The following is a 57,671-nucleotide window of genomic DNA, read 5'->3' as shown; positions in this document are numbered from 1 at the left end:
GGTGCACGTGCCGGTCAACGTCTGCGGGAACACCGTGAACGTTGTCGGGCTGCTCAACCCGGCCACAGGCAACGAGTGCGCCAACGGCGCGGTCGGCCACGGGCACGGCCGTCACCACCGTGGGCACGGCGAGGGCCGTGAGCACCACGAGGGCCGTCACGAGGGGGGCAATGGGGGACCCCTCGCGGAGGGTCTGGCCACCGGGTCGCCCGGAGTTCTCTCCGGCAACGTGACGCAGGTTCCGGTGGACATCCCGGTCAACGCCTGCGGCAACTCCGTCGATGTCGTGGGCATCGGCAACCCGGCCCTGGGCAACGAGTGCGTCAACGGCGGCGAGCACCACCGCCAGCACATGCCGCAGCCGCCGTCGGACGACGACTGCAAGCCGCCGGCCGAACACCACAACCCCCCGGCGGAGCACACGCCCGGCCACAAGCCGTCGCACGAGAACCCGCCCACCGGTGAGCACGCCCCGCCCGCCGCGCACAAGCCCGGTCACCACCACACCGCGCCCGTCACCGAGGTGAAGGACGCGCACCGACCGGCGCAGCACGGCGAGCAGGCCCCGATGCAGGAGAAGGCGACCGAGCTCGCGCACACCGGTGCGGGCCAGGCCGGTATGGCCGGCGCCGCCAGCGCGGCCATGCTGCTCGGCGGCACGCTGCTCTACCGGCGGACGCGCGCAGGGCAGAACTGACCCGGCACGGACGGCACAGAGCGGGCTCCGCGTCGCGGGGCCCGCTCTGTGTGTTCACGGGGCCGTGGTCACCGGATCACCAGGTGGCACGGACCTGACGGATGATCCGGCGCCGCAGCCGCACTCTGCGGCTGCCGTCGGGGTTGAGGCGCAGGCGGTCCAACTCCCAGTGTCCGTACTCGGCATGGTCGGTCAGCAGGCGTGTGGCTGCCCTCCGGGAGACCCCTCGAGGCACATACACATCACAGAATTCGTATTCCGGCATCGCATCTATTGTGCGGGAACAGCCCCGGTACGGATAGCGTCTGCACTATGTCTGATGCTGCGCAGCCAACCGCTGCCGAGGTACGGGCCGCCGCCGAGGCGGTCAAAGCCGCTCTGGACCGCCACCTCGCCGCCGTCGAGGGCCGGTCGGGGGAGGACGACCCGGCCGTCTACGCCGCGTTCAACGAGCTGGCCGCGGCAGCCGAGGCGTACGACGAGCTGCTGTACGACGCCTACGACGAGGTCACTCCCTTCGAGATCCCCGGTGATGACACGCTGCCCGCCTACGCGGGTCCGGACGAGCCCCATGCGCTCAGCGTGCTGATCCGCAGGGACTACGCCGTGGCCGAGCCGCAGCGCCTGCTGGCACAGGCCCAGCGCGTCTCCGACCTGGATCCCGACGCCCCCGACCTCGACGTGGACGCGGGGCGCGGCGCGGGTCTCGTCGGCAGCAGTGTGCACGCGGCGCTCGGGGTGCTCTTCGGTGAGTACGAACCGGATGAAATCGCCTCCCGCCACAAGGAGTTCGGGCTGGAGGAGGGTGACTCGACGCTGTGGGTGGCGGCCGCCGACGACCTCGCCGAGCCGGGGGAGTGGCTGGCGGCGCCGTTCGACCAGGCGGATCCGCAGCGTGTCGTCTGCCGGTTCGACGTCAGTGCCGTCTTCGACGAGGAACTCGACGACCTCGACGACGGAATCGACGACGGCATCGAGGAGGATGCTCTCGACGACGACTTCGACGACGGCATCGACTCCCTCGACGTGGAGGAGGGCGACAGGGCCCCGGACCGGGCGAACTGATCCGGGCCCCCGTCACCCGGTGATCATCCGGCTGCGGACTGCCGGTTCTGAGCCTCCAGCAGGGACCGCAGCCGGGTGGTCCGTTCCTTCACCGGCACCTCCGCGACCGCGCGCGGCAGGGCATCGCCCACGCCGTGCACGACCGACAGGTGCCGCTCGCCCCGCCCGAACGCGGTGTGGATCCACGCCCGGGTCAGATCGCGGGACGCGTCGCCCGGCAGCACCACCACGACCGCGGGCCAGCGCGTCCCGGCCGCCTGGTGCGCGGTGACGGCCCAGCCGTGCCGGACCCGCTCCGCCACCTGGCCGGGCGGTACGACGACGGGGGTGCCCGAGCAGTCCAGGCGCAGTCCCTCCGCGTCCGCCGAGACCACCGTGCCGGGGACCATCCGGCCGGGCGCGGGGACGTACGCCACCCGGTCGCCCGGGTCGAAGCCGCCGAACCGGCCCGGGCCCGGGTTGAGCCGCTGCTTGAGCGCGGCGTTGAGCGCACGGGTGCCGGCCGCGCCGCCGTGGCCCGGCGTGATCACCTGCGTGTGCTCGGCGGGCACGCCGATCGCCCGAGGCACCGAGTCCGCGACGAGCTGCACCGTGCGGTGCACCGCCTCGCCCGCGTCCCGCACGGGGGTGATGACGATCTCCTTGCCGGGCGTGTCCACCTCGCCCAGCTCGCCCGCGCCGATGCACGACACCAGCTCGCCGATCGGGCCGGGGTCGGGGGTGCGGGAGACGACCACCGGGCAGGCGCGGGCCGCCACCGCGTCGGCGAACACCCGGCCGGGGCCCGCCGACCACAGCCCGCCGGGATCGCCGCTCAGCACCAGCCGGGTGCCGTCCGCCAGCGACTCCACCAGCGCAGCGGCCGACTCCACGTCCAGCTGCGGCGCGTCCAGCACGACGAGCAGGTCGAGCTCGAGGGCGCCGTCCGCGTCGCGCCCGGGGCCCTCCCGGCCCGAGAGCAGGCCCGCCACGGTGACCGCGGCCGCGTCGTCCGGGTCGTCCGGCTCCGCCAGGCGGCGCCGGCCGTCCTCGGTGTGCGCGGCGGCGAAGGCCCGCAGGCCCAGCGCACGCGCGGCGGCCACCACGGCCGCGGGCTCGGCCCGGGCCGCCTCACCGCCGCAGTGCGCCACCAGGCCGGAGGCCGCGACGGCGCGGATCAGCTCGGCGGCGGACGGCGAGGGCGCGGACGCCGCCGCCTCCTCCCAGCCGGAGTCTTCCTCCCGGCCGGAGTCTTCCTCCGGCGCGAGGGTGCTGCGCAGTCGCGCCAGCCCGTCGGCGAGGCTCTCCTCCGCCATGGCGTGGCGGTCCAGGCCCAGCAGCAGCCGGACCGGCACCCCCTCCTCGTCGGTCTCCTCGAACAGCAGCAGTGCCCCCTCCGCGGCGACGTCCTGCAGTGCCGCGTCGGGATCCGGCACGGAGCGCCGGCCGAGCTCCTCGCGGAGCGTCGAGGCCTCCAGGACGGTGTGCCCGGCCAGCGCGGCCCGCTCCAGCAGCCAGACGGCCAGGGCCCGTGCCCGGCGCTCGTCCCCCGGCCCGCACTGCGGGCCCAGCAGCGCCCGCGCGAAGCCGTCCGCCTGCTCCGGGCCCGTGCCCGCGACGGCCAGCAGCTGCCAGGGGTCCTCGCGCAGCGCGTCGGCGGCGTGCTCGCCCAGGGCCGTCAGCACCTGCTCCGCCAGCTGCTCGGGTGCCCCGCCGGCGGCGAGCACCTGCCGGACGCCGGGGAGCCCTGCGGCCAGGGCGGTCTCCGACAGCGCCTGCACGGGCGGCGGGACGGCCACGGCCGGCCGGCCGGCGGGCTTCGCCGGCTCCGGGGCGGGCCTGCGCGCGGGCGGCACGGGCCGGGCCGCCTCGGCGAAGAACGACGCCGCTGCCCGCTCGCCGCTCTCCACCGCCCGCACGGCGGCGGCCAGCTCCTCGCTGAGGGCGGAACGCTTGAGGGGCGCCTCCTGGGCGGCGGGCCCGTCGGCGTTCTCCGGGCTCGGCCCGGGTGCGTCCGGTGCGGTCACAGCGTGCTCCAGTCCTGATCGGGATAGCGGTGCACAGGCGCCGACACGTCGTCGAGCGCCTGGCAGATCTCGTCCGGAAGCGTAAGGGTCTCCACTGACAATGCCGCTCTGAGCTGCCGCGCCGTGCGCGCGCCGACGATCGGGGCGGCCACGCCCGGCCGGTCGCGCACCCAGGCCAGGGCCACCTGGAGGGGCGTCGACGCCAGGCCGTCGGCCGCTATGGCCACGGCGTCGACGATGCGGCGCGCGGTCTCGTCCAGGTACGGGGCGACGAACGCGGCCAGCTGCTCCGAGGCCCCCCGGGAGTCGGGCGGGGTCTCTTTGCGGTACTTGCCGGTGAGCACGCCCCGGCCGAGCGGCGACGACGGCAGGAGGCCGATGCCGAGGTCGAGCGCAGCGGGCAGCACCTCGCGTTCGATGCCGCGCTGGAGCAGCGAGTACTCCATCTGCGTGCTGGCCAGCCGGGTCCGTACGCCCGGTGCGGCCAGCTGCCAGGTGGCGGCCTTGGCGAGCTGCCAGCCGCAGAAGTTGGAGACCCCGGCGTAGCGCGCCCGGCCGCTGGTCACGGCGGCGTCCACGGCCTGGAGCGTCTCCTCGAGGGGGGTGCCGGGATCGAAGGCGTGTATCTGCCAGATGTCGACGTAGTCCGTGCCGAGCCGTTCCAGCGAGGCGTCGAGCGCGTCGAGCAGGTGGCCGCGCGAGGCGTCGATCCGCCGGTCCGGGTCCAGGACGGTGCCGGCCTTGGTCGCGATGACCAGGTCCCGGCGGGCGATCACGGAGTCGAGGAGCTGCCCGAGGAGGTATTCGGCGGCCCCGTCCGCGTAGACGTCCGCGGTGTCGACGAGGGTGCCGCCCGCGTCGCGGAACGTTCTGAGCTGCTCGGCCGCGTCGTGCTCGTCGGTGTCCCGGCCCCAGGTGAGGGTGCCGAGCCCGATCCGGGAAACCCGCAGCCCCGTACGGCCGAGATGCCTTTGATCCATGAGCGCTGAGAGTACTGGCAAGGTCCACGGCGGTGACGGGAGCGAGGTCCGCGCGTTAGAGTCCCCGGCAACAAGGACGTTACTGATCGGTAAGGGGTGTCGGATGAGCCGGATGAGGCTCGGAATCAACCTCGGCTACTGGGGAGCCGGGATGGACGCGGACAACCTCGAGGTGGCCCGCGAAGCCGACCGCCTGGGCTACGCGGTGTGCTGGGCCGCCGAGGCGTACGGCTCGGACGCCCCCACCGTGCTCTCCTGGGTCGCGGCGCAGACCGAGCGGATCGACGTCGGCTCGGCGATCCTGCAGATCCCCGCCCGCACCCCCGCGATGACGGCGATGACGGCCGCGACCCTCGACTCGCTCTCCGGCGGCCGCTTCCGGCTCGGCCTCGGCGTCTCCGGCCCGCAGGTGTCCGAGGGCTGGTACGGCGTCAAGTTCGACAAGCCGCTCGCCCGCACCCGCGAGTACGTCGAGATCGTCCGCAAGGCCATGTCCCGCGAGCGCCTCGTCCACGAGGGCGAGAACTGGACGCTGCCGCTGCCCGGCGGGCCCGGCAAGCCGATCAAGCTCACCGTCCACCCGGTGCGGGAGCACATCCCGCTGTACATCGCCGCCATCGGCCCGAAGAACCTCGAGCAGACCGGCGAGATCGCCGACGGCGCCCTCCTCGTCTTCTTCGCGCCCGAGTTCGCCGAGGAGACCACCCTCGGCCCGATCCGCGCCGGCCGTGCGAAGGCGGGCAAGGACTACGAGGGCTTCGACCTGGTGCCCACCGTCCCGATGGCCGTCGGCGACGACGTCGACGCGCTCGCGGACTTCTTCCGCCCGTACACCGCGCTCTACGTGGGCGGCATGGGCAGCGCCAAGCAGAACTTCTACAACAAGCTCGCGCAGCGCATGGGTTACGGCAAGGCCGCCGCCGAGATCCAGGAGAAGTACCTCTCCGGGGACAAGCAGGGCGCCGCCGCCGCCGTCCCGCGCGAGCTGATCGACTCCACCTCGCTGCTCGGCCCCGTCGATCGCATCGCCGACCGGATGCAGGCCTACGCCGAGGCGGGCGTCACCACCTTGTCGCTGGCCCCGGCGGGCTTCACGCTCGAGGAGCGGATCGCCGGTCTGCGTACGGGAGTCGAGGCGCTGGAGAGGGCCGGACTGGCCTGAGATCCTGCGGCCGTGGTGGGGGCTCGGGGGTGTCTTCCCCGCCACGGCCGACACCGAGGACAACGCTCGTACGGCGCCATGGTTACGCTGACGGACATGGCCACCCTGATTCTGGTCCGGCACGGCCGGTCCACCGCCAACACCGCGGGCGTGCTTGCCGGATGGACCCCGGGGATCGCCCTGGACGAGCGGGGAGCGGCCCAGGCGGCCGCGCTCCCGGACCGGCTGCGCGACATCCCTCTCGCCGCCGTCGTCACCAGCCCCCTCCAGCGCTGCCGGGAAACCCTCGCACCCCTGCTCGCCGCCCGTCCCGGACTGCCGCTGCACACCGACGAGCGCATGGGGGAGTGCCACTACGGCGACTGGGCGGGCCGCAAGCTCGCCGAACTCGCCGACGAGCCCCTGATGAACGCCGTGCAGCAGCACCCCTCCTCCGCCGTCTTCCCCGGCGGCGAGTCCGTACGGGCCATGCAGGCACGGGCCGTCGACGCCGTGCGCGAGTGGAACGGGCGGATCGAGGAGGAGCACGGCCCCGACGCCGTCTATCTCATGTGCTCGCACGGCGACATCATCAAGTCCGTCGTCGCCGACGCCCTCGGGCTCCACCTCGACCTCTTCCAGCGCATCCACGCCGACCCCTGCTCGGTCACCGCGATCCGCTACACCCCGCTGCGCCCGTATCTGCTGCGCCTCGGCGACACCGGGGACCTCGGCGGTCTCGCCCCGCGCGAGGACCCGGAGGGCGGTCGCGGCGGTGATGCCCCTGTGGGGGGTGGTGCTGGAACACCGTGATCGCCGTGCGCAGTAGGGTGGTGGCGCGGGTCCGCCCCGGGCACCCGTGATCTCCGCCGGAACCCCAGATTCCGACCACGAAACCCAATGGAGCAGGACGTTGTCCCGTCAGGTGTTCCTCTATGACCCGCCGGACCGCTTCGTCGCCGGTACGGTCGGGCTGCCGGGCCGCCGCACTTTCTTCCTCCAGGCCAGCGCGGGCGGCCGGACGACCAGCGTGGCACTGGAAAAGGCACAGGTCGAGGCGCTCGCCGAGCGCATCGACGAGCTGCTGGACGAGGTCGTCCGGCGGACCGGCGGCAATGCCCCCGTCCCGGCCGTGGCCCCCGTCGAACTCTCCGACACCGCCCCCCTCGACTCCCCCGTCGAGGAGGAGTTCCGGGTCGGCACCATGGCGCTGGCCTGGGACGGCGAGAACCAGCGCATGGTCGTCGAGGCACAGGCGCTCGTCGAGCTCGAGGCGGACACCGACGAGGACCTCGCCGCGGCCGAGGAACGCCTCCTTCAGGACGAGCTGAACGGCCCGCCCATGCTGCGCGTGCGGATCACCGGCACGATGGCCCGGTCGTTCGCCAAGCGCGCCCTGGAGGTCGTCAACGCCGGCCGCCCGCCGTGCCCGCTGTGCAGTCTGCCGCTCGACCCGGAGGGACACGTATGTCCGCGCCAGAACGGATACCGCCGCGGAGCGTGACGCCCCACGAGCTGCTCGCCCTCGGCGAGCTGACGGTGCGCGGCCGGATCCGTGAGGCGTCCAACGCGGTCCTGTACTGCACGGTCGAGTACGAGGGCGTCAGCGCCGCCTGTGTCTACAAGCCGGTCGCCGGCGAACGCCCGTTGTGGGACTTCCCCGACGGCACCCTCGCCCAGCGGGAGGTGGCCGCCTACGAGCTGTCCGAGGCCATGGGCTGGGGGCTGGTCCCGCCCACCGTGCTCCGCGACGGGCCGTACGGCCGGGGGATGTGCCAGCTGTGGATCGAGGCCTCGGCCGAAGAGGGCGACGAGGACGCCGAGGGCGCTGAGGGCGCTGAGGGCGCCGGGGAACGCCTCCTCGCCCTGGTCGAGGGCGACGAGCCCGGGCCGGGCTGGAAGGCCGTCGGCTACGCGGACGTGGGGGAGGACCGCACCGCGCTGCTCGTCCACGCCGACGACGAGCGGCTGCGCAGGCTGGCCGTGCTCGACGCCGTGATCAACAACGGCGACCGCAAGGGCGGCCATCTGCTGCCCGCCGCGGACGGCCGGCTGTACGCCATCGACCACGGCGTGACCTTCAACGCCGACGACAAGCTGCGCACCCTGCTGTGGGGCTGGGCGGGCGAACCGCTGACCGAGGAGGCCCTCGGGGCCCTGCGGCGGCTCTCCGGGGACCTGGCCGCGGGCAGTCCCCTCGCCGGGCGGCTGGCGGAGCTCATCACCCCGGCCGAGATCGACGCCCTGCGGGCCAGGGTGACGGACCTCCTGCGCACCGGCCGCCACCGCGAGCCGAGCGGCCAGTGGCCGGCCATTCCATGGCCGCCGGTGTGAGGGCCCGCACAGTGAGGACCCGCATAAACCGCCCCGCAAGCACACCGAAGGTGCCCCGTACAAGACGGTAAATTCGGCCAACCAACCGATCCGGTTCGTATCCGGAACGTGCGTCCGGTTACGCTCAGGACATGCATGCCTGGCCCGCTTCTGAGGTACCCGCCCTGCCTGGCAGTGGCCGCGACCTCCGGATCCACGACACCGCGACCGGCGGACGGGTGACCCTCGTCCCCGGCCCCGTCGCCCGCCTCTACGTGTGCGGCATCACGCCGTACGACGCCACCCACATGGGGCACGCGGCGACCTACAACGCGTTCGACCTCGTGCAGCGCGTGTGGCTCGACACCAAGCGGCAGGTTCACTACATCCAGAACGTCACGGACGTCGACGATCCGCTGCTGGAGCGGGCCGTCGCCAACGGCGACGACTGGACGGCCCTCGCCGAGCGTGAAACCGCGCTGTTCCGCGAGGACATGACCGCCCTGCGGATGATCCCGCCGAAGCACTACGTGGGCGCCGTCGAGTCGATACCGAAGATCGTTCCGTTGGTGGAGCGCCTGCGCGACGCCGGTGCGGCCTACGAGCTCGAGGGCGACATCTACTTCTCCGTCGCCGCGGACCCCCACTTCGGCGGGGTCTCCCACCTCGACGCCGAGGCCATGCGCCTGCTCTCCGCCGAGCGCGGCGGCGACCCGGACCGTCCCGGCAAGAAGAACCCCCTCGACCCCATGCTCTGGATGGCCGCCCGCCCGGGCGAGCCGAGCTGGGACGGGGCCTCCCTCGGCCCCGGCCGCCCCGGCTGGCACATCGAGTGCGTCGCCATCGCCCTCGAGCACCTCGGCATGGGCTTCGACGTCCAGGGCGGCGGCTCCGACCTGGTCTTCCCGCACCACGAGATGGGCGCCTCGCACGCCCAGGCGCTCACCGGCGAGCACCCCTTCGCCAAGACCTACGTCCACGCCGGCATGGTCGCCCTCCACGGCGAGAAGATGTCCAAGTCCAAGGGCAACCTGGTCTTCGTCTCCGCGCTGCGCCGCGAGGGCGTCGACCCGGCCGCCATCCGCCTCTCGCTGCTCGGCCACCACTACCGGGCCGACTGGGAGTGGACGGACGCGGTACTGGCCGAGGCCGTCGAGCGCCTCGGGCGCTGGCGCGCGGCGGTCTCCCGCCCGGACGGCCCGTCCGCGGACGCGCTGGTCGAGGAGATCCGCGAGGCCCTCGCGGACGACCTGGACGCCCCCGCCGCCCTCGCGGCCGTCGACCGCTGGGCCGCCGCCCAGGCCGACGGCGGCGGTACGGACCCGGGTGCCCCGGGCCTCGTCTCGCGTGCGGTGGACGCCCTGCTGGGCGTGGCGCTGTAACGCTTCGGCAAGCACGCAAGGGGCGCTCTCCGCGAGGAGGGCGCCCCTCGGTGCGTCAGCGGGAACTTCCGTGCGGGCGGGGTGCGTTCACTGATCGTGCCGAGTCTGCTGACGGGGCCTGCGCTGCCCCTGCTGATCGTCGTCCCGCTCTTCGTGCTGGCGGCCGTACGCAAGGGTGTTCAGCTCGCCCGTCATCGCGGTGCGAGCCCCGGGCTCGTCGGCGCGACCGCCACGGAGGAGCTGCACGCCCTGATCTACCCGGGCAAGCGGGCGCAGTTGGAGCAGCGGCGCATCGAGCTGGTCCTGCGGGAGGACGAGCGGGAGGGCGCGCCGCGCAGGGCCGGCATCGACCTCGACGCGGGCACGGTGCGCATAGCCAAGCGGGGGTAGCCCGCTCGCGCAGAAGTCCATGCGCAGGTGCGGTACGTCCATTGCCGTAGGCGGCGCTGGGCACTATCCACGCCTGCATGAGGAAACCAACACGTCTCAGAGCGGTGGTCGTTGGCGCCGTTCTCGGTCTCGTCGCAGCGCTGGCCACCGTACCGGCGGAGAGCGCGCACGCCGGTACGGCGGACGGGCGGACGACCGTCGGCAACGTCACCGGCTTCACCGCCGACGGCCCCGCCTACCGCCTCCGCGCGGGCGCGGCCGAGGCACGGGTGTCGTTCGTCACGGACGAAACGTTCCGCATCGAGCTCGCGCCCGACGGCAGGTTCACCGACCCCACGGGCAAGGATATCGTCCTGCCGCAGGGCGCCCCGCCCCGCACCCGCTGGCGGGACCGGGGCGACCGCTACGAGCTGAGCACCTCCCGCGTCACCCTGCGCGCGTACAAGGCGCCCCTGCGCTTCGCGCTGTACCGCGCCGACGGCACCCGGGTGTGGGCGGAGTCCACGGGCCTGAGCTGGGACGGCCGGCAGACCACCCAGACCCTCGCGCGCGGCGCGCGCGAGCAGTTCTACGGCGCCGGGATGCAGAACGGCCGCGGCAACACCTCGCACCGCGGCAGGACCGTCGAGGTCGGCGCCGACTACAACTGGGACGACGGCGGGCACCCCAACTCCGTGCCGTTCTACCTGTCCTCCGCCGGTTACGGCGTCTACCGCAACACCTACGCCCCCGGCACGTACGCCTTCACCGACCCGGTGACCACCGCCCAGAAGGAACAGCGCTTCGACGCCTACTACTTCGCCGGCCCGACGGCCAAGGACGTCATCGGCCAGTACACACGGCTCACGGGAAAACCGTTCCTCCCGCCGATTTACGGCCTCGAAATAGGCGATTCCGACTGCTACTTGCACAACAAGAACCGCGGTGAGCGCCACACCCTCGACGCGCTCAAGGTCGCCGACGGGTATGTCGCCCACGACATGCCGGGCGGCTGGATGCTCCTGAACGACGGCTACGGCTGCGGCTACGAGAACCTCCCGCAGGCGAACAAGGCCCTGGACGGCCACAAGATGAAGATGGGCCTCTGGACGGAGGACGGCATCGCCAAGCTCGCCGAACAAGTGAAGGCGGGCCAGCGCATAGCCAAGCTCGACGTCGCCTGGGTCGGCGACGGCTACAAGCTCGCGCTCGACGGCTGCAAGGACGCGTACAAGGGCATCGAGGACAACAGCGACGCCCGCGGCTTCACCTGGGCCCCGGAGAGCTGGTCGGGCGCACAGCGGTGCGGCGTCCAGTGGTCCGGTGACCAGAAGGGATCCTGGGAGTACATCCGCTGGCAGATCCCGACCTACGCCGGTGCGACCATGTCCGGCCTCGCCTACACCACGGGCGACGTGGACGGCATCTTCGGCGGGAGCCCCAGGACGTACGTCCGGGACCTGCAGTGGAAGGCCTTCCTCCCCGCCGTGATGACCATGGACGGCTGGGCCCCCAGCGACAAACAGCCCTTCCGGTACGGCGATCCGTACACCTCGGTCAACCGCAAGTACCTCAAGCTCAAGGAGTCGCTGCTGCCGTACATGTACACCTACGCGGCCCAGGCCACCCGCACGGGCGTCGGCCCGGTGCGCCCGCTGGCACTCGAGTACCCGGACGACCCCGAGGCGGCCTCGGACGCGGCGAAGTACGAGTTCCTGTCGGGGGAGTACTTCCTGGTGGCACCCGTGTACGAGGACACGGACGTCCGCAACGGCATCTACCTCCCCAAGGGCACCTGGACCGACTACTGGACCGGCCGCACCTACCACGGCCCGACGACCGTCAACGGCTACCACGCACCGCTCGACACCCTGCCGCTGTTCGTCAAGGCCGGGGCCGCCATCCCCATGTGGCCCGGCATCCGCTCCTACCAGGACCGTACGGCCACGTCCCCGCTCGCCTGGGACGTCTACCCGCAGGGACGGTCCTCCTTCACGCTGTACGAGGACGACGGCGTCACCCGCGCCCACCGCACGGGCGCGTACGCCCGGCAGACGGTGACCGTCCGCGCGGACGGGCGGGATGTCGCACTCCAAGTCGGCGCGTCCCGCGGTGACTTCGCGGGCAAGCAGGCCTCCCGCCCGTACGAGTTCACCGTCCACACCCGCACGGCACCGCGCGTCGTGACCCTGGACGGGCGGGTCCTGCCGCGCGGGACGGTCGGGGAAGGGTGGTGGTACGACCCGCACGACCGGGGCGGCGTCGTCCACGTCACGACGGCGAGCAAGGCGACGGACCGTGCGTTCACCCTCGCGCTGAGGTCGGCCACGGGCTGAGTACGGGGTGCACATCCCCGGGCAGTGGCACGGCCGGCCACTGCCCGGGCGGGAAGAATGTCCCCTTCGGAGAGCTATCGGCCCTTGATCTGTACGCGTTTGATGTTGACCGGTAGCGTCGGGAATCCGTCGCCCGGACCGTTCTGGTCGTCCTCGCCGCTCGCTGCGATCTTCTGCAGCACGTCGAGACCGGCGGTGACCTTCCCGAACGGCGTATAGGCGGGCGAGAGTTTGGTGTCCTTCCAGACGAAGAAGAACTGGCTGCCGTTGGTGTTGGGCCCGGCGTTGGCCATGGCCACTGTCCCGGCGGGATAGGTGGCCCCGGTCAGATTCTCGTCGGGGAAGGAGTAGCCGGGGCCGCCGCTCCCGGTGCCGGTCGGGTCACCGCACTGCAGCACGTAGATGCGTGCGGTGGTGAGCCGGTGGCAGTGCGTGCGGTTGAAATACGCGTGCTGCGCAAGGAACTTGAAGGAGTAGGTGGTGCACGGCGCCTTGTCGGTCAGCGCCCGGAAAGTGATGGCGCCCTGGTTGGTGCGCAGCGTGGCTTTGTAGGGTCTGGCGGCCTTGACCGGGTCGAAGACCGGTATCCCCTTGAAGTTGTCCGCGGGGACGGCAGGCGTATATGCGCAGGCCGTTGCCTGCGCGGGCGGGGTGGCTGCTGCGGCCTGTGTCGCGGCGCCGACAGGGAGCAGTGCGGCGGCGGCGAGCAGGGCGTACGGCTTACGGAGCACGAGACGGTTCCCTTCGGAAGCTTCACCGGGTGCAATGGCTCCGGCAGCATGCCTCCGATGGAGTCCGCGGGCAATCCCCCGGGTGAGGTGTCTGATCGCCACCGATGCCCTCGGTGGCGATCAGACACCTCACCTGAGGGGACGGCGCCCGGCCTCAGCTCTCGCCCTCCGGCGAACCCTCGTCCTCCGCGCCGTCCCCCTGCCCCTGCGCCGGCGGCTTCGGCTTCGGCGGCCTCGTGCGCCCGCTTGTCGTGTCGCGCAGATACGACGCGTCGCGGGCGTCCCGGCCGCCGCCCGGCGGCTCCGGGACGCCCGGCTCGGCGGCGAGGCCGCCCGGCTGGCCGTCGCGGCGGCGCAGATAGCGCTCGAATTCGCGGGCGATGGCCTCGCCGGAGGCCTCCGGCAGCTCGGCGGTGTCCCGCGCCTGCTCCAACGACTGGACGTACTCGGCGACTTCGCTGTCCTCCGCCGCGAGCTGGTCGACCCCGTGCTGCCAGGCGCGGGCGTCCTCGGGGAGGTCGCCCTGCGGGATGCGCAGGTCGATGAGGTCCTCGAGGCGGTTGAGGAGGGCCAGGGTCGCCTTGGGATTGGGCGGCTGGGACACGTAGTGCGGAACGGCGGCCCACAGGCTCACCGTCGGCACGCCCGCGTGGGTGCAGGCCTCCTGGAGGATGCCCACGATGCCGGTCGGGCCCTCATAGCGCGACTCGTCGAGATCCATGGTGCGCGCCAGGTCGGGGTCGGAGGTGACACCGGTGACCGGTACGGGGCGGGTGTGCGGGGTGTCGCCGAGCAGGGAGCCCAGGATCACCACCATCTCGACGCCGAGTTCATGGGCGAAGCCCAGCAGCTCGTTGCAGAACGAGCGCCAGCGCATGCTCGGTTCGATGCCGCGCACCAGGACGAGGTCGCGCGGTGTCTCGCCGCCCGTGCGCACGACCGAGAGCCGGGTCGTGGGCCAGGTGATCCTGCGGACGCCGCCGTCCAGCCAGACCGTGGGACGGTTGACCTGGAAGTCGTAGTAGTCCTCGGCGTCGAGCGCGGCGAAGACCTCGCCCTTCCACTCCCGGTCCAGGTGCGCGACCGCGCTGGAGGCGGCGTCACCGGCGTCGTTCCAGCCCTCGAAGGCACAGATCATGACCGGGTCGATCAGCTCGGGAACCCCCTCAAGCTCGATCACCCAGCGCCTCCTTCCGGCCGGGGGGACTGTTCCGTACGCCCCCGGCTGCCGTTCCTGCGGTTGCTTTGCGTATCCCAAGCCTACGACTTCCGCGACGGGCGTTCGCTGCCTCCGGACGGGATGCTCGTCACTCCTCGGCGGATTGCGGTATCACCCACGGGTCCCCCAACCGTCGCGGTACGCATGCCAGTCGGCGTCGGTGGCCGCGTAGTCCACGTAGAGGCCGAGGCCGAATCGTTCGCGGTGCCGGTCCTCGCGGGTGAGCCCGAGCCGGGCGCCGCGCACCGCGGCCGCGGCGGTCTCGGCCGTGCCGTGGTGGCCCAGGTCCTGGGTGTGGAAGAAGGGGAGGCCCATCAAGAGGTCGACGCCCTCGGGCACGGCCTCGAGGGCGAGCCCGGTCTGGTGGGCGACGTAGCCGCCGTAGAGGCTCTCCACCGGCAGCGCGGTGTCGTAGGACATCATCGCGATCTGGTCGGTGCGGCGGGCGACCTCGCCGAAGTAGGACTGGGACCACCACTTGGGGCTGTCCAGCAGCCCCGACGCGGTGTGCATCGAGGGCAGGGGGTCTATCTGCTGGGCGGCCACCGAGAGGACCCCGCCGCCGCCCCGCACCGCCGGGCGCAGAGCATCCAGCAGGGCGAGGAAGCCGCGGTCGCCGTCGCGGACGGGCTCCACGTCCAGGTGGACGCCCTGGAATCCGGCGCGCAGCACCTGCCGGGCGCTTGCCACCACCGCGTCCCGGGTCCGTACGTCGTCCAGGCGCAGCCCGCCGTGGCCGGAACGCACCACCACATCGCCCAGCCAGGCCTGCACCCGGACGCCCGGCAGCTCCCGGTGGACGGCGTCGAGCAGCCATGTGGCCCGGGGGTAGTCGGAGGCGGGCAGGGTGCCGTCGTGCTCCAGGGGGCCGGTGTGGACGTACAGGTCCCGCACGCCGGTGCCCGCCAGGCGTCGCTTCAGACGGGCCAGGTCGGCCTCGGTCCGCCGGCCGTCCACCCAGGCGTGGCCCAGCCAGAGCGCGTCCCGGCCGCGGGTGACCGCGTCGGGGGCCGGCGACCCGGCGTAGGCGGCGCGCAGGGAGATGCCCGCGGCGGCCAGCGGCAGGACCACCAGCAGGACCAGTACCAGGACGAGCCGTTTGACGGTGCGGGCGGTACGGGCGCTGGGGCGTCGGCGGAGTATTCCCGGCCAGTTCATGTGTTCCCTTCCCTCTCCAGTGGGGACGGGAGCGCGGGCCGGACGGTTGCCGGGGAAAACGCCGGTGGGAGGGACGCGCGGAGCGTCCCTCCCACCGGTTCAGCGGGCGATGAGCCGTCAGTCCTTCTCGGACAGCATGGCCTTGACCCGGGTGCGGACGTCCTCGTTGTCCAGACCGCGGATGGTCAGCGTGGTGCGGCGGCGCAGCACGTCGTCGACCGTCTCGGCCCACTCGTGGTCACGGGCGTAGGCGACCTGGGCCCAGATCTCCGGGCCGTCGGGGTGGATGCGCTCGCCGAGCTCCGGGTTCTCGTTGGCCAGGCGCGCGATGTCGAAGGACAGCGAGCCGTAGTGCGTGGCGAGGTGACGGGCCGTCAGCGGGTCCATGCGCATGCCGGGCTCGCGGTCCATGAGCAGGCGGTGGGCCACGGCGTTGGGGTTGGCGACACCCGGCAGCGGGGTGCGGCGGACCAGGCTGGAGACGGGCTCCATCTCCTCGGTCAGCGGGCTGCCCGGCACCTTGGCGAGCTTGCTCATGACCGTACGGCCGATGTGGCGGTAGGTGGTCCACTTGCCGCCGGCGACCGACAGCATGCCGCCCTTGCCCTCGGAGACGACCGTCTCGCGCTTGGCCTGGGCCACGTCGCCGGGACCGCCGGGCAGCACGCGCAGGCCCGCGAAGGCGTACGTCATCAGCGAGCGGTCGAGGTCGGTGTCGACGATGGAGTGCGCCGCCTCGTCCAGGATCTGCTGGATGTCGGCCTCGGTGGCGCTGACGTCCGCCGGGTCGCCCTCGTACTGGGTGTCGGTGGTGCCCAGCAGCAGCTGGTCCTCCCACGGGAGGGCGAAGGTGATGCGGTACTTGTCGATCGGGGTGGCCATGGCGGCCTTCCACGGCGACTTGCGCTTCATCACGATGTGCGCGCCCTTGGACAGACGGATGGACGGGGCCGCGCCCTTGTCCTCCATCTTCCGCAGGTGGTCGACCCAGGGGCCGGTGGCGTTGAGCACCACGCGGGCGTCGACGCCGAACTCGGTGCCGTCCATGCGGTCCTTGAGCTCGGCGCCGGTCACCTTGCCGTGGGTGAAGCGCAGGCCGGTGACCTCGGCGTGGTTGAGGACGACGGCACCCGCCTCGACGGCCGCGCGGACCGTCATGACGGCGACGCGCGAGTCGTTCATCTGGTGGTCGTAGTAGACCGCGACGGCCTTGAGGTCGTCCGTGCGCAGGCCGGGGTTGTCGGCCTTGGCCTTGGCCGGGGTGATGACCTTGCCCACGCCGTCGCCGAAGGCGGACAGCGCGGAGTAGGCGAACACACCGGCACCGAGCTTGGCGGCGCCGACCGGGCCGCCCTTGTACACGGGCAGGTAGAAGGTGAGCGGGTTGACCAGGTGCGGGGCCACGTCCTTGGCCAGCACCCGGCGCTCGTGGTGGTTCTCCGCGACCAGCTTGACCGCGCCGGTCTGCAGGTAGCGCAGACCGCCGTGGACGAGCTTGGAGGAGGCGGAGGAGGTGGCGCCGGCGAAGTCGCCGGCGTCCACCATGGCGACCCGCAGTCCCGACTGCGCGGCGTGCCAGGCCACCGAGGTGCCCAGGATGCCGCCGCCGATCACCAGGAGGTCGTATGTCGCGTGGGACAGCCGGTCACGGGTCTCGGCGCGGCCGGGGTTGGCGCCGGCAGCCGGGTGCGTTCCGAGGGTGGGAACGCTCTGCGGGGTGGTCATGATTACTCCTCGTCCTCGATCCAGCCCATGGTCCGCTCGACGGCCTTGAGCCAGCTCTTGTACTCGCGGTCACGCGTGTCCGCGTCCATGCGGGGGGTCCACTCGGCGGCCCGGCGCCAGTTGGCGCGCAGCGCGTCGGTGTCCGGCCAGAAGCCGACGGCCAGGCCGGCGGCGTAGGCAGCGCCGAGGCAGGTCGTCTCGGCGACCATCGGGCGCACCACGGGTGCGTCCAGGAAGTCCGAGAGGGTCTGCATCAGCAAGTTGTTGGAGGTCATGCCGCCGTCGACCTTGAGTGCGGTCAGCTCGACGCCGGAGTCCTTGGTCATGGCGTCGGTGATCTCGCGGGTCTGCCAGGCGGTGGCCTCGAGCACGGCGCGGGCGATGTGCGCCTTGGTGACGTAGCGGGTCAGGCCCGCGATCACGCCGCGCGCGTCGGAGCGCCAGTAGGGGGCGAACAGGCCGGAGAAGGCCGGCACGAAGTAGGCGCCGCCGTTGTCCTCGACGGAGCTGGCGAGCGTCTCGATCTCGGCGGCGCTCTTGATCAGGCCCATCTGGTCGCGCATCCACTGCACGAGGGAGCCGGTGACGGCGATGGAGCCCTCGAGGGCGTAGACCGGCTTCTGGTCGCCGATGCGGTAACCGACCGTCGTCAGCAGGCCGTTGTAGGACTGGACGGGCTCGTCGCCGGTGTTCATCAGCATGAACGTGCCGGTGCCGTAGGTGGACTTGGCCTCGCCCTGGTCGAAGCAGGTCTGGCCGAAAAGGGCCGCCTGCTGGTCGCCGAGCGCGGAGGCGACGGGCACGCCGGCCAGGGCGCCGCCCTTGGCCGTGCCGTAGACCTCGGCGGAGGAACGGATCTCCGGCAGCACCGCGGCCGGGATCTCCATGGAGGCCAGGATGCGCTCGTCCCACTCGAGGCTGCGCAGGTTCATCAGCATGGTGCGGGAGGCGTTGGTGACGTCCGTGACGTGCACGCCGCCGTCGACACCACCGGTGAGGTTCCAGATGACCCAGGAGTCCATGGTGCCGAAGAGGATCTCGCCGCGCTCGGCGCGCTCGCGCAGGCCCTCGACGTTGTCCAGCAGCCAGCGGACCTTCGGGCCGGAGAAGTAGGAGGCCAGCGGCAGGCCGGTCTCGCGGCGGAAGCGGTCCTGGCCCACGTTGCGGCCGAGCTCCTTGCAGAGCGCGTCGGTGCGGGTGTCCTGCCAGACGATGGCGTTGTGGACGGGCTCGCCGGTGTTCTTGTCCCAGAGCAGCGTGGTCTCACGCTGGTTGGTGATGCCGATCGCCTTGACGTCGGCGGCGGTGATGCCCGCCTTCTCGACGGCGCCGGCCACGACTTCCTGGACGTTGGCCCAGATCTCCTTGGCGTCGTGCTCGACCCAGCCCGGCTTCGGGAAGATCTGCTCGTGCTCCTTCTGGTCGACGGAGACGATGCGCCCGTCGCGGTCGAAGACGATGCAGCGGGAGGAGGTGGTGCCCTGGTCGATCGCGGCGATGAACGGGCCGTGGCCGTGGGAGGTGGTCATTGTGGTGTGTGCTCCTGAAGTCTGGAAGTGCTCGGCTGGTGCGTCAGAATGCGAGCCGGTGGAGACCGGCGGCAAGGGCGGCACCGGCCAACGGGCCGACGACCGGGATCCATGCGTAACGCCAGTCCGAACCGCCCTTGTTGGGCAGCGGCAGCAGCGCGTGCACGATACGCGGGCCGAGGTCGCGCGCGGGGTTGATCGCGTAACCGGTCGGGCCACCGAGCGAGAGGCCGATGCCCACGACGACGAGCGCGACGATCAGGGTGCCGGTGCCGCTGACACCGAGGCCCTTGGTCAGTCCCAGATTGAGGATGGCGAGCACGAGCACCGCGGTGGCGATGATCTCGGTGACCAGGTTCTGTACGACGTTGCGCACCTCGGGGCCGGTCGAGAAGATGCCCAGCACCGGGCCGGCCTGCGGCTCGGCGGTCTGGTCGACCATGCCCTCGTGGGGGTTCGGCGTGCTGACGATCTCCGGGTCCGTCAGGTGCGCCTGGAACTGCCCGTAGTAGGTGAGCCACACCAGCGTGGCACCGATGATCGCGCCGAGCATCTCGGAGCCCATGTAGACCGGTACGTCACTCCACTTGGTCCCGCCGTCGATGGCGAGGGCGAGGGTGACGGCCGGGTTCAGATGGGCACCGGACTTGGCGGCGATGTACGCACCGGTCAGTACGGCGAAGCCCCACCCGAAGGTGATGGCTACCCAGCCCGCGTTCTGTGCCTTCGAACGCTTCAGGGTGACGGCGGCGCATACGCCACCGCCGAGCAGGATCAGTACTGCCGTACCGATCGTCTCGCTGATGAAGATGTCGGAGCTGGACACCCGCGACTCCTTTGTCCTTCGTCCAGGGGAAGGCGAACCGCGGGTCTCCGGCGGTCCGCACCCTCCGAGAGGGTGGTGATCGGTCCCGTGGCACTGCACACCATAACGAATATTGTCGGTAGATGTTCGACAATGCCGACCGATGCACGGCAGTTTTCTGCACGGTTAAGGGCTCGTCAAGAGATGTGTGACCGGAAACTCTCGGACAAGTGGCCGAAAATCTACGTTCGGCTACCGACGGGTAACGGGCCGGTCTCGGGAGGGGTTCGGAAGGGATCCGGACCGGGGCCGCCGGCGCCGTCCGCATCAGAACCGGCCCGCGCCCAGGTCGCGCGAGACGGCCCGCGCGCAGTCCCGTACGGACGCGACCAGTTGCGCCCGCAGCTCCCCGCGCTCGCAGACCCGCTCGACCGCCCCCATGATGCCGACGGCCCCCACCGGCATCCGCCGCCGGTCGTGGATGGGGGCGGCCACGGAGGCCACGCCCGCCCAGGTCTCCTCGACGTCCGACGCCCAGCCGCGGGCCCGGGTCAGGTCCCAGACGCCCTCCAGCTCGCCGAGTCCGGTGACCGTGTGCGGGGTGAACGCCTCGCGGCCGGCCTCGGTCACCTCGCTGTGGGCGACCGGGTCGTAGGCGCACAGCACCTTGCCGAGCGCGGTGCTGTGCAGCGGCTGCATCGCGCCGACCTCCAGCACCTGGCGGCTGTCGTCGGGCCGGAAGACGTGATGGACGATCAGCACGCCCTGCTGGTGCAGGACACCGAGGTACACGCTCTCCCCGCTCGCCCGGGCCAGGTCATCGGCCCACAGCAGGGCGCGGGCCCGCAGCTCGTGCACGTCCAGATAGCTGTTGCCCAGCCGCAGCAGCTCGGCGCCGAGCTGGTAGCGGCCCGAGACCGGATCCTGCTCGACGAAGCCCTCCTGCTGCAGCGTCCGCAGGATGCCGTGCGCGGTGCCCTTGGCGAGCCCCAGTGACGAAGCCACGTCGGACAGGCCGAGCCGTCGCTCCCCGCCCGCGAGCAGCCGCAGCATCGCCGCGGCCCTTTCGAGCGACTGGATGGTTCGTGCCATCGGGCAACCTCCTCACAATGCCGTTCGGCATTGCTGAACACTATCGGCCGATGCCGACCTGCGGATACTCGGCCGACATGATCATGATCGCGGAGCGGAACGCCGTCCGCCGTCCGGGGCGTGGAACGGGCCCTGCTTTCGGCTGTGGCTCCGGCTACGCTTGCGGCGTGCGCCTTCCGCAGAGAGGGCGCAAAGCCGACAGCCGTCGCAACCACGGGAGCACTTCCATGGCCTCGCACACGCCATCGACCGTCCGTTCCGCCCGAGCCGCGCAGCTGCGCGAGGCGCTCGCCACCCGCGTGGTGGTGGCCGACGGAGCCATGGGCACGATGCTCCAGGCGCAGGACCCCACCCTCGACGACTTCCAGCAGCACGAGGGCTGCAACGAGATCCTCAACGTCACCCGCCCCGACATCGTGCGCTCCGTCCACGAGGCGTACTTCGAGGTCGGCGTGGACTGCGTGGAGACCAACACTTTCGGCGCCAACCATGCCGCGCTCGGCGAGTACGACATAGCGGACCGCGTCGCCGAGCTGTCCGAGGCGGGCGCGCGCATCGCCCGCGAGACGGCGGACGACTTCACCGCCCGCGACGGCCGCACCCGCTGGGTGCTGGGCTCGATCGGCCCGGGCACCAAGCTGCCGACCCTGGGCCACGCCGCGTACACCGTGCTGCGCGACGCCTACCAGCGCAACGCCGAGGGCCTGATCGAGGGCGGCGTCGACGCGCTCCTGGTGGAGACCACCCAGGACCTGCTGCAGACCAAGGCCTCGGTGATCGGGGCCCGGCGCGCGATGACGGCGCTGGGCGCGGACCTGCCGCTGCTGGTGCAGGTGACGGTGGAGACGACCGGCACCATGCTGCTCGGCTCGGAGATCGGCGCCGCGCTCACCGCGCTGGAGCCGCTGGGCATCGACATGATCGGCCTCAACTGCGCCACCGGCCCGGCCGAGATGAGCGAGCACCTGCGCTATCTGTCCCGCCACGCCCGTACCGGGGTGTCGGCCATGCCGAACGCCGGCCTGCCGGTGCTGGGCAAGGACGGCGCGCACTATCCGCTGACCCCCGCCGAACTCGCCGACGCCCACGAGACGTTCGTCCGCGAGTACGGCCTGTCGCTCGTCGGCGGCTGCTGCGGCACCACCCCCGAGCACCTGCGCCAGGTCGTCGAGCGGGTCCGCGGCATGCGCCCCACCGCGCGCACCCCGCGCCCCGAGCCCGGCGCCGCCTCCCTCTACCAGACCGTGCCCTTCCGCCAGGACACCTCCTTCCTCGCCATCGGCGAGCGGACGAACGCCAACGGGTCGAAGAAGTTCCGCGAGGCCATGCTGGCCGGCCGCTGGGACGACTGCGTGGAGATGGCCCGCGACCAGATCCGCGAGGGCGCGCACATGCTGGACCTGTGCGTGGACTACGTCGGCCGGGACGGCGTGGCGGACATGGAGGAGCTCGCCGGGCGCTTCGCGACCGCCTCCACGCTGCCGGTCGTCCTGGACTCCACGGAGGTCGACGTCCTGCGGGCCGGCCTGGAGAAGCTCGGCGGCCGTGCGGTGATCAACTCGGTCAACTACGAGGACGGCGACGGGCCCGACTCGCGCTTCGCGAAGGTGACCGCCCTGGCGAGGGAGCACGGCGCGGCGCTGATGGCGCTGACCATCGACGAGGAGGGGCAGGCCCGCACCGCCGAGAACAAGGTCGCCATCGCCGAGCGCATCATCGACGACCTCACCACGAACTGGGGCATCCACGAGTCGGACATCCTCATCGACACCCTGACCTTCACCATCTGCACCGGTCAGGAGGAGTCCCGCAAGGACGGCATCAACACCATCGAGGCGATCCGGGAGCTCAAGCGCCGCCACCCCGAGGTGCAGACGACCCTGGGCCTGTCGAACATCTCCTTCGGCCTCAACCCGGCCGCCCGGCTCGTCCTCAACTCGGTCTTCCTGGACGAGTGCGTCAAGGCGGGCCTGGACTCGGCCATCGTGCACGCGAGCAAGATCCTCCCCATCGCGCGCCTGGAACCCGAGCAGGTCGAGGTGGCCCTCGACCTCGTGTACGACCGGCGCCGCGAGGGCTACGACCCGCTGGCCAGGCTGCTCGAGCTCTTCGAGGGCGTCGACACCAAGTCGATGAAGGCGGGCAAGGCCGAGGAACTGGCCGCCCTGCCCCTGGAGGAACGCCTTCAGCGGCGCATCATCGACGGCGAGAAGAACGGGCTGGAGGCCGACCTCGACGAGGCCCTCCGCGAGCGCCCGGCGCTCGACATCGTCAACGAGACCCTGCTGGAGGGCATGAAGACCGTCGGTGAGCTGTTCGGCTCCGGCCAGATGCAGCTGCCCTTCGTGCTCCAGTCCGCCGAGGTCATGAAGACCGCGGTCGCCCATCTCGAGCCGCACATGGAGAAGTCGGACGCCGAGGGCAAGGGCACCATCGTCCTCGCCACGGTCCGCGGCGACGTCCACGACATCGGCAAGAACCTGGTGGACATCATCCTGTCCAACAACGGCTACAACGTGGTCAATCTGGGCATCAAGCAGCCCGTCTCCGCGATCCTGGAGGCCGCCGAGGAGCACAAGGCCGATGTGATCGGCATGTCCGGGCTGCTGGTGAAGTCCACGGTGATCATGAAGGAGAACCTGGAGGAGCTCAACCAGCGCAAGCTGGCCGCCGCTTACCCCGTGATCCTCGGGGGCGCCGCCCTGACCCGGGCGTACGTGGAACAGGACCTCCACGAGATCTACGAGGGCGAAGTCCGTTACGCCCGCGACGCGTTCGAGGGCCTGCGGCTGATGGACGCGCTGATCGCCGTCAAGCGCGGCGTCCCCGGCGCCGAACTGCCCGAGCTGCGGCAGCGGCGCGTACGTCCGGCCGCGGCGGCGGCCGCGACGGAGCCCGAGCCGGACAAGGGGGCGGCGCGCTCCGACGTGGCCACCGACAACCCGGTCCCCGCCCCGCCGTTCTGGGGCACGCGGGTGGTCAAGGGCATCGCGCTCAAGGACTACGCCTCCTGGCTGGACGAGGGCGCCCTCTTCAAGGGCCAGTGGGGCCTCAAGCAGTCCCGCACGGGCGGGCCCACCTACGAGGAGCTGGCCGAGAACGAGGGCCGGCCCCGGCTGCGCGGGCTGCTGGAGAAGCTGCACACGGAGAACCTGCTCGAGGCCGCGGTCGTCTACGGCTACTTCCCCTGCTACTCCAAGGGCGACGACCTGATCATCCTCAACGAGGACGGCACGGAGCGCACGCGCTTCACCTTCCCGCGCCAGCGCCGCGGGCGCCGGCTGTGCCTGGCGGACTTCTTCCGCCCGGAGGAGTCCGGCGAGCGCGACGTGGTCGGCCTCCAGGTGGTCACCGTCGGCTCCCGGATCGGCGAGGCCACCGCCGAGCTGTTCGCCGCCGACGCGTACCGCGACTACCTCGAACTGCACGGCCTGTCCGTGCAGTTGGCCGAGGCGCTCGCCGAGTACTGGCACGCGCGGGTACGGGCCGAGCTCGGCTTCGCCGGCGAGGACCCGGCGGACGTGACGGACATGTTCGACCTCAAGTACCGGGGCGCCCGCTTCTCCCTCGGCTACGGCGCCTGCCCGGACCTGGAGGATCGGGCGAAGATCGCCGAACTGCTGGAGCCGGAGCGGATCGGGGTCCGGCTGTCGGAGGAGTTCCAGCTGCACCCCGAGCAGTCCACGGACGCGATCGTGATCCACCACCCGGAGGCGAAGTACTTCAACGCGCGGTAGCGCGGTGAAGCGCTGCGATAGGGCTGCGTAGAGGTGCCGGAAACGGAGGGGCGCTTCGCGCGCCCCCGCCGTAAACTTGTTGTCCGGTGAAGGCCGGTCCGCGGAAACGCGGACCGGCCTTCTTGTCCCCTCTGGAGGTGTGCGGATGACCAGCAGCATCACCGTTGCCACGCCGCGGCCCGGCGCGGGCTCGGCCCTGCAGGCCGTCCTGCTCGACATGGACGGCACGCTCGTCGACACCGAGGGCTTCTGGTGGGAGGTGGAAGTCGCCGTCTTCGCCGAGCTCGGGCACCAGCTGCTGGAGGAGTACCGGGAGATCGTCGTCGGCGGCCCGATGACCCGCAGCGCCTCCTTCCTGATCAAGGCCACCGGGGCGAGAATCGCCCTCGCTGAGCTGACCGCGCTCCTCAACACCCGCTTCGCCGAGATGCTCGGGCACGGTGTGCCGCTGATGCCGGGCGCCAGGCAGCTGCTCGCCGAGCTCGCCGCGCACGGGGTGCCGACGGCTCTGGTCTCCGCCTCGCACCGGCAGATCATCGACCGGGTGCTGCCCTCGCTCGGCCCGGGCAACTTCACGCTGACCGTCTCGGGCGACGAGACCGAGCGCAACAAGCCGTACCCGGACCCGTATCTGCTGGCCGCGACCCGGCTCGGGGTGGCCCCGGAGCGCTGCGCCGTGGTGGAGGACACCATGACGGGCGTGGAGGCGGCCGAGGCGGCCGGCTGCCGGGTGGTGGCGGTGCCGTCCGTGGCCGCGATCCCGCCCGCCGCCGGACGTACGGTCGTCGGCTCGCTGGAGGAAGTCGACCTCGGTTTTCTGCAGGGCCTGATCCGGTTCTGATCGCGGAACGGAACTCTGTGCTCCGGCCCGACTGTTTTCCGTGACGAATGCGGTTGCAATTGCCAAGCACCGGCGCGGAATTGACCGAGTGATGTTCGTCACCAGGGCTGGGGCGGTACGCCCGGGGTGAGGCGGGTTGGAGTGCTCTCGAAGGGTGGGTGGCGCGCCCTTGTGTCCTGATTGGTCATCGTGTGCGTGATTCGTTCCCGGGCTCCGGGCAACGGCGAATCAGCGCAAGCATGTTCCAAGGGCAGTGGTGTCGCGCACTAATCTTTCGCGAGTACTTCACGGCCCCCCGGTGCCGTTCGCAACACAGGGAGAACCCCACACCATGAAGCGCAAGACGCTGGTGCTGCCGACCGTGGCAGGCCTGCTGGCCCCCGTACTCGTCGCCTGCGGCGGGAGCGGGTCCGGCAAGCACGACGCCATCGTCATCGGTACCACCGACCGGTTCGAGCAGACGACGGACGCCCCGGCGCCGCTCGACCCGGCCGCGGCGTACGACATCGGTGTCTGGAACGTGCTGCACAGCACCTACCAGACCCTGCTGAGGCTGCCCCGCTCCGGAGCCGACCCCGTTCCGGACGCGGCCACCAAGTGCACCTGGACGGATCGTCAGAACGAGCAGTTCCGCTGCACGCTGCGCAGCGACATGAAGTTCAGCAGCGGCCGGCCGGTGACCGTCAAGGACGTCAAGTTCTCCGTCGACCGCGTGCGGGCCATCAACTTCGAGAACGGTCCCGCCTCGCTGCTGAGCAACATCGACCGGGTGGAGACGCCGAACGGCAACGAGATCGTCTTCCAGCTCAAGTCGCCCGACGCGACCTTCCCGCAGAAGCTCGCCACCCCGGCCGCGGCCATCGTCGACAGCGGCGCCTTCAGCGCGAGCAAGCTGAACGACGGCTTCAAGGTCGAGGGCTCGGGCCCGTACACCCTGAAGACCGAGGAGAAGGACGGCCGGATCACCAAGGCGGTGTTCTCCAAGAACTCCGACTACAAGGGTGCGGTGAAGCTCGACAGCAGCAGCAAGTACGAGCTGCGGTTCTTCGACGACGCGAAGTCGATGGAGAAGGCGCTCCAGGACGGCGACATCGACGTCGTCAACCGCACCATGGCCCCCGGCGAGATCAACAAGCTGCGCAACGCCTCGTCCAAGGGCGTCAAGCTGCTGGAGTCGCCCGGCCAGGAAATCGGCTATCTGGCGTTCAACACGGACGACTCGGTGATGAAGAACAAGGCGGTGCGCCAGGCCATCGCCCAGCTCGCCGACCGCCAGGTCATGGCGCGCGACGGCTACGAGCGCACCAGCGACCCGCTGTACTCGCTCGTGCCCAGCGGCATCACCGGTCACCAGAACTCGTTCTCCAACCAGTACGGGGAGCCCAGCACCGAGAAGGCCCGCGCCCTGCTGCGGTCGGCGAGCATCAGCACTCCGGTGAAGTTCACCCTGTCCTACTCCTCCGACCACTACGGCGAGGCCACCGCCAAGGCGTACAAGGCGCTCCAGAAGCAGCTGAACGGCAGCGGTCTGTTCGACGTGCAGCTGCAGGACGTGAAGTGGGCGGAGTTCCGGCCCAACGCGGCCAAGGGCAAGTACGCGGTCTACGGCATGGGCTGGTTTCCCGACTTCCCGGACCCGGACAACTACATCGCCCCGTTCTTCGGCAAGGACAACTTCCTCCACTCGCCCTACCGCAACTCCCGGATCGAGGGCCTGGTCCCGCAGACCCGTCAGGCGGCGCAGCGCGAGTCGGCGGCCAAGCTCTTCCAGCAGGCGCAGGACATCGTCGCCGACGAGGTGCCTGTGCTGCCCCTGTGGCAGAGCAAGCAGTACGTGGCGGCGCGGGAGAACATCACCGGCGCGGAGTGGATGCTCAACTCCTCCTCCGAGCTGCAGCCGTGGGAGCTCGGCAGCGGCGCCTGACGCCACAGCACCACAACACGCAACACAGCACCACAACACAGCACCACAACGCACCACCTGTACAACCAGCTCCACAGAACGACCTCCCGGGCGGGCGACGGCCCGCCCGGGCCCCCAGAACTGTGAGGTACGTGCACGTGAGGAAACGTGACCAGTGGCTTGCCGCCCCGCTCGGCGCGGGACTCGCCGCCGCCCTGCTCAGCGGATGCGGTTCGGAGGACGGCAAGGGGTCGGGCACCGGTGAGTCGGTGGTCATGGGGATGTCCGACGAAATGGTGACCGCTGATCCGGCGGCGGGCTACGACCCGGCCACCTGGCTGCTGTTCAACAACGTCTACCAGTCCCTCCTGAGCTTCTCCAAGGAAAGCCCGACCCCGCAGCCGGAGGCCGCGCGCAAGTGCGGCTTCCACGACAAGAGCAGCACCGTCTTCGAGTGCACCCTCAAGGACGGCCTCACGTTCAGCAACGGCCACGACCTCACCTCCGAGGACGTCGCCTTCTCCTTCCGCCGCACGCTCAGGATCAACGACAAGGACGGCCCCGCGGCGACGATGCTGTCCACGATCAAGGACATCAGGACGCCGGACAAGAAGACCGTCGTCTTCCAGCTCAAGCGGCCCGACGCGACCTTCCCCCAGAAGATCGCCTCCGGCGCCGGATCCATCGTGGACCACCAGGAATACCCGGCGGACAAGCTCCGCACCGACGGCAAGGCCGTCGGCTCGGGCGTCTACAAGCTGGATTCCTTCGGCAAGGACGAGGCCGTCTTCAAGGTCAACGGCTCCTACAAGGGCCCGGCCAAGGTCAACAACAGCGGCGTCACCATCAAGTTCTTCCACGGCGACCAGACGGCCCTGAAGGACGCCATCCAGAAGGGCCGGGTCGACCTCGCCTACCGAGGCCTGGCCATGAAGGACATCGCCGACCTCGAGGCCAAGGGCAGCAGCGACAAGCAGGACGTCAACGTGGTCCAGGGCAGCAGCGCCGAGGTGCAGCACCTGGTCTTCAACACCAAGGACCCGGTGGCCGGAAAGACCGCCGTGCGCAAGGCCGTTGCCTACCTCGTCGACCGCAGCGCACTCGTCCGCGACGTCTACAAGCGCACCGCCGAACCGCTGTACTCCGTCGTCCCGCGCGGCATCACCGGCCACCGGACGCCCTTCTTCGACGTCTACGGGGACCGGCCGCAGCGCGCCAAGGCCGCCGCCGCTCTCGCCTCCGCGGGCATCCACGACAAGGTCAAGATCACCCTGTGGGCCACCCCGGTCCGCTACGGGCCCGGCACCGTGCCGGAGTTCAACGAGATAGCCAAGCAGCTCAACTCCAGCGGGCTCTTCGACGCGAACGTGCAGAGCGTGCCGTTCGACGAGTACGAGAAGGGCATCGCGGCCGGCAAGTACGCCGTGTACGTCAAGGGCTGGATTCCCGACTACCCGGACCCCGACAACTTCACCGCGCCGTTCTTCGGCGAGAACAACGAACTCGCCAACAACTACGAGTCCAAGGACATCGCCACCCGCATCCTCCCGGCCACGGCCGCCCAGAACAGCCGGGCCGCCACCGTGGACGACTTCGAGAAGCTCCAGAGCACCATCGCCGAGGACGTGCCGGTGCTGCCCCTGTGGCAGGGCAAGCAGTACGCGGTGGCCAACGGCCGTATCAACGGCCTCCAGTGGACCCTCGACAGCTCGACCGTCTTCCGCTTCTGGGAGATCAGCAAGTCCGCCTAGGACCGTACGTCGTCATGGCCCGCACCTTTTCGGTGCGGGCCATGACGCGTTCTACTGCTTCTACTGCGCGTTCTACTGCGCCCCGGGGCGCACCAGCCCGCTCTCGTACGCGTAGACCGCCGCCTGCACCCGGTCGCGCAGGCCCAGCTTCGTCAGGACGTGCCCCACGTGGGTCTTGACCGTCGTCTCGCTCACGAACAGGTCCGCCGCGATCTCCGCGTTCGACAGGCCGCGCGCCACCAGCTTGAGGACCTCGACCTCGCGGTCCGTCAGCGTGTGCAGGGTGTCCGGCAACGGCTCCTCGCCCGACGGCAGATGACCCGCGTACTTGTCCAGCAGCCGCCGGGTGATGCTCGGCGCGAGCATCGCCTCGCCGCTCGCCACCACCCGGATCGCCTGCACGAGTTCATGGGCCGGCGCGTCCTTGAGCAGGAAGCCGCTCGCCCCCGCCTTCAGCGCCTCGACCACGTACTCGTCGAGATCGAAGGTCGTCAGCACCAGCACCTTGGCCGGGCCGTCGCGCTCCGGGCCGGTGATCTGCCGGGTCGCCTCGACGCCGTCCATGCGGGGCATCCGGATGTCCATCAGCACCACATCGGGCTGCAGCGCCCGGACCTGGTCGAGCGCCTGCAGACCGTCACCGGCCTCGCCGACGACCGCGATGTCCTGCTCGGCCTCCAGGATCATGCGGAAGCCCGTACGCAGCAGCGGCTGGTCGTCGACCAGTAGGACGCGGATCGCCACAGGAAAACTCCTTCGCTAGACCGCGTCCATTCTGCCCTGAGGGTCACCGTCGGAGGTCACCCGAGGCCGCTGGACGGGGACGGGCAGCGGATACGGCGGGGGAGTACCGCCGAATTCCGGACAGACCGCCTGGTGGTCGCACCAGCCGCACAGCTTCGTCGGGCGGGGCCGCCAGTCGCCCGTCTCGGTGGCCAGCGTGATGGCCTCCCACAGCGCCCGCAGCTTGCGCTCCACCGCCAGCAGCTCCGGCTCGGCCGGGTCGTACGTCAGCACATCGCCGCTGCCCAGGTACACCAGCTGCAGCCGGCGCGGCACCTGCCCGCGCAGCCGCCACACCACCAGGGCGTAGAACTTCATCTGGAACAGGGCGTCCGCCCGGTACTGCGGCGCGGGCATCTTGCCCGTCTTGTAGTCGACGATCCGCACCTCGCCCGTCGGCGCCACGTCCACCCGGTCGACGATCCCGCGCAGCACCAGCCCCGAGTCGAGCGTCGTCTCCACGAAGAGCTCGCGCTCCGCAGGCTCCAGCCGCGTCGGATCCTCCAGCGTGAACCACCGCTCGACGAGCCGCTCCGCCTCCGCGAGCCACGTCGCCAGCCGCTCCGGATCCTGCGAGCCGTCCTCCTGCGCGAACAGCTCCGCCAGCTCCGGCCGGGCCGCCAGCGCCTTCTCCCACTCGCCCGGCACCAGACCGCACGCCCTCGGGGCGGTGCGCTCGGCGGCCGGCGCGTCGAAGAGCCGCTCCAGCACGGCGTGCACCACCGTGCCCCGGGTGGCCGCCGGGCTCGGCTTCTCCGGCAGCTTGTCGATCACGCGGAAGCGGTAGAGCAGCGGGCACCGCATGAAATCGGCCGCGCGCGACGGCGACAACGAGGCGGGCCGCGCGGCGGAGTCCGGTGCGGGTGCAGCTGTATCCATGCCAGAGACCCTACGGCCCGTGACCGACATCGTGCGGCATACCATCGACGCCAGAAGCTCACGCACTGCATGATCGGGACAGTGACAGCGCACCGAGCGGGTGCGGGGGCCGCATCCGATGAGGGGACACCGTGGACAACAGCGGGCAGGGCCAATCCGGCAGCGGGGGTGCCGGGGACGGCAAACCGCAGCGTCCGCGCGAGACGGGCGGCGGCATCCTCATGGGCCGGCCCTTCGGCGTACCCGTCTATGTCGCACCCAGCTGGTTCCTCGTCGCCGCCCTCATCACCTGGGTCTTCGGCGGTCAGCTCGACCGCGTGCTGCCCGAGCTCGGCAACGCACGGTATCTGGTCTCCCTCTTCTTCGCCGTCGCGTTCTACGCCTCCGTACTCGTCCACGAACTCGCCCACACCGTCGCCGCGTTGCGCTTCAAACTCCCGGTGCGCCGGATCCAGTTGCAGTTCTTCGGCGGCGTCTCCGAGATCGAGAAGGAGAGCGAGACCCCCGGCAGGGAGTTCGTCCTCGCCTTCGTCGGCCCGCTGCTCTCGCTGGTCCTCGCCGGGGTGTTCTGGCTCGGCATGCGCCTCGTCGAGCCCGGCACCGTCCCCGGCGTCCTGCTCGCCGGCCTGATGGTCTCCAACCTGCTCGTCGCCGCCTTCAACCTGCTGCCGGGCCTGCCCCTGGACGGCGGCCGGATGCTCCGCGCCGTCGTCTGGAAGATCAGCGGCAAGCCCATGACCGGCACCGTCGCCGCCGCCTGGGTCGGCCGCGCCCTCGCCGTCTCGGTGCTCGTCGGCCTCCCGCTGCTCACCCACGCCGACCGCGCCGAGAGCTTCGGCGGCGTCGACTCGATCACCGACGCCCTGCTCGCCGCCATCCTCGCCGCGATCATCTGGACCGGCGCCGGCAACAGCCTGCGCATGGCCCGCCTGCGCGAGCGGCTGCCCGGCCTGCGGGCCCGCACCCTCACCCGGCGCGCCGTCCCCGTCGAGGCCGCCACCCCGCTCTCCGAGGGCCTGCGCCGGGCGAACGAGGCGGGCGCCCGGGCCCTGGTCGTCGTCGACAGCCACGGCACCCCGACCGCCCTGGTCCGCGAGACCGCGATCGTCGCCGTCCCCGCACACCGCCGCCCCTGGGTCACCGTCGGCACCCTCGCCCAGGACATCACCGACGGCATGCGGGTCTCCGCGGAGCTCTCCGGCGAGGACCTGCTGGACGTCCTGCGGGCGACCCCCGCCACGGAGTACCTGGTGGTCGAGGAGACCGGCGAGGTCTACGGCGTCCTGTCCACGACGGACGTCGAGCGGGCCTTCGTCGCCGCGATGGCCCGCACGCCGTCCTAGTCCCGCCTAGTCCCGTACAAGCCGAGCGCAGCGACCCGGTAGGCTGGTCACATGTCCGAACCGACCGGTGCCGCCCGCCGTCGCGGGCCCTTCCAGGTCGGGGACCAGGTCCAGCTCACCGACCCCAAGGGACGCCACTACACCTTCACGCTCGAAGCCGGGAAGCAGTTCCACACCCACAAGGGTGCCTTCCCGCACGACGAGCTGATCGGTGCTCCCGAGGGCAGTGTTGTCCGTACCACGGGAAACGTCGCCTACCTCGCGCTGCGCCCCCTGCTCCCCGACTATGTCCTGTCCATGCCGCGCGGAGCCGCCGTGGTCTACCCCAAGGACGCGGGGCAGATCCTGGCGATGGCCGACATCTTCCCCGGCGCACGCGTCGTGGAGGCGGGTGTCGGCTCCGGCTCGCTCAGCACCTTCCTGCTGCGGGCCGTCGGCGACCAGGGCATGCTCCACTCCTACGAGCGCCGGGCCGACTTCGCGGAGATCGCCCAGCAGAACGTGGAGCGCTACTTCGGCGCCCCGCACCCCGCCTGGCAGCTCACCGTCGGCGACCTCCAGGACAACCTGTCCGACACGGACGTCGACCGGGTCATCCTCGACATGCTCGCCCCCTGGGAGTGCCTGGAGGCCGTCTCCAAGGCGCTGGTCCCCGGCGGCATCCTGTGCTGCTACGTGGCCACCACCACGCAGCTCGCGCGCACCGTCGAGTCCATCCGTGAGATCGGCTGCTTCGCCGAGCCGTCGGCCTGGGAGACCATGGTCCGCACCTGGCACGTGGAGGGCCTGGCCGTACGCCCCGACCACCGCATGATCGGGCACACCGGCTTCCTGCTCACCGCCCGCCGCCTCGCGGACGGCGTCGAGCCGCCGATGCGCCGGCGCCGTCCCGCCAAGGGCGCGTACGGCGAGGACTACACCGGCCCCGGCAGCCAGAGCGGTTCCAACTGATCCCGTAGCAACTCCCCATGGGCGCCGCCTCCGAGACGAACTCGGCGGCGGCGCCCATGCGTTGGCCCATGCCCGCCGTTCCACGCCGCGGGGCCGTGTGCGACGATGCGGTCATCTCCGCAGCCTCGACCCTCACAGGAGCCAGCGCGCGTGCAGCCCTCGGCAGGACTCCCGCACACCCGTCCCCGCCCCCTCCACTGGCTGGCCACCGCGTCGGCCCTGGCCGCCGTGCTCGTCGGCGCGGCCCTCGTCGGCCCCGGTGACAACACCGCCACCGCCTCCGCGCCGGCCGTGGCCCCGCCCGACCCGAGGGCGGCGCGCTATCCGGTCGACTGCGGCCGCGCGGGCGTCGATGTGGTGAAGCAGGCCGTGGCCGACCTCGACGGCGACGGACGGCCCGAGGCGGCCGTCGTCGTGCGCTGCGCCGCCGCGGGCGGCACACCGCCCAACGGCGTCTACGTCATCTCCCCGGCGGCGGAGCAGGGCTGGACGCCCCGCGTCGTGGCGACCCTCGTCGATCCGGGACAGCGGATGAACGTCACCGGCTTCGCCGTGCGCGACGGCATCATTTCGGCCACTCTGCTCGGTTACTCGTCCCCGAAGGTGCCGCGCTGCTGTCCGGATCTGCGCCGGGCCGTCGAATGGCGTTGGAAGAACGGGAAGTTCGCGCTCACCGCACTTCCCGTCGCGGGGAGTGTGTGAACCGTCACGCGGCGTCGGGTCCGTAGACCTCGACCTTGTCCGCGACGCGGCGCACGTGGATGCAGTCGCCCGGGCACTCCTTCGCCGAGTCCCGGACGTCGGCCAGCAGCGTCAGCGGCACGGGAGTGGTGGCACCCTTGTCTTGCAGCAGTTCGTCATCGGCGCTCTTCACATACGCGAGACCGTCGATGTCCAGCTCGAAGACCTCGGGCGCGTACTGCGCGCAGATGCCGTCACCGGTGCACAGGTCCTGGTCGATCCACACCTCGAGGGCTTCCTCCGGTGCCGTCTCCGCAACCTCGGTGCTGTCGTCGTTCTGCACGGCCATCGCGCCTGCCGTTCCTCTCCCTATGTGAACCAATTGGAGCCAGCACTGACGGGTGTTGACCGACTCGACGATACAACCGCCCGCTTTCCGATGTTGATGGGTGGGTATTCCCCTCCCGTGAGGACGTGCGCAAGGGTGAAGATCGGACACACTCCGACCGGGTTTGTGATCTAGGGGTTTCAACCTGCACCGGCCCAGGTAGGGTCTGGAAGCGTCCAGCTCCCCTTGGAGGAGGTGAGGACCGTGGCAGCCCACGACGACGACATCAACCGCGGCATCCGGCCCGGGCGAGGGACGGAAGACCCCGCCAGCCAGGTTGCCTATCTCGAGCAGGAGATCGCCGTCCTGCGGCGGAAGCTCGCCGACTCTCCGCGTCACACGAGGATTCTCGAAGAGCGGATCGTCGAGCTCCAGACCAACCTGGCCGGTGTATCCGCTCAGAACGAGCGGCTCGCCAACACCCTGCGCGAGGCCCGCGACCAGATCGTGGCCCTCAAGGAAGAGGTCGACCGGCTCGCCCAGCCGCCCGCCGGGTTCGGCGTCTTTCTCCAGACGAACGACGACGGCACGGTGGACATCTTCACCGGCGGCCGCAAGCTCCGGGTGAACGTCAGCCCGAGCATCGACCCCGAGGAGATCAGGCCCGGCCAGGAAGTCATGCTCAACGAGGCGCTCAACGTGGTCGAGGCCATGGCCTTCGAGCGGCACGGCGACATCGTCACCCTCAAGGAGATCCTCGAGGACGGCGAACGGGCCCTGGTCATCGGGCACACCGACGAGGAACGGGTGGTGAGGCTCGCCGAGCCGCTGCTGGACACCACCATCCGCCCCGGCGACGCCCTGCTGCTGGAGACCCGCTCCGGCTACGTCTACGAGGTCATCCCGAAGAGCGAGGTCGAGGAGCTCGTCCTCGAAGAGGTCCCGGACATCGACTACACGAAGATCGGCGGACTGGGCAACCAGATCGAGCTGATCCGCGACGCGGTCGAGCTCCCGTACCTCTACCCCGACCTCTTCAAGGAGCACGAACTCCGGCCGCCCAAGGGCGTTCTGCTCTACGGCCCCCCCGGCTGCGGCAAGACGCTCATCGCCAAGGCCGTCGCCAACTCCCTTGCCAAGAAGGTCGCGGAGGTCACCGGCAAGCCCGCGGGGAAGAGCTTCTTCCTCAACATCAAGGGCCCGGAGCTCCTCAACAAGTACGTCGGCGAGACCGAGCGGCACATCCGGCTGATCTTCCAGCGCGCCCGGGAGAAGGCCGGCGAAGGCACGCCCGTCATCGTCTTCTTCGACGAGATGGACTCCCTCTTCCGCACCCGTGGATCCGGCGTCAGCTCGGACGTGGAGAACACCATCGTCCCGCAGCTGCTCTCCGAGATCGACGGTGTGGAGGGCCTGGAGAACGTCATCGTCATCGGCGCCTCCAACCGCGAGGACATGATCGACCCCGCGATCCTGCGGCCCGGCCGGCTCGATGTGAAGATCAAGATCGAGCGTCCGGACGCGGAGGCCGCCAAGGACATCTTCTCCAAGTACCTGACCCGGACCCTGCCGCTGCACGCCGACGACCTCGCCGAGCACGGCGGCGACGCCGGGGCGACCATCGAGGGCATGATCCAGTCGGTGGTGGAGCAGATGTACGCGGAGTCCGAGGAGAACCGCTTCCTGGAGGTCACCTATGCCAACGGTGACAAGGAAGTCCTCTACTTCAAGGACTTCAACTCCGGCGCGATGATCCAGAACATCGTGGACCGGGCCAAGAAGATGGCCATCAAGGCCTTCCTCGACCACAACCAGAAGGGCCTGCGCGTCTCCCACCTGCTCGCCGCCTGCGTCGACGAGTTCAAGGAGAACGAGGACCTGCCCAACACCACCAACCCGGACGACTGGGCCCGCATCTCCGGAAAGAAGGGCGAGCGGATCGTCTTCATCCGCACCCTCGTCACCGGAAAGCAGGGCGCGGACACCGGCCGCTCCATCGACACCGTGGCCAATACCGGCCAGTACCTGTAACACCGCCGTCCGGCTGCGGACGTCCCTCGTCCCCGCCTTGTGGCGGGGTCCGGCGGGGGCTCCGCAGCCGGACTCGTTTTGCACCGTGTTCCGCATCGCGTTTTGCGCCAAGGTCGCCGAGGAAACGCCAGGAAATCGCCAGGAAAATTCGCAGCGCCACGAACCGGAGCAATGACTGTAATGATCTCCCCACCGCCGCAAAGCCGTTCTAGGCTCTTCGGTACCACCGCGAAGCGCTGTGGGGGATCGGAGACCGGACACGGACCGGATGCGCAGCGGTACTTGAGCGCCGAACCCACCAGGGGGCGCCGCCGGGCAAGGAGGGCCGCATGACCGTACGGCGAGTAATGGGCATCGAGACGGAGTACGGGATCTCCGTCCCCGGTCACCCGAACGCCAATGCCATGCTCACCTCGTCCCAGATCGTCAACGCCTATGCGGCCGCGATGCACCGGGCACGACGTGCCCGCTGGGACTTCGAGGAGGAGAACCCGCTGAGGGACGCCCGTGGTTTCGACCTCGCCCGCGAGGCCGCGGACGCCAGCCAGCTCACCGACGAGGACATCGGCCTCGCCAACGTCATCCTCACCAACGGCGCGCGGCTGTACGTGGACCATGCCCATCCCGAGTACAGCTCCCCGGAGGTCACCAACCCCCGCGACGCCGTCCTGTGGGACAAGGCGGGGGAGCGCATCATGGCGGAGGCGGCCGAGCGCGCCGCCCAGCTGCCGGGCGCCCAGCCGATCCACCTGTACAAGAACAACACCGACAACAAGGGCGCCTCCTACGGCACCCACGAGAACTACCTGATGAAGCGGGAGACCCCCTTCTCGGACATCGTGCGCCACCTGACGCCCTTCTTCGTCTCCCGCCAGGTGGTCACCGGGGCGGGGCGGGTGGGCATCGGGCAGGACGGCCGCGAGCACGGCTTCCAGATCAGCCAGCGCGCCGACTACTTCGAGGTCGAGGTCGGCCTCGAGACCACCCTGAAGCGGCCCATCATCAACACCCGCGACGAGCCGCACGCCGACGCCGAGAAGTACCGCAGGCTGCACGTCATCATCGGCGACGCCAACCTCTCGGAGATCTCCACCTACCTCAAGCTCGGCACCACCTCCCTGGTGCTGTCCATGATCGAGGACGGCTTCATCTCCACCGACTTCGCCGTCGACCAGCCCGTCCGCACGCTCCACCGGATCAGCCACGACCCCACGCTGCGGCGGCTGGTCACCCTGCGCAGCGGCCGGACGCTGACGGCGGTGCAGTTGCAGATGGAGTACTGCGAGCTGGCCCGCAAACACGTGGAGGACCGCTTCGGCGCCGACGCGGACGAGCAGACCAAGGATGTCCTCGCGCGCTGGGAGGACGTGCTGAACCGGCTCGAGCACGACCCGATGAGCCTGGCCGGCGAGCTGGACTGGGTGGCCAAGCGCGAGCTCCTGGAGGGCTACCGCCGCCGCGACGGCCTGGACTGGGACGCGGCCCGCCTGCACCTCGTCGACCTGCAGTACGCGGACGTCCGGCCGGAGAAGGGCCTCTACAACCGCCTCGCGGCCCGCGGCAGGATGAAGCGCCTGCTCGACGAGGACGAGGTGGCCCGCGCCCGTACGGCACCGCCCGAGGACACCCGCGCCTACTTCCGGGGCCGCTGTCTCGAGCAGTACGCGGACGACGTGGCGGCCGCGTCCTGGGACTCGGTCATCTTCGATCTCCCCGGCCGTGACTCCCTGCAACGGGTGCCCACGCTGGAGCCCCTGCGGGGCACGCGCAACCACGTCAAGGAGCTCCTGGACCGCTGCCGCACGGCGGAGGACCTGGTGAGGGTTTTGTCCGGGGGCTGACAAGAGTCTGGGAAGACCCCGTTCCGGGAATCATCACCATGGTCCCGGGACGTTCCAGCAAGTACAGGCAAGTACGGGGCCGATGTCGGACCCTGCTTGTAGGGTCTGAAGGTGTACGTCCGATCTTGTACGTCGAACCGAGCGGGGTGAGGGGTATGGCGACCAAGGACACCGGCGGCGGGCAGCAGAAGGCCACGCGCTCGACAGAGGAGGTCGAGGAGCAGGCGCAGGAAGCGCAGGCTTCCGAGGACCTCAAGGAACGGCACGAGAAGCTGTCGGACGACGTGGATTCGGTGCTGGACGAGATCGATGACGTCCTCGAGGAGAACGCCGAGGACTTCGTGCGGTCCTTCGTTCAGAAGGGCGGCCAGTAGGTCGGCTTTGCCTTCGCATCGAAGGTGAAAGGGTGGGGTGAGTGGCGGCAGATGGGTGTCTGCTGTATCTGCCCGCGGGCCCCTGCAGGGCATGTGGATCATTGTCACGAGACCGATAGGGTCCGTGGTGTTCTGTGTTTCAACTGCAACACCGGACTGGGACTGTTGAGAGACGATGTCGGTGCGATGCGCCGAGCCATCGCGTATCCGGAAGGAAACCCGTGGAAGCCAACCCTCGTAGCATCGGGCGTCTACCAGCTGCCTTCCTGACGCCGGGCTCCTCCTCGTTCGTGGAGTTCCTCGCCGGGCACCAGCCGGACCTGCTGCCCGGCAAGCGGCAGTTGCCCTCCGTCCCGGGCGCGATGGAGATCCCGCACGGCACGACCATCGTCGCGACGACGTTCCCCGGCGGTGTGGTGCTGGCGGGCGACCGGCGGGCGACGATGGGCAATGTCATCGCGCAGCGCGACATCGAGAAGGTCTTCCCGACGGACGAGTACTCGGCCGTCGGCATGGCCGGCACCGCGGGGCTGGCCGTGGAGATGGTCAAGCTCTTCCAGCTGGAGCTGGAGCACTTCGAGAAGGTCGAGGGGGCTCAGCTCTCGCTGGAGGGCAAGGCCAACCGGCTCTCCACCATGATCCGCGGCAACCTCGGCATGGCCATGCAGGGCCTGGCCGTGGTGCCGCTCTTCGCGGGCTGGGATGTGGACCGTCAGAAGGGCCGTATTTTCTCCTACGATGTAACCGGCGGGCGTTCCGAGGAGTACGGCTTCTCGGCCACCGGCTCCGGTTCGATCTTCGCGCGCGGAGCGATGAAGAAGCTCTTCCGCGACGACCTGACGGAGGGGCAGGCCACCACCCTGGTCGCCCAGGCGCTGTACGACGCCGCCGACGACGACTCGGCGACCGGCGGGCCCGATCTCGCGCGCCGTATCTACCCGATCATCACCGTCATCACCGATGAGGGATTCCGGAGGCTCACCGAGGCCGAGTGCTCCGAGATCGTCCGGGCCATCCACGAGCGGCGGCTCGAGGAGCCGGACGGGCCGCGGGCCGCGCTGCTCTAGCCCGGGGCTTCTTGGAATGCATTCGCCACTGACAGAAAGGGACGGATAGCCGGTGTCGACGCCGTTCTATGTCTCACCCCAGCAGGCCATGGCCGACCGTGCCGAGTACGCCCGCAAAGGCATTGCGCGCGGCCGCAGCGTCGTGGTGCTCCAGTACAACGACGGCGTGGTCTTCGTCGCCGAGAACCCGTCCCGTGCGCTGCACAAGGTCAGCGAGATCTACGACCGCATCGCGTTCGCCGCGGTCGGCAAGTACAACGAGTTCGAGAACCTGCGCATCGGCGGGGTGCGCTATGCCGATCTGCGCGGCTATACGTACGACCGTGATGATGTCACGGCGCGTGGCCTTGCCAATGTCTATGCGCAGACGCTCGGTTCCATCTTCTCGAGCGCGGGCGAGAAGCCGTACGAGGTCGAGCTGATCGTCGCCGAGGTCGGGGCGGGCCCCGAGGACGACCAGATCTACCGGCTGCCCCACGACGGTTCGATCGTCGACGAGCACGGTTCGGTCGCGGTCGGCGGCAACGCCGATCAGATCAGCAGCTATCTCGGCCAGCGCCACCGGGACGGGATGACGCTCTCCGAGGCGCTCAAGCTCGCCGTCGAGTCGCTCGCCCGCGACACCAACGGCACCGAGCGCACCCTGACCGCCGAGCAGCTCGAGGTCGCGGTCCTGGACCGCACGCGCCCCCAACAGCGCAAGTTCAAGCGGCTGTTGGGGCGGCAGCTCTCGCGCCTGCTGGGTGAGGAGGGCACGGGTCCCGCCACGGAGGAGGAGCCGGAGCCGGGCGAGGAGAGCACCGAGGAGTGAGGACGCGGGGTCGGCGGGGCGGAGCCGTTACGCGGCCCGGCCCGTCGACCCCCGCGTCACCAGCTCCACTGGCAACATCGTTGCTTCCGTGGGCAGTTCGTCGAGCACACCCATCAACGCCCGCATCCCCGCCTCTCCCACCGCTTCCGCCGGCAGCCGGACCGTGGTCAGCTCGGGATCGACGGCCGTCGCCAGCGAGAGGTCGTCGAAGCCCGTCACGGAGACATCACCGGGCACCCGGAGCCCGAGCCGTCGCGCGGCCTTGCATGCACCCGCCGCCAGGATGTCGTCGTCGCAGATCAGCGCCGTGGGGCGCGGCCAGGGGCCGGTGAGGGCGCGCTCGGCCGCCTCGCGGCCGGCCGCCACGTCCAGCGCGGCGGCCTCGGTCCGTACCACCTCCGCGTCCGGGACGCCCCGCAGTGCCCCGGCCAGTGAGTCGGCCCGTACCCGGAACGTCCACGAGTCGACGTCGGCCGCGAGATGCGCGAAGCGCCGGTGGCCGAGCGCGAGCAGGTGCTCCGTGACCTGCCGCATCCCGTCGGCGATGTCGAAGTTGACCGTGGCCGCCGCCCCGGTCCGCTCGGGGTCGCTGTCGAGCATCACCAGGGGGAGGCCGCCCTCGCGGAGGTCGGCCAGCGCGTCGGCCGCCATCGAGGAGGCGATGACGCCGTCGAGCGTCGCCCGGGCCGAGGCGAAGGGGTCCCGGGCCGGACCGGCCCCCTCGAGGGACGGGTACAGCAGGACGCCGACCCCGTGCTCGCCCGCGACGCGGGCCGCGCCCGCGTAGACCCGGGCGAAGAATTCGTTGGTCAGCGCGGGCACCACGAGCAGCGCGGTCCTCGCGCGGCCCAGCCGCAGGTCGCGGGCCGCCCGATTGGGCCGGTAACCGAGCTCGCGCGCGGCCGAGCGCACGGCCTCGGCCCGCTGTTCCGAGACCCGGCCCCGCCACTTCTCGCCCATCACGAGCGAGACGGTCGCCTGGGAGACACCGGCCGCCCGGGCCACGTCCCGGCTGGTGGCCCGCGCGGGTGCCGCGTGCGTCCCCCGGACCGTGGGCCAACGCCTCTTGCCGCGCTCGACTTCGGTCACGGCCCCTCCGCCCCTTCGACATGAAGCCTGAAGCATCACGGTTGGACCGTGAGCTTGTCGTCATGCTACGTATAACGTCGAACGTTATACGTAAAACCGAGAGGCGGAAACGGAAGATGGCGGCGGCCGGATCCGGATACGGCGCGATGCTCAGGACGCGGCACGCGGCACGATTGCTCGTGGGCACCCTCGTTGGGCGGCTGCCCAACGCCACGGCAGCGCTGGCGATCGTGCTCTTCGTACGGGCCCAGGGCGGCAGCCTCGCCCTCGCCAGCGCCCTGTCGGCCGTCTACGGCGTGGCCAACGCCGTGGGCCAGCCGCTGCTCGGCCGGGCCGTCGACCTGTACGGCCAGCCCCGGGTGATGCTGCCCTCGGCCGCCCTGGCGGCGCTGGGCATGTCCCTCTTCGCCGTCGTCGGCCTGGAGCCGGTGGCGGTGGCCTATGTGGCCATGATCGTGTCCGGCTTCTTCACGCCCCCGCTCGAGGGCGGGCTGCGGGCCCTGTGGCCGGCCGTCCTGAAGGACGAGTCCAAGATCCACGCCGCGTACTCCCTCGATGCCATCGCGCAGGAGGTCATGTACGTCGTCGGCCCCTTGATCATCACCTGGCTCGTGGCCGGCTGGTCCCCGGCCGCCGCGCTGTACGTCATCAACCTGCTCGGCGTCCTCGGCGCCCTCGCGGTCGTCACCTCGGCGCCCTCGCGGCAGTGGCGCAGTGAGCCCCGCGACGCGCACTGGCTGGGCGCGCTGCGCTCGCGCGGCCTGCTCGTGCTGCTCGGTGCGTTCTTCTGCATAGGCTCGGCGCTGGGCTCGATCGCCCTGGCGGCGGTCGCCTACGGCGGCGATCACGGCGGCGACGAGGTCGCCGGCTATCTGCTCTCCGCGCTGGGCGTGGGCGCCTTCGTCGGCGGCACGATCTACGGCGCCCGCCAGTGGGCCGGTACCCCCGAGAAGCGGCTGCGGCTGCTCGTCACCGGGCTCGCGATCTGCTACCTGCCGCTGCTGCTGGTCCCGGGCACCGTGCTGATGACGGTGCTGGCCGGTGTGGCCGGTGTCTTCCTGGCCCCGTCGCTGGCCTGTGCGTTCGTCGTCGTCGACCGGCACGCGCTGCGCGGCACGGTCACCGAGGCCTTCTCCTGGCTGGTGACGTCCTTCGGCGTGGGCGCCGCCCTCGGCACCGCCTTCGCGGGCCCGGCCGTCGAATGGGCCGGTGTCACCGCGGGGTTCACGGTCGCGGTGTGCAGCGGGTTCGCGGGCCTGCTCGTGCTCGTCCTGGCCCGCGGCGCCATGCGCGTCGAGGAGGCTCCGTCGGAGGTCGTGGCGCGGTCGGAAAATGATCGAAGCGGTGCGGTCGAACCCGGTTTCACGGCGGGGCATCAGGCGTAGTGTTCAGGCATGGACCGCCGCATTTTCGGGCTGGAGAACGAGTACGGCGTCACGTGCACGTTCAGGGGACAGCGCCGACTGTCGCCTGACGAAGTGGCGCGCTACCTCTTCCGCCGTGTCGTTTCCTGGGGCCGCAGCAGCAATGTCTTCCTGCGCAACGGTGCCCGCCTCTACCTCGATGTGGGCTCGCACCCGGAATACGCAACTCCCGAGTGCGACAACGTGACCGAACTGGTCACCCACGACAAGGCGGGCGAGCGCATTCTCGAGGGCCTGCTCGTCGATGCCGAACGCCGCCTGCACGAGGAGGGAATCGCGGGCGACGTCTATCTCTTCAAGAACAACACCGATTCGGCGGGGAACTCCTACGGCTGCCACGAGAACTATCTCGTCGCCAGACACGGGGAGTTCTCCCGTCTCGCGGACATCCTCATCCCGTTCCTGGTCACCCGGCAGCTGCTCTGCGGCGCCGGGAAGGTCCTCCAGACCCCGCGCGGCGCGGTCTACTGCGTCAGCCAGCGCGCCGAGCACATCTGGGAGGGCGTCAGTTCCGCCACCACCCGCTCGCGCCCGATCATCAACACACGGGACGAGCCGCACGCCGACGCCGAGCGCTACCGCCGGCTCCATGTCATCGTCGGCGACTCCAACATGTCCGAGACCACGATGCTGCTCAAGGTCGGCGCCACCGATCTCGTGCTGCGCATGATCGAGGCCGGCACCGTGATGCGCGACCTGACCCTGGAGAACCCGATCCGGGCCATCCGGGAGGTCAGCCACGACATAACGGGCCGGCGCAAGGTGCGGCTGGCGAGCGGGCGCGAGGCGTCCGCGCTCGAGGTCCAGCAGGAGTACTACGAGAAGGCCCTGGACTTCTGCGAGCGCCGCGGCATCCGTACGGGCACCGTCGAGCGTGTGCTGGAGCTGTGGGGCCGTTCTCTGGAGGCCATCCGGGACGAGGACCTCGACCGGATCTCCACCGAGATCGACTGGGTGATGAAGTACCAGCTCATCGAGCGGTACCGGGCGAAGAACAACATCACCATGTCGCACCCGAGGGTCGCGCAGATAGACCTGGCCTACCACGACATCCACCGCCGCCGGGGTCTTTACTACCTGCTCGAACGGCGCGGCCAGGCAGCCCGGGTGTGCAATGACCTGAAGATTTTCGAGGGCAAGTCGGTGCCTCCGCAGACCACACGGGCTCGGCTGCGCGGGGATTTCATCCGCCGTGCACAGGAACAGCGCCGGGATTTCACGGTCGACTGGGTGCACCTCAAGCTCAACGACCAAGCGCAGCGCACCGTGTTGTGCAAGGACCCGTTCCGGTCGGTCGACGACCGGGTGGAAAAGCTCATCGCCGGAATGTGATGGGGAACGCGCCGGTTTCGCCGGATCCGGCGCCTCTCCGTGTCGGGCGGAGTTGATCGGCGGGGCTCAGGCCGTAGAGTGGCGGGCACTGCCCAGCCACCTAGCCCGAGTTGGACTCCATGAAGCACACGAAGAACGCGCGCCGTCTGGCGGCGGCGCTGGCCGTGCCCGTCCTGCTGCTCACCGCCGCGGCGTGCGGGTCCGACAGCGGCGGCTCCGGCAAGATCTCGGTCGAGGGCAAGTTCGGCGAGAAGCCCTCGATCTCCGTGCCCAAGGGGGCCAAGGCGACGGACAAGCTCGAGGTCACCGTGGTCTCCGAGGGCAAGGGCCCGAAGGTGGAGAAGGGTGCCTTCGTCCGCGCCGACTATGCCGCGCAGACCATAAAGGACGGCAAGACCTTCGACGGGTCGTGGGCGCAGCAGTCGCAGGTCTCGGACGGGGTGCGCCGCCAGGCGGTGCAGCAGCTGGGACAGTTGAACGGCCAGCCGGTGCCGCCCAAGGTGCTCGACGCCCTCGAGGGCCAGCAGGTCGGCTCCCGTGTCCGGGTCGAGGGCACGGTCAAGGCGATGCTCGGCGACCAGGCCACGCAGGGCCAGCTCAACCCCGAGGACGGCATCCTGTGGGTGCTCGACATCGTCGGGGCCCAGAAGGTCGACACCAAGGCCGAGGCCAAGGGCGACCAGGCCAAGCCGGACCAGGGCATGCCGGAGGTCAAGGCCGTCCCGCAGAAGGCCGCCGAGATCACCATGCCCAAGGGCGAGAAGGCGCCGTCCGACCTCAAGCAGCAGGTGCTGATCAAGGGCAACGGCCCCGAGGTCAAGACCGGTGACGGGCTGATCGCCCAGTACACCGGTGTGACGTGGGACGGCGGCAAGAAGTTCGACTCGTCCTGGGACCACAACCCGCCGGGCGCCACCGCCTTCCAGATCGGCGTCGGTTCGGTCATCCCGGGCTGGGACAAGGGCCTCGTCGGCAAGCACGTGGGGGACCGGGTCGAGCTGGTCATCCCGGCCGCCATGGCCTACGGCGACAACCCGCCGCAGGGCAGCAGCATCCCCAAGGGTGCCGTGCTCGTCTTCCTCGTGGACATCGTCGGCAAGGTCTGACCGGCCGTCTGCCAGAATTGCACGGTTGTCCGAAAGACCTCGTTCGTAGGAGCACTTACGTGAGCATTGAGAAGCCGGAGATCGACTTTCCGGAGGGCCAGCCCCCGGCCGACCTCGAGATCGTCGACCTCTGGGAGGGTGACGGCGCCGTCGCCAAGGCGGGGGACTTCGTGAAGGTCCACTACGTCGGCGTCGCCTTCTCCACCGGTGAGGAGTTCGACGCGAGCTGGAACCGTGGCAACCCGCTCGAGTTCAAGCTGGGCGCCGGCCAGGTCATCACGGGCTGGGACAAGGGCATCCAGGGCATGAAGGTCGGCGGCCGCCGTCGGCTGACCATCCCCGCCCACCTCGCCTACGGCGAGCGCGGCGCCGGCGGCGGCGTGATCGCCCCGGGCGAGACCCTCATCTTCGTCTGCGACCTGATGGGCGTCTGAGCCTTCGTACCCGAAGGCGAGAGGGCCCGTGCGCATGTGCGTGCGGGCCCTCGGCTTTTGCCGTGTGACCGGTGGACGGTACGGTCATCGGTTGAAACAACACGAGGAGAGGGCGAGAGGGCGTCGATGGCGATTGCCAAGGCCGAGCGGCTGATGAATCTGGCGCTGTGCCTGCTGGGGACGCGCCGTCCGCTCAGCAAGAGGGAGCTGCGGAACTCCATCGAGGCGTACCTCGAAGCCTTCGGGCCCGTCGGCGGCGCGCCGGTCGCCCAGGGCGGCAGCGATGACGCCTTCAACAGGATGTTCGAGCGCGACAAGGAAGACCTCCGCGAGCTCGGCCTGATCATCGAGACCGTGGAGAGCGTCGACGGCGACACCGGCTATCTCGCCCGCCGCGACAGCAACCGCCTCCCCCCGATCGCCCTCGACGCCGAGGAGGCCGCCGCGCTCGGCCTCGCCGCCAAGGTCTGGCAGCAGGCCCGCCTCGCCGCTGCCGCCAGCGGCGCACTGCAGAAGCTGCGCGCCGCCGGGATGCCGCTGACCGAGGACCCGTACGGGGCCGGCCAGAGCGCCCTCGAGACGCACATCCCCGTCCACGAGGCGGCCTTCGAGCCGCTGATGCTCGCCGCCCGCGACCGCCGGCCCGTCGTCTTCGACTACCGCAAGGCCAACGCCGCCCGCCCGGAGACGCGGCAGGTCGAGCCCTGGACCCTGGAGTGCTGGCGCGGGCACTGGTACCTCGCGGGCTGGGACCGCGACCGCAAGGCCGAGCGCGTCTTCAGGCTCTCCCGGATCACCGGCAGGGTCCGCTCCCGCGCCCTGCCCTTCACCGCCCCGGTGCCCGACCACGTCACGGTGCGGGAGACGGTGGAGAGCTGGGCCGGCGAGACGGCCACCGGCACCGCCCGCGTCAGGGTGCGGGCCGGGCACGGCTACCCGCTGCGCTCCCGCGCCCTCGCCGTCCGCGAACTCGGCGACGGCTGGGACGAATTGGAGATTCCGTACGGGCACGGGCTGGACGCCTGGCTCGTCGAGTTCGGCCCCGACGTGCTCGTGCTCGAACCCGCCGAGCTGCGGGCCGACGTACTCGACCGGCTGCGCGCCGTGGCCAAGGGCTGACAGGGCAGAAGGGGAACGGGACCGACTTCTCATGGCCACCAACGCCATCGACCAGACCCGGCGGATGCTGTCGCTGGTCACCTATCTGCGCGAGCGCCCCGGCGCCCGCGTCGCCGACGTGGCGCGCGCCTTCGGCATCACCGAGGACGAGCTGATCGGCGACCTCGACGTCCTGCCGATGTGCGGCACCAGCTTCCGCGGCGGGGACCTGCTCGACATCGACACCGACGGCGACCGCATCTGGTGGCACAACCCCGACGCGTCCGGCACCAGCACCGGTGAACCGCTGCGGCTCGCCGCCGACGAGGCCACCGCCCTGCTCGTGGCCGCCCGCGCGGTCGCCACCCTGCCCGGGCTGCGCGAGGGCGACCGGCAGGCGCTCGTCCGCGCCACCGCCAAGATCGAGGCGGCGGCCGGCGAGGCGGCCGGGGCCAGCTCCCGGCTCTCGGTCACCTTCGAGTCCGAGGGCGGCGTCTTCGCCGACGTCGACCGGGCCATCTCCGAGCGGCGACGGCTGTGGGTCCGCTACTACTCGCCCGCGCGCGACGAGCTCACCGAGCGCGAGGTCGACCCCATCCGGCTGTTCGCCGTCGGCCACACCTACATGGAGGCCTGGTGCCGGCTGTCCGAGGCCCGGCGCACCTTCCGCCTCGACCGGGTGGCCGAGATCCGGCTCCTCGACGAACCGTCCGACCCGCCGCCCGTCGAACTGCGCGACCTGTCGGCCGGGCTGGTGCAGCCCGCCGCGGAGGACCCCGAGGTGGTCGTCGAGGTCGGCCCCGGCGGACGCTGGGTCGCCGAGTACTACCCGCACGACCGCGCCGAGGAGCTGCCCGAGGGCGGGCTGCGCATCACGCTGCGGACACCCGACCCGGCCTCCCTGCGCAGGCTGGCGCTGCGCCTCGGCCGCGACGGCCGGATCGTCTCGCCGCCCGAGCTCGCCGACAGCGCCCGGGAGACGGCCAACGCCGCCCTCGCGGCGTACGGGGAGTGAGGGCGGTGATGGATGCGACGACCACCCAGGACGCGGTCTTCAAGGCGGCCTGCCCCGACTGCCGGGGCAGCTTCGAGCTGGCCGCGGAGGCGCTGCGGCTGGCGATCGGGGCCAGCAGTCGCACCACCTTCTACTCTTTCACCTGCCCCGACTGCGGCTCCGCGGTCCGCAAGCCGGCCGGCGATCGCATCGTCGAGCTGCTGACCGGCGGCGGTGTGCGCACGCTGCGGCTGCACCTGTAGGTTCCTGTCATGCTCTTCCCCATGCTGGCCGTCGCCCTCGGCTTCCTCGGCATCGCCGTGCTCGGGGTGCTCGCCGCGCGCGTCCTGACCGAGACGCGTCGGCTGGCCCGCCAGGTCGCGAACAGCTCGTCGCGGATCACCCGCGCCGCCGAGGACCTCGAGCGGGCCGCCGTCCCGCTCGCCGCCCAGGCGGCGCAGGCCGCGCAGACGCTGCGCCAGGACTGACCACGGCCCCCGCCGGGGCCGATGACCGGGCGGTAGGCTGGTGCGGGTGTCCGTACGGGCCCCATGCGTACGATCAAGGCCGTCGACCACGCGACGCAGCGCTGCCGCAGCGCCGTCCGCCGCACGAGATAGGGATGTGGGTTGCTGAAGTCCGCCCGCAAGAAGGAGAAGGACCCCGAGGGGCGGATGCCGCTTGCGGAACACCTCCGTGAGCTGCGCAACCGTTTGGCGAAGGCCGCCCTCGCGATCGTGATCGTGGCCATTGTGGCGGGCTTCAACTACAAGGGCATCATCGGTATCTTCCAGCACCCGATCCAGGAAGCGGTCGGCTGCAAGTTCTCGTTCGACCGGATGCCGGACGACGGCGTGAAGTGCGCCCACCTCACCATCTCGGGCCTCGCGGGATCGTTCGCCCTGGCGGTGAAGGTGTCCCTGGTGGCCGCCCTCGTGGTGTCCAGCCCTGTCTGGCTGTACCAGCTGTGGGCGTTCCTCGCGCCCGGCCTGCACCGCAACGAGAAGAAGTACGCGCTGAGCTTCGTCGCCGCCGGTGTGCCGCTCTTCGCGGCGGGCGGCTGGGTCGCGTACACGATCCTTCCCGCGGCCGCCAAGATGCTCATCGGCCTCACCCCGGTCGGTGTCGACAACCTGCTGGACGTCGGCGACCTCATCGACCTCATCACCCGCCTCGTGGTGATCTTCGGTTTCTCCTTCGAGTTGCCGCTGCTGCTGCTGATGCTCAACTTCGGCGGTCTGATCACGGGACGCCGCATGCTGGGCTGGTGGCGCGGCGTGGTCATGGGGGCCACGGTCTTCTCGGCCTTCGCGATGCCGACCGTGGACCCGTTCTCGATGTTCGCCCTCGCCGGCCCGATGATCCTGCTGTACTTCGTCGCCGCCGGCATCGCGATGGCCAACGACAAGCGCAAGGAGCGGGCCAACCCCGACCGGCTGCTCTCCGACGACGAGGCGGCGCCGCTCGACCTGACGCCCCAGGCCCTCGGCGACGTCGAGCCGATGCCCGCCCTCCAGGAGGGGACGCAGCGGACCGAGCGGACGGAACGGACGGAGAACCGCCGGGGCGGCTACGACGACGTGACGTGATCCGGTGCCCCACGGCCCCGCCCCCGGGCGGGTGCCGATAGGGTCCGGCGCGTGACCAGCGACATCACGCTCTTCGTCAACCCCACCGCGGGCCGCGGCCGCGGCGCCCGTGCGGCGCTGCCCGCGGCCCGGGTGCTGCGCGCCGCGGGCCACTCGGTCCGTACGGTCCTGGGCGTGGACGCCGCCGACGCGCTGCGGCGGGCCCGGGAGGCGGTGGCCGGCGGGACCGGTGCGCTGATAGCCGTCGGCGGGGACGGCATGACCTCTCTCGCCCTCCAGGCGGTCGCCGGGACGCCGACCCCGCTGGGCGTGGTGGCCGTCGGCACCGGCAACGACTTCGCGCGCGCGTGCGGGCTGCCCGTACGGGACCCGGTGGCGGCGGCCCGCGTCATCGCCGGGTCGCTCAAGGGGGACGGCGGGCGCGAGATCGACCTGGGCCGGGTCAACGGCACCTGGTTCGGCACCGTGCTCGCCTCCGGCCTCGACTCCCGCGTCAACGACCGGGGCAACCGGCTGCGCTTCCCGCGCGGGCGGGCGCGCTACAACGTGGCCCTGCTCGCCGAACTCGCCGCGCTGCGGCCGATCCCGTACCGCATCCGGCTCGACGACGGACCGGAGCAGGAGATCGAGGCCACCCTGGTCGCGGTGGGCAACGGCAGTTCGTACGGCGGCGGCATGCGCATCTGCGGGGACGCCCGCCCCGACGACGGCCTCTTCGACATCACGGTCGTCGGCCCCTGCAGCCGGACGACCCTGCTCGGCGTCTTCCCGAAGGTCTACCGGGGGACGCATCTCGGCCATCCCCTCGTCACCACGCACCGGGCCGCACGCGTCACGCTCGCCGCCGACGGCATCACCGGATACGCGGACGGAGAGCCGCTCGGCCCGCTGCCGCTGACCGCCGAGACCGTTCCAGGGGCCGTGCGGCTGCTGAGCGGGATAAAGATCGGGTGACTGTCCGAGGGCACCGGTAGGCTCGTAGGCAAGATGACCGAGGACATGTCCCCTGCTGAGCGCTATGCCCTGGCACGGCAGCGCGCCGCGGAGCAGGCCACCGCGCTGGCCCCCTTCCGCGAGATGTACGACTTCGAGCTGGACCCCTTCCAGATAGAGGCCTGCAAGGCCCTGGAGGCCGGAAAAGGAGTGCTGGTCGCCGCGCCGACCGGCTCCGGAAAGACGATCGTCGGCGAATTCGCCGTCCACCTCGCCCTGACCCAGGGCCGCAAGTGCTTCTACACCACCCCCATCAAGGCACTGTCGAACCAGAAGTACAACGACCTCGTCGCTCGCTACGGCGCCGACCGGGTCGGCCTGCTGACCGGTGACAACAGCATCAACGGGGATGCCCCGGTGCTGGTGATGACCACCGAAGTGCTGCGCAACATGCTCTACGCCGGGTCGCAGGCGCTGCTCGGCCTCGGCCATGTGGTGATGGACGAGGTGCACTACCTCTCCGACCGCTTCCGGGGCGCCGTCTGGGAAGAGGTGATCATCCACCTTCCCGAATCGGTGACTTTGGTCTCCCTGTCGGCCACCGTCTCCAACGCCGAGGAGTTCGGCGACTGGCTGGACACCGTGCGAGGCGACACCGAGGTGATCGTCTCCGAGCACCGTCCGGTGCCGCTGTGGCAGCACGTGTTCGCCGGGCGCCGGATGTACGACCTCTTCGAGGAGAAGACCGGCCCGCAGGGCATCCGGCGCGAGGTCAACCCCGACCTGGTGCGCCTGGCCCGGATGGAGAACAGCCGCCCCATGGGCGGGCGGCGCGGCAGGAACCTGCGCGAGGCGGACCGCGAACGCGAGCGCCGCCAGCGCACCAGGATCTGGACCCCCAGCCGGGTCGAGGTCATCGAACGCCTCGACGCCGAGGGCCTGTTGCCCGCCATCACCTTCATCTTCAGCCGCGCGGGCTGCGAATCCGCCGTCCAGCAGTGCCTGTACGCGGGGCTGCGGCTCAACGACGACGAGGCGCGCCGCAGGGTGCGGGAGATCGTCGAGGAGCGCACGGCCGCGATCCCGGACGAGGACCTGCACGTCCTGGGCTACTTCGAGTGGCTGGAAGCCCTCGAGCGGGGCATCGCCGCGCACCACGCCGGCATGCTGCCGACCTTCAAGGAGGTTGTCGAGGAACTGTTCGTCAAGGGCCTGGTCAAGGCGGTCTTCGCCACCGAGACCCTGGCGCTGGGCATCAACATGCCCGCCCGCTCCGTGGTGTTGGAGAAGCTCGTCAAGTGGAACGGCGAGACCCACGCCGACATCACGCCCGGCGAGTACACCCAGCTGACCGGCCGGGCCGGCCGGCGCGGCATCGACGTCGAGGGGCACGCGGTCGTGCTCTGGCAGCGCGCCATGGACCCGGGCGCGCTCGCGGGCCTGGCGGGCACGCGGACGTATCCGCTGCGGTCGAGCTTCAAGCCGTCGTACAACATGGCGGTCAACCTCGTCGCGCAGTTCGGCCGGCACCGCTCGCGGGAGCTGCTGGAGACCTCCTTCGCCCAGTTCCAGGCGGACAAGTCGGTCGTCGGCATCTCCCGCCAGGTGCAGCGCAACGAGGAGGGCATGGCGGGATACCGCGAGGCCATCGACTGCCACCTCGGCGACTTCGAGGAGTACGCGCGGCTGCGCCGCGAGCTCAAGGACCGCGAGACCGATCTGGCGAAGCAGGGAGCGACCCAGCGCCGGGCCGCCGCCCTGACCGCGCTGGAGAAGCTCAGACCGGGCGACGTCATCCACGTGCCGACGGGCAAGTTCGCCGGCCTCGCGCTGGTGCTCGACCCCGGGCTGCCCGGGCGCAGCGACCGGCACCGCGGCTACGACGCCCACGACGGCCCGCGCCCGCTGGTCCTGACCGCCGAGCGGCAGGTCAAGCGGCTCGCCACGATCGACTTCCCGGTGCCGGTCGAGCCGCTGGAGCGGATGCGCATCCCCCGTACCTTCAATCCGCGCAGCCCGCAGTCGCGGCGCGATCTGGCCTCCGCGCTGCGCACGAAGGCCGGGCACATCGTGCCCGAGCGGCACCAGCGGGCGCGTTCGGCGGCCGTCGACGACTCCGAGATCGCCCGGCTGCGCACGGCGATCCGCGCGCACCCGTGCCACGGCTGCGACGAGCGCGAGGACCACGCCCGCTGGGCCGAGCGCTACCACCGTCTGCAGCGGGACACGCGTGTGCTGGAGCGGCGCATCGAGGGGCGGACGAACACCATCGCCCGGACCTTCGACCGCATCTGCCGGTTGCTCACCGACCTCGGCTACCTGCACGGGGACGAGGTGACCGAGCACGGTCACCGACTGGCGCGGCTCTACGGCGAGTTGGACCTGCTCGCCTCCGAGTGCCTGCGCGGGGGCATCTGGGAGGGCCTGGGTCCGGCGGACCTGGCGGCCTGTGCCTCGGCGCTGGTGTACGAGGCGCGGGCGGCCGATGACGCGATAGCGCCGAAGCTGCCCTCGAACGAGGCGAAGGCGGCGCTCGGCGAGATGGTCCGCATCTGGGGCCGGCTGGACGCACTGGAGGAGGACCACAAGATCAACCAGGCGGAGGGCGTGGGCCAGCGCGAGCCGGACCTCGGCTTCGCCTGGGCCGCCCACCGCTGGGCGTCGGGGCACGGCCTCGACGAGGTGCTGCGCGAGATAGAGATGCCCGCGGGCGACTTCGTGCGCTGGTGCAAGCAACTCATCGACGTGCTGGGCCAGATCGCGGCCGCGGCACCCGCCGGCAGCACGGTGGCGCGCAGTGCGCGCAAGGCGGTGGACGGTCTGCTGCGCGGCGTCGTGGCGTACTCGTCCGTGGGCTGACAGCCGGGCTCACCAGCCCTCTTCGTCCCCTTCCCCGCGGCGGCGGCGCCTCAGCACCAGATAGGTGCCGCCCGCCGCGACGGAGGCGGCGACCAGGGCGGAGCCGGCCGCGATACCGACGACCGCACCGACGCCCAGGCCCTCGTCGTGGGTCTCGGGGTCGGGTTTGATCATCTCGTTCGTCTCGTCGATGCGGTCGTGGTAGGAGCGGGGGCCGTTGCAGAAGTCACGATTCTGCGGGTCCAGTTTCTCCGCCACGGTGAACGAGGTGGAGGCCAGCGGGGAGTCCCCGTCGCCGTCGGTGAGGTCCACGGCGTAGGTGCCGGGCTTGATGTCGCAGTTGACCACGCCCGCGAGGTCCGCCCAGACGGCGTTGTTCTTGCCTGCGTTGAAGCTCCCGGCCTTGCGCATGACCCTGCCCGAGAAGGCGGGGGACTCGAGGAAGAGTCCGTCGTGGCCGTCCAGCGTGGAGCGGTCGACGCCGATGGTGAACGCGACCTGGGTGCCGCGCTGGTACTCAGGTCCTTTCTCCCGCGCCATGTCCGACAGCTCCACCATCGATGTGAAGTGCGTTGGTTCGGCGGCGGGTTTCGGCCTCGCCACGGTCTTGGCGCTGCAACGGGCAGCGGTGCCGGAGGTCACCGTCAGCTCGGTGGAGGCGGCGGACTTGTTGTCGTTCCCCTTCTTGACGGTCACCGGATAGATGCCCGGCTTCATGTCGCACCGCACTTGGCCCTTGGGCTGGATGACGAAGTCAGCCGCCTTGTTGTGGCCGAAGTCGTCCTTGCCGACCGTCAGTTTCCCGGCCAGCGCGGGCGATTCCACGATGACGCGGTCGAAGTCGAGGTCGTCCGGGTCGTCCGTGCCGATAACCTCGACCGACACGGTGAACTCGGCGTCACCGCCGCGCTCGACGGACTTCTCGACGGCGTACATGACCGTGCTGTCGGCTGCGTATGTGGTTGCCCCACATGCGGTGCCCATTAAGAGAGTTGCCGCGGCCAGGCAAACGAGAGATATCCGGGCAGGATGCATGCGGCGACGATACTGCCGCCTCGGCTCAGGCGGCAGCTCCTTCCTGCTCCGCCTCCACCTGCTCGTTCCACTCGCGCTTGGACGCCTGCCAGCCGTCCTCGTTGTGACCCCGGCGCCAGTAGCCCGAGATCGACAGCCGCTCGCGCGGAATCCCGCGCTCCATCCGCAGATGACGGCGCAGCTCCTTCACGAAGCCCGCTTCTCCGTGGACGAAGACCTGGGCGTCGCCGGACGGGAACTCGAGGGAACGTACGGCCTCGACCAGCGCCTCGCCCACGGGGGAGCCGTCACGGTGCAGCCAGACGACCTCGATGCCGGGCGCGAGGTCCAGCTTCTGCCGCTCCCGCTCGTCGGCGACCTCGACGAAGGCCCGCACCGTCGCCCCCGCCTCGATCCGCTCGAGCGACGCGGCGATCGCGGGCAGCGCGCTCTCGTCGCCGGCCAGCAGATGCCAGTCGGCGGCCGGGTCGGGGGAGTAGCCGCCGCCGGGCCCGAGCATGAGGATCTCGTCGCCCGGTGCGGCGTGCAGTGCCCAGGGGCCGGCCAGGCCCTCGTCGCCGTGGACGACGAAGTCGATCACGAGCTCGCGTACCGCGCGGTCGAAGGAGCGCACGGTGTACGTCCGCGTCCGGGGCCACTGGTCGCGCGGCATGTCCCGGCGTACGGCCTCGATGTCGAACGGCTCGGGGTAGTCGACGCCCGGCACGGGGAAGAGCAGCTTGACGTAGTGGTCGGTGTGCTCGCCGGCGCCGAAGCCGGCGAGACCCTCGCCGCCCAGGACCACCCGCATCATGTGCGGAGTGAGCCGTTCGGTGCGGATCACCTGTGCCCGCGTGGTCTCTGCCTTCTTGCGGACGGGACGCTCTGCCATGCCGGTCTCCCCCACGGAAATAGTTAGGAATGCCTAACCTAACACCCGGCTCCCGGCTGTGCAGCCCGATATCCGGCCCCGGTATTCAGCCCCCGAGGGTGGACAGCAGCCTCTGCAAAGATCCCCCCAACCCCCAGCGGCCCGCAAGGGCCTCCAGTGCCTGCGGATCACGGGGTGCCGACGGCAGCGCGGCATCGAACTTCGGCAGCGGCACATCGGTGGCGACCCGCACCACCTTGGGCGCCACGGCCAGATACGGCCGCGCCCCGTCCAGCCGCTTCCGCTGCGCCGGGGTGAGCTTCGCCGCCGGGTCGTCCACGGCCGCCATGATCCCGGCCAGGTCGCCGAACGAGTCCAGCAGCTTCGCGGCCGTCTTCTCGCCGATCCCCGGGACGCCCGGCAGGCCGTCGCTGGGGTCGCCGCGCAGCAGGGCGAGATCGGCGTAGCCCGGGCCGTCCACCCCGTACTTCTCGCGCAGCACCGCCTCGTCCACGACCTGGAGGGTGCCGACGCCCTTGACCGGATACAGCACCCGCACCCCGCGCCGGTCGTCGACCAGCTGATAGAGATCGCGGTCGCCGGTGACGACATCCACCGGGCCCGCCGCCCGCCCGGCCAGCGTGCCGATCACGTCGTCCGCCTCGTACCCCGCGGAGCCGACGCGGGCGATGCCGATCGCGTCCAGCACGTCCTCGATCACCGGCACCTGCGGCGAGAGGGTGTCCGGCACCTCCTCCTCGAACGAGCCGTCGGATCCGCCCGGCACCTCCTCCGCGACCCGGTGCGCCTTGTACGACGGGATCAGCTCCACCCGCCACTGCGGACGCCAGTCGGCGTCCATGCAGGCCACGAGATCGTCCGGCTGGTGGTCCTGGACGAGCCGGGCGATGAAGTCGAGCAGGCCGCGCACCGCGTTGACCGGGGTGCCGTCGGGGGCCTTCACCGATTCGGGCACGCCGAAATAGGCGCGGAAGTACAGGGAGGCGGTGTCGAGGAGCATCAGGCGTCGCGTCACGGGCACGATGATGCCGCACCCCACCGACACACCCCCCGGCACACCTCCTGACACTCCCTCCGGCATGTGAAGTGGATCACTGTTCGGTTTGCCCTGAATAAGCCTGGGCAGGCGCGGCGCCGGAGCGGACCCGGTGCGCCATCGCGGACATACGGGCGCACGGCCGGATGCCGTCCCGCTCCACGGCCCCGCGGGGGAGGGCCGTGGTGAGTTCGAACCGTGAGGTGTATGTGTCCAGGCTGAAGGCCGAGCATCTGTACAAGGTGTTCGGCAGACGACCCGAAGCCGCCGTCGAGCGGCTCGAAGGCGGCGCGAGCCGCGACGAGCTGCGTGCCGACGGCACCACGGCTGCCGTGATCGACGCCTCGTTCGAGGTGGAGGCGGGCGAGATCTTCGTGGTGATGGGTCTGTCCGGCTCGGGCAAGTCCACGCTGCTGCGGATGCTCAACGGGCTGCTCGACCCGACCTCGGGCAGCGTTTGCTACGACGGCCGCGACCTGACCGCGCTCACTCCGCGTGAGCTGCGTGACGTGCGCTCCCGCAACATCAGCATGGTCTTCCAGCACTTCGCCCTCTTCCCGCACCGCAGCGTGCTGGAGAACGCCGCCTACGGGCTCGAGGTGCGCGGCGTGCCGCGTGTCGAGCGGGAGAAGCGCGCCGCCGAGGCCCTGGAGCTGGCCGGGCTCGGCGGCTGGGAGCGCTCCTGGCCCGACGAGCTGTCCGGCGGCATGCAGCAGCGCGTGGGCCTCGCCCGCGCGCTCGCCACCGACGCCGACCTGCTGCTGATGGACGAGTCCTTCAGCGCCCTCGACCCGCTGATCCGCCGCGACATGCAGGACCAGCTGCTGGACCTCCAGAAGCGGCTGAAGAAGACCATCGTGTTCATCACCCACGACCTCAACGAGGCCATGCGCCTGGGCGACCGCATCGCCGTCATGCGCGACGGCCGCATCGTCCAGAACGGCACCGCCGAGGACATCCTCGTCCGGCCCGCCAACGACTACGTCGCCTCCTTCATCCAGGACGTGGACCGCTCGCGGGTGCTCACCGCCGGTTCCGTCATGACCGAGGGCGCGGTGGACGCGGCCACCGCCACGGTGAGCGCGGACACGCCGCTCGCGGACCTGTTCGGCCCGCTCGCGCTCGGCACCTCGGTCGCCGTCAAGGGCGACGACGGCTCCGTCGCGGGGGTGGTCACCCGGGAACGGCTGCTGGCCGCGCTCGGCGAGCAGCCGGAGGGGGTGGCCGCCGGTGCCTAGGATCAACCTCGGCTCGTGGGCCAAGAGCGCCGTGGACTGGCTCCAGTCCCACCTCTCCTGGCTCTTCGACGCCATCAGCACCGTCCTGACCGGGATGTACGACGGCGTCCACGCCGTCCTCTCCGCCCCCGACGCCCTCCTCATGGCGGGCATCCTCGCCGTCGTCGCGTGGTGGCTGCGCGGACTGCTCGCCGCCGTCCTCGCCTTCGCCGGCCTCGCCCTGATCGACTCGTTCCGGCTGTGGGACCAGGCGACCTCGACGCTTTCCCTGATCCTCGTCGCCAGCGTGCTCACCCTGGTCCTGGCGGTGCCGCTGGGCATCTGGGCCGCCCGTGACCGGCGGGTGAGCCAGGCGCTGCGGCCCGTGCTGGACGTCATGCAGACGATGCCCGCCTTCGTCTACCTGATCCCCGGCGTGATGTTCTTCTCGATCGGCCCCATGCCGGGCCTGATCGCCACCGTCGTCTTCTCGATGCCGCCGGGCGTGCGCATGACCGAGCTGGGCATCCGGCAGGTGGACGAGGAACTGGTCGAGGCCGCCCGGGCGTTCGGCACCACCCCGCGCGACACCCTGCTGCGCGTCCAGCTCCCGCTGGCGCTGCCCACCATCATGGCGGGCGTCAACCAGGTGATCATGCTGGCGCTGTCCATGGTCGTCATCGCGGGCATGGCCGGTGCCGGCGGCCTCGGCGAGGCCGTGTACTCGGCCGTCACCCAGGTCGACATCGGCGCCGGCGTGGAGAGCGGCCTCGCCGTGGTCGTCC

50 protein-coding genes and 2 pseudogenes (2 of these 52 only partly in view) are annotated in these 57,671 nt (G+C 70.9%); 35 read left to right on the top strand and 17 right to left on the bottom strand.

Annotated elements, in window-relative coordinates; translation table 11 throughout:
• On the top strand, positions 1-697 hold the 3' portion of the coding sequence (locus ACV530_RS01855; RefSeq protein WP_494330390.1) for a chaplin. Its footprint begins 155 nt before the window's first position; the window shows 697 of its 852 coding nt (coding positions 156-852); its start codon lies off the left edge, out of view; it ends in the stop codon at positions 695-697.
• Between the two features lie 76 nt (positions 698-773).
• On the opposite strand, the gene ACV530_RS01850 is transcribed toward ACV530_RS01855, so the two are convergent.
• The gene (locus ACV530_RS01850; protein ID WP_494330389.1) at positions 774-962 is read right to left on the bottom strand and encodes a DUF5703 family protein; all 189 of its coding nucleotides are present in this window, start codon (positions 960-962) and stop codon (positions 774-776) included.
• A gap of 47 nt (positions 963-1,009) precedes the next feature.
• Here ACV530_RS01850 and ACV530_RS01845 point away from each other — a divergent pair, with 47 nt between their 5' ends.
• Positions 1,010-1,762, top strand: a complete 753-nt coding sequence (locus ACV530_RS01845) for a hypothetical protein (RefSeq protein ID WP_494330388.1) — start codon at positions 1,010-1,012, stop codon at positions 1,760-1,762.
• 23 nt (positions 1,763-1,785) lie between these two features.
• Here ACV530_RS01845 and ACV530_RS01840 read toward each other — a convergent pair whose 3' ends face one another.
• Together ACV530_RS01840 and ACV530_RS01835 are read right to left on the bottom strand one after the other, a co-directional pair.
• The gene (locus ACV530_RS01840) at positions 1,786-3,768 is read right to left on the bottom strand and encodes a helix-hairpin-helix domain-containing protein (RefSeq protein WP_494330387.1); all 1,983 of its coding nucleotides are present in this window, start codon (positions 3,766-3,768) and stop codon (positions 1,786-1,788) included.
• Complete coding sequence (locus ACV530_RS01835) at positions 3,765-4,748, bottom strand: aldo/keto reductase (protein WP_494330386.1); 984 nt, start codon at positions 4,746-4,748, stop codon at positions 3,765-3,767. Before ACV530_RS01835 ends, ACV530_RS01840 begins: the two co-directional genes overlap by 4 nt.
• A gap of 112 nt (positions 4,749-4,860) precedes the next feature.
• Between ACV530_RS01835 and ACV530_RS01830 the strand changes: the two genes are divergently transcribed.
• From ACV530_RS01830 to ACV530_RS01800, 7 genes and pseudogenes are all read left to right on the top strand, one after another.
• Positions 4,861-5,910, top strand: coding sequence for an LLM class F420-dependent oxidoreductase (locus ACV530_RS01830; RefSeq protein ID WP_494330535.1), 1,050 nt, complete (start codon positions 4,861-4,863; stop codon positions 5,908-5,910).
• Positions 5,911-6,006: 96 nt separating this feature from the next.
• Positions 6,007-6,702, top strand: coding sequence for a histidine phosphatase family protein (locus ACV530_RS01825; protein WP_494330385.1), 696 nt, complete (start codon positions 6,007-6,009; stop codon positions 6,700-6,702).
• Positions 6,703-6,802: 100 nt separating this feature from the next.
• Entirely contained in the window at positions 6,803-7,393 is a 591-nt protein-coding gene (locus tag ACV530_RS01820) for a DUF3090 domain-containing protein (RefSeq protein ID WP_494330384.1), read from the top strand.
• Complete coding sequence (locus ACV530_RS01815) at positions 7,357-8,223, top strand: SCO1664 family protein (protein ID WP_494330383.1); 867 nt, start codon at positions 7,357-7,359, stop codon at positions 8,221-8,223. The genes ACV530_RS01820 and ACV530_RS01815 overlap by 37 nt, the downstream gene beginning before the upstream one ends.
• 131 nt (positions 8,224-8,354) lie before the next feature.
• Positions 8,355-9,584, top strand: a complete 1,230-nt coding sequence (gene mshC / locus ACV530_RS01810; RefSeq protein ID WP_494330382.1) for a cysteine--1-D-myo-inosityl 2-amino-2-deoxy-alpha-D-glucopyranoside ligase — start codon at positions 8,355-8,357, stop codon at positions 9,582-9,584.
• Positions 9,585-9,665: 81 nt separating this feature from the next.
• Positions 9,666-9,974, top strand: coding sequence for a DUF6191 domain-containing protein (locus ACV530_RS01805; RefSeq protein WP_494330381.1), 309 nt, complete (start codon positions 9,666-9,668; stop codon positions 9,972-9,974).
• 77 nt (positions 9,975-10,051) lie between these two features.
• Positions 10,052-12,283: pseudogene (locus ACV530_RS01800) on the top strand (glycoside hydrolase family 31 protein); the annotation flags it as partial.
• A gap of 80 nt (positions 12,284-12,363) precedes the next feature.
• Here the strand turns inward: ACV530_RS01800 and ACV530_RS01795 are convergent.
• From ACV530_RS01795 to ACV530_RS01765, 7 genes are all read right to left on the bottom strand, one after another.
• Positions 12,364-13,020 carry a peptidylprolyl isomerase gene (locus ACV530_RS01795; protein WP_494330380.1) on the bottom strand — a complete coding sequence of 219 codons (657 nt, stop codon included), beginning with the start codon at positions 13,018-13,020 and terminating at the stop codon, positions 12,364-12,366.
• A gap of 154 nt (positions 13,021-13,174) precedes the next feature.
• Positions 13,175-14,200: a PAC2 family protein gene (locus ACV530_RS01790; RefSeq protein WP_494330379.1), complete on the bottom strand. Its 1,026-nt coding sequence runs from the start codon at positions 14,198-14,200 to the stop codon at positions 13,175-13,177.
• Between the two features lie 150 nt (positions 14,201-14,350).
• A complete protein-coding gene (locus ACV530_RS01785; RefSeq protein ID WP_494330378.1) occupies positions 14,351-15,397 on the bottom strand; it encodes a glycoside hydrolase family 18 protein in 1,047 nt (348 codons plus the stop codon).
• 117 nt (positions 15,398-15,514) lie between these two features.
• Positions 15,515-17,122 carry a glycerol-3-phosphate dehydrogenase/oxidase gene (locus ACV530_RS01780; protein WP_494330377.1) on the bottom strand — a complete coding sequence of 536 codons (1,608 nt, stop codon included), beginning with the start codon at positions 17,120-17,122 and terminating at the stop codon, positions 15,515-15,517.
• 2 nt (positions 17,123-17,124) lie between these two features.
• Entirely contained in the window at positions 17,125-18,651 is a 1,527-nt protein-coding gene (glpK, locus tag ACV530_RS01775) for a glycerol kinase GlpK (RefSeq protein WP_494330376.1), read from the bottom strand.
• Between the two features lie 43 nt (positions 18,652-18,694).
• Positions 18,695-19,477, bottom strand: coding sequence for an MIP/aquaporin family protein (locus ACV530_RS01770; protein ID WP_494330375.1), 783 nt, complete (start codon positions 19,475-19,477; stop codon positions 18,695-18,697).
• Positions 19,478-19,783: 306 nt separating this feature from the next.
• A complete protein-coding gene (locus tag ACV530_RS01765) occupies positions 19,784-20,548 on the bottom strand; it encodes an IclR family transcriptional regulator (protein WP_494330374.1) in 765 nt (254 codons plus the stop codon).
• Positions 20,549-20,775: 227 nt separating this feature from the next.
• Between ACV530_RS01765 and metH the strand changes: the two genes are divergently transcribed.
• The 4 genes from metH (at position 20,776) to ACV530_RS01745 (ending at position 28,780) form a co-directional block, all read left to right on the top strand.
• Positions 20,776-24,285, top strand: a complete 3,510-nt coding sequence (gene metH / locus ACV530_RS01760; RefSeq protein ID WP_494330373.1) for a methionine synthase — start codon at positions 20,776-20,778, stop codon at positions 24,283-24,285.
• A gap of 145 nt (positions 24,286-24,430) precedes the next feature.
• Positions 24,431-25,126, top strand: a complete 696-nt coding sequence (locus ACV530_RS01755) for an HAD family hydrolase (RefSeq protein WP_494330372.1) — start codon at positions 24,431-24,433, stop codon at positions 25,124-25,126.
• Positions 25,127-25,457: 331 nt separating this feature from the next.
• On the top strand, positions 25,458-27,050 hold the full coding sequence (locus ACV530_RS01750; RefSeq protein WP_494330371.1) for an ABC transporter substrate-binding protein: 1,593 nt from the start codon (positions 25,458-25,460) through the stop codon (positions 27,048-27,050).
• 137 nt (positions 27,051-27,187) lie between these two features.
• Complete coding sequence (locus ACV530_RS01745) at positions 27,188-28,780, top strand: ABC transporter substrate-binding protein (protein ID WP_494330370.1); 1,593 nt, start codon at positions 27,188-27,190, stop codon at positions 28,778-28,780.
• Between the two features lie 72 nt (positions 28,781-28,852).
• On the opposite strand, the gene ACV530_RS01740 is transcribed toward ACV530_RS01745, so the two are convergent.
• Both ACV530_RS01740 and ACV530_RS01735 read right to left on the bottom strand, forming a co-directional pair.
• Positions 28,853-29,524: a response regulator gene (locus tag ACV530_RS01740; protein WP_494330369.1), complete on the bottom strand. Its 672-nt coding sequence runs from the start codon at positions 29,522-29,524 to the stop codon at positions 28,853-28,855.
• Positions 29,525-29,539: 15 nt separating this feature from the next.
• Positions 29,540-30,442 carry a RecB family exonuclease gene (locus tag ACV530_RS01735; protein WP_494330368.1) on the bottom strand — a complete coding sequence of 301 codons (903 nt, stop codon included), beginning with the start codon at positions 30,440-30,442 and terminating at the stop codon, positions 29,540-29,542.
• A 131-nt stretch (positions 30,443-30,573) separates the two neighbouring features.
• Here ACV530_RS01735 and ACV530_RS01730 point away from each other — a divergent pair, with 131 nt between their 5' ends.
• From ACV530_RS01730 to ACV530_RS01720, 3 genes are all read left to right on the top strand, one after another.
• The gene (locus tag ACV530_RS01730) at positions 30,574-31,785 is read left to right on the top strand and encodes a site-2 protease family protein (RefSeq protein ID WP_494330367.1); all 1,212 of its coding nucleotides are present in this window, start codon (positions 30,574-30,576) and stop codon (positions 31,783-31,785) included.
• A gap of 51 nt (positions 31,786-31,836) precedes the next feature.
• Complete coding sequence (locus tag ACV530_RS01725) at positions 31,837-32,736, top strand: tRNA (adenine-N1)-methyltransferase (RefSeq protein ID WP_494330366.1); 900 nt, start codon at positions 31,837-31,839, stop codon at positions 32,734-32,736.
• 150 nt (positions 32,737-32,886) lie between these two features.
• Positions 32,887-33,438 carry a hypothetical protein gene (locus tag ACV530_RS01720; RefSeq protein ID WP_494330365.1) on the top strand — a complete coding sequence of 184 codons (552 nt, stop codon included), beginning with the start codon at positions 32,887-32,889 and terminating at the stop codon, positions 33,436-33,438.
• A 4-nt stretch (positions 33,439-33,442) separates the two neighbouring features.
• On the opposite strand, the gene ACV530_RS01715 is transcribed toward ACV530_RS01720, so the two are convergent.
• A complete protein-coding gene (locus tag ACV530_RS01715; protein ID WP_494330364.1) occupies positions 33,443-33,766 on the bottom strand; it encodes a ferredoxin in 324 nt (107 codons plus the stop codon).
• A gap of 243 nt (positions 33,767-34,009) precedes the next feature.
• Here ACV530_RS01715 and arc point away from each other — a divergent pair, with 243 nt between their 5' ends.
• From arc to prcA, 6 genes and pseudogenes are all read left to right on the top strand, one after another.
• A complete protein-coding gene (gene arc / locus ACV530_RS01710) occupies positions 34,010-35,776 on the top strand; it encodes a proteasome ATPase (protein ID WP_494330363.1) in 1,767 nt (588 codons plus the stop codon).
• A gap of 329 nt (positions 35,777-36,105) precedes the next feature.
• Positions 36,106-37,617 carry a depupylase/deamidase Dop gene (gene dop, locus ACV530_RS01705; RefSeq protein WP_494330362.1) on the top strand — a complete coding sequence of 504 codons (1,512 nt, stop codon included), beginning with the start codon at positions 36,106-36,108 and terminating at the stop codon, positions 37,615-37,617.
• A 155-nt stretch (positions 37,618-37,772) separates the two neighbouring features.
• Positions 37,773-37,991 (top strand): ubiquitin-like protein Pup, encoded by a 219-nt coding sequence (locus ACV530_RS01700; protein WP_199893821.1) that lies wholly within the window; start codon positions 37,773-37,775, stop codon positions 37,989-37,991.
• A gap of 48 nt (positions 37,992-38,039) precedes the next feature.
• Positions 38,040-38,261 (top strand): annotated as a pseudogene (locus tag ACV530_RS01695) (endonuclease domain-containing protein); the annotation flags it as partial.
• Positions 38,213-39,058: a proteasome subunit beta gene (prcB, locus tag ACV530_RS01690; protein ID WP_494330361.1), complete on the top strand. Its 846-nt coding sequence runs from the start codon at positions 38,213-38,215 to the stop codon at positions 39,056-39,058. The pseudogene ACV530_RS01695 and the gene prcB, both read left to right, overlap by 49 nt.
• 52 nt (positions 39,059-39,110) lie before the next feature.
• Entirely contained in the window at positions 39,111-39,869 is a 759-nt protein-coding gene (gene prcA, locus ACV530_RS01685; RefSeq protein WP_494330360.1) for a proteasome subunit alpha, read from the top strand.
• 27 nt (positions 39,870-39,896) lie between these two features.
• On the opposite strand, the gene ACV530_RS01680 is transcribed toward prcA, so the two are convergent.
• Complete coding sequence (locus tag ACV530_RS01680) at positions 39,897-40,958, bottom strand: LacI family DNA-binding transcriptional regulator (RefSeq protein ID WP_494330359.1); 1,062 nt, start codon at positions 40,956-40,958, stop codon at positions 39,897-39,899.
• A 116-nt stretch (positions 40,959-41,074) separates the two neighbouring features.
• Between ACV530_RS01680 and ACV530_RS01675 the strand changes: the two genes are divergently transcribed.
• The 11 genes from ACV530_RS01675 to ACV530_RS01625 all read left to right on the top strand — a co-directional run bounded on the left by ACV530_RS01675 (position 41,075) and on the right by ACV530_RS01625 (position 52,727).
• Entirely contained in the window at positions 41,075-42,343 is a 1,269-nt protein-coding gene (locus ACV530_RS01675; RefSeq protein ID WP_494330358.1) for an MFS transporter, read from the top strand.
• A 9-nt stretch (positions 42,344-42,352) separates the two neighbouring features.
• On the top strand, positions 42,353-43,714 hold the full coding sequence (gene pafA, locus ACV530_RS01670) for a Pup--protein ligase (RefSeq protein ID WP_494330357.1): 1,362 nt from the start codon (positions 42,353-42,355) through the stop codon (positions 43,712-43,714).
• 119 nt (positions 43,715-43,833) lie between these two features.
• Positions 43,834-44,820 (top strand): FKBP-type peptidyl-prolyl cis-trans isomerase, encoded by a 987-nt coding sequence (locus tag ACV530_RS01665; RefSeq protein ID WP_494330356.1) that lies wholly within the window; start codon positions 43,834-43,836, stop codon positions 44,818-44,820.
• Between the two features lie 59 nt (positions 44,821-44,879).
• Positions 44,880-45,254 carry an FKBP-type peptidyl-prolyl cis-trans isomerase gene (locus tag ACV530_RS01660; RefSeq protein ID WP_494330355.1) on the top strand — a complete coding sequence of 125 codons (375 nt, stop codon included), beginning with the start codon at positions 44,880-44,882 and terminating at the stop codon, positions 45,252-45,254.
• A 126-nt stretch (positions 45,255-45,380) separates the two neighbouring features.
• The gene (locus ACV530_RS01655) at positions 45,381-46,373 is read left to right on the top strand and encodes a helix-turn-helix transcriptional regulator (RefSeq protein WP_494330354.1); all 993 of its coding nucleotides are present in this window, start codon (positions 45,381-45,383) and stop codon (positions 46,371-46,373) included.
• 31 nt (positions 46,374-46,404) lie between these two features.
• Positions 46,405-47,367, top strand: coding sequence for a helix-turn-helix transcriptional regulator (locus tag ACV530_RS01650; RefSeq protein ID WP_494330353.1), 963 nt, complete (start codon positions 46,405-46,407; stop codon positions 47,365-47,367).
• Between the two features lie 8 nt (positions 47,368-47,375).
• Positions 47,376-47,609 (top strand): hypothetical protein, encoded by a 234-nt coding sequence (locus ACV530_RS01645; protein ID WP_494330352.1) that lies wholly within the window; start codon positions 47,376-47,378, stop codon positions 47,607-47,609.
• A 9-nt stretch (positions 47,610-47,618) separates the two neighbouring features.
• A complete protein-coding gene (locus ACV530_RS01640) occupies positions 47,619-47,834 on the top strand; it encodes a hypothetical protein (protein WP_494330351.1) in 216 nt (71 codons plus the stop codon).
• Positions 47,835-47,975: 141 nt separating this feature from the next.
• On the top strand, positions 47,976-48,935 hold the full coding sequence (gene tatC, locus ACV530_RS01635; protein WP_494330350.1) for a twin-arginine translocase subunit TatC: 960 nt from the start codon (positions 47,976-47,978) through the stop codon (positions 48,933-48,935).
• 51 nt (positions 48,936-48,986) lie between these two features.
• Positions 48,987-49,889 carry a diacylglycerol kinase gene (locus tag ACV530_RS01630; RefSeq protein WP_494330349.1) on the top strand — a complete coding sequence of 301 codons (903 nt, stop codon included), beginning with the start codon at positions 48,987-48,989 and terminating at the stop codon, positions 49,887-49,889.
• A 33-nt stretch (positions 49,890-49,922) separates the two neighbouring features.
• A complete protein-coding gene (locus tag ACV530_RS01625; RefSeq protein ID WP_494330348.1) occupies positions 49,923-52,727 on the top strand; it encodes a DEAD/DEAH box helicase in 2,805 nt (934 codons plus the stop codon).
• A 9-nt stretch (positions 52,728-52,736) separates the two neighbouring features.
• On the opposite strand, the gene ACV530_RS01620 is transcribed toward ACV530_RS01625, so the two are convergent.
• The 3 genes from ACV530_RS01620 to ACV530_RS01610 all read right to left on the bottom strand — a co-directional run bounded on the left by ACV530_RS01620 (position 52,737) and on the right by ACV530_RS01610 (position 55,633).
• Positions 52,737-53,663 carry a hypothetical protein gene (locus ACV530_RS01620; RefSeq protein WP_494330347.1) on the bottom strand — a complete coding sequence of 309 codons (927 nt, stop codon included), beginning with the start codon at positions 53,661-53,663 and terminating at the stop codon, positions 52,737-52,739.
• A 124-nt stretch (positions 53,664-53,787) separates the two neighbouring features.
• On the bottom strand, positions 53,788-54,633 hold the full coding sequence (locus ACV530_RS01615; RefSeq protein ID WP_494330346.1) for a siderophore-interacting protein: 846 nt from the start codon (positions 54,631-54,633) through the stop codon (positions 53,788-53,790).
• 85 nt (positions 54,634-54,718) lie between these two features.
• Complete coding sequence (locus tag ACV530_RS01610; RefSeq protein WP_494330534.1) at positions 54,719-55,633, bottom strand: 5'-3' exonuclease; 915 nt, start codon at positions 55,631-55,633, stop codon at positions 54,719-54,721.
• Positions 55,634-55,878: 245 nt separating this feature from the next.
• Between ACV530_RS01610 and ACV530_RS01605 the strand changes: the two genes are divergently transcribed.
• Entirely contained in the window at positions 55,879-56,907 is a 1,029-nt protein-coding gene (locus tag ACV530_RS01605; RefSeq protein WP_494330533.1) for a quaternary amine ABC transporter ATP-binding protein, read from the top strand.
• On the top strand, positions 56,900-57,671 hold the start of the coding sequence (locus tag ACV530_RS01600) for an ABC transporter permease/substrate binding protein (RefSeq protein ID WP_494330345.1). The gene runs 1,031 nt beyond the window's last position; 772 of the gene's 1,803 nt are visible here — the first part of the coding sequence; its start codon is at positions 56,900-56,902; the stop codon falls past the right edge of the window. Before ACV530_RS01605 ends, ACV530_RS01600 begins: the two co-directional genes overlap by 8 nt.

It is taken from the genome of Streptomyces sp. SX-6, from assembly GCF_059089585.1.
This window is presented reverse-complemented; position numbering and strand designations above follow the sequence as displayed.

Bases quoted from the DNA above. Each gene is read 5' to 3' on its own strand.
- ACV530_RS01850 (WP_494330389.1), bottom strand. From the start codon at position 962: ATGCCGGAATACGAATTCTGTGATGTGTATGTGCCTCGAGGGGTCTCC.
- ACV530_RS01845 (WP_494330388.1), top strand. From the start codon at position 1,010: ATGTCTGATGCTGCGCAGCCAACCGCTGCCGAGGTACGGGCCGCCGCC.
- ACV530_RS01835 (WP_494330386.1), bottom strand. From the start codon at position 4,748: ATGGATCAAAGGCATCTCGGCCGTACGGGGCTGCGGGTTTCCCGGATC.
- ACV530_RS01830 (WP_494330535.1), top strand. From the start codon at position 4,861: ATGAGGCTCGGAATCAACCTCGGCTACTGGGGAGCCGGGATGGACGCG.
- ACV530_RS01825 (WP_494330385.1), top strand. From the start codon at position 6,007: ATGGCCACCCTGATTCTGGTCCGGCACGGCCGGTCCACCGCCAACACC.
- ACV530_RS01815 (WP_494330383.1), top strand. From the start codon at position 7,357: ATGTCCGCGCCAGAACGGATACCGCCGCGGAGCGTGACGCCCCACGAG.
- mshC (WP_494330382.1), top strand. From the start codon at position 8,355: ATGCATGCCTGGCCCGCTTCTGAGGTACCCGCCCTGCCTGGCAGTGGC.
- ACV530_RS01785 (WP_494330378.1), bottom strand. From the start codon at position 15,397: ATGAACTGGCCGGGAATACTCCGCCGACGCCCCAGCGCCCGTACCGCC.
- ACV530_RS01780 (WP_494330377.1), bottom strand. From the start codon at position 17,122: ATGACCACCCCGCAGAGCGTTCCCACCCTCGGAACGCACCCGGCTGCC.
- glpK (WP_494330376.1), bottom strand. From the start codon at position 18,651: ATGACCACCTCCCACGGCCACGGCCCGTTCATCGCCGCGATCGACCAG.
- ACV530_RS01765 (WP_494330374.1), bottom strand. From the start codon at position 20,548: ATGGCACGAACCATCCAGTCGCTCGAAAGGGCCGCGGCGATGCTGCGG.
- metH (WP_494330373.1), top strand. From the start codon at position 20,776: ATGGCCTCGCACACGCCATCGACCGTCCGTTCCGCCCGAGCCGCGCAG.
- ACV530_RS01755 (WP_494330372.1), top strand. From the start codon at position 24,431: ATGACCAGCAGCATCACCGTTGCCACGCCGCGGCCCGGCGCGGGCTCG.
- ACV530_RS01750 (WP_494330371.1), top strand. From the start codon at position 25,458: ATGAAGCGCAAGACGCTGGTGCTGCCGACCGTGGCAGGCCTGCTGGCC.
- ACV530_RS01735 (WP_494330368.1), bottom strand. From the start codon at position 30,442: ATGGATACAGCTGCACCCGCACCGGACTCCGCCGCGCGGCCCGCCTCG.
- ACV530_RS01725 (WP_494330366.1), top strand. From the start codon at position 31,837: ATGTCCGAACCGACCGGTGCCGCCCGCCGTCGCGGGCCCTTCCAGGTC.
- ACV530_RS01715 (WP_494330364.1), bottom strand. From the start codon at position 33,766: ATGGCCGTGCAGAACGACGACAGCACCGAGGTTGCGGAGACGGCACCG.
- dop (WP_494330362.1), top strand. From the start codon at position 36,106: ATGACCGTACGGCGAGTAATGGGCATCGAGACGGAGTACGGGATCTCC.
- ACV530_RS01700 (WP_199893821.1), top strand. From the start codon at position 37,773: ATGGCGACCAAGGACACCGGCGGCGGGCAGCAGAAGGCCACGCGCTCG.
- ACV530_RS01675 (WP_494330358.1), top strand. From the start codon at position 41,075: ATGGCGGCGGCCGGATCCGGATACGGCGCGATGCTCAGGACGCGGCAC.
- pafA (WP_494330357.1), top strand. From the start codon at position 42,353: ATGGACCGCCGCATTTTCGGGCTGGAGAACGAGTACGGCGTCACGTGC.
- ACV530_RS01665 (WP_494330356.1), top strand. From the start codon at position 43,834: ATGAAGCACACGAAGAACGCGCGCCGTCTGGCGGCGGCGCTGGCCGTG.
- ACV530_RS01655 (WP_494330354.1), top strand. From the start codon at position 45,381: ATGGCGATTGCCAAGGCCGAGCGGCTGATGAATCTGGCGCTGTGCCTG.
- ACV530_RS01650 (WP_494330353.1), top strand. From the start codon at position 46,405: ATGGCCACCAACGCCATCGACCAGACCCGGCGGATGCTGTCGCTGGTC.
- ACV530_RS01645 (WP_494330352.1), top strand. From the start codon at position 47,376: ATGGATGCGACGACCACCCAGGACGCGGTCTTCAAGGCGGCCTGCCCC.
- ACV530_RS01640 (WP_494330351.1), top strand. From the start codon at position 47,619: ATGCTCTTCCCCATGCTGGCCGTCGCCCTCGGCTTCCTCGGCATCGCC.
- ACV530_RS01625 (WP_494330348.1), top strand. From the start codon at position 49,923: ATGACCGAGGACATGTCCCCTGCTGAGCGCTATGCCCTGGCACGGCAG.
- ACV530_RS01620 (WP_494330347.1), bottom strand. From the start codon at position 53,663: ATGTACGCCGTCGAGAAGTCCGTCGAGCGCGGCGGTGACGCCGAGTTC.
- ACV530_RS01615 (WP_494330346.1), bottom strand. From the start codon at position 54,633: ATGGCAGAGCGTCCCGTCCGCAAGAAGGCAGAGACCACGCGGGCACAG.
- ACV530_RS01610 (WP_494330534.1), bottom strand. From the start codon at position 55,633: ATGCTCCTCGACACCGCCTCCCTGTACTTCCGCGCCTATTTCGGCGTG.